The 57,671-nt window shown below is 73.9% G+C and carries 43 protein-coding genes, 1 tRNA gene and 1 pseudogene (1 of these 45 running past the window's edge); 26 read left to right on the top strand and 19 right to left on the bottom strand.

Going from position 1 to position 57,671, the window contains the following annotated elements; all coding sequences use genetic code 11:
* Window positions 1-67 precede the first annotated feature (67 nt).
* Genes alc through GGE06_RS01680 form a run of 4 tightly spaced genes read right to left on the bottom strand, consistent with a single transcriptional unit; the run spans window position 68 to window position 4,125 of the window.
* Entirely contained in the window at window positions 68-1,192 is a 1,125-nt protein-coding gene (gene alc, locus GGE06_RS01695; RefSeq protein WP_116160982.1) for an allantoicase, read from the bottom strand.
* A gap of 59 nt (window positions 1,193-1,251) precedes the next feature.
* Window positions 1,252-2,178: a LysR family transcriptional regulator gene (locus tag GGE06_RS01690; RefSeq protein ID WP_116160981.1), complete on the bottom strand. Its 927-nt coding sequence runs from the start codon at window positions 2,176-2,178 to the stop codon at window positions 1,252-1,254.
* A gap of 43 nt (window positions 2,179-2,221) precedes the next feature.
* The gene (locus GGE06_RS01685; protein WP_116160980.1) at window positions 2,222-3,169 is read right to left on the bottom strand and encodes a DMT family transporter; all 948 of its coding nucleotides are present in this window, start codon (window positions 3,167-3,169) and stop codon (window positions 2,222-2,224) included.
* Window positions 3,170-3,174: 5 nt separating this feature from the next.
* The gene (locus tag GGE06_RS01680) at window positions 3,175-4,125 is read right to left on the bottom strand and encodes an EamA family transporter (protein ID WP_116160979.1); all 951 of its coding nucleotides are present in this window, start codon (window positions 4,123-4,125) and stop codon (window positions 3,175-3,177) included.
* A gap of 164 nt (window positions 4,126-4,289) precedes the next feature.
* Here GGE06_RS01680 and GGE06_RS01675 point away from each other — a divergent pair, with 164 nt between their 5' ends.
* Window positions 4,290-4,796, top strand: a complete 507-nt coding sequence (locus GGE06_RS01675) for a MarR family winged helix-turn-helix transcriptional regulator (RefSeq protein ID WP_184929861.1) — start codon at window positions 4,290-4,292, stop codon at window positions 4,794-4,796.
* 76 nt (window positions 4,797-4,872) lie between these two features.
* Here the strand turns inward: GGE06_RS01675 and GGE06_RS01670 are convergent, their stop codons facing one another.
* Genes GGE06_RS01670 through GGE06_RS01660 form a run of 3 tightly spaced genes read right to left on the bottom strand, consistent with a single transcriptional unit; the run spans window position 4,873 to window position 7,422 of the window.
* On the bottom strand, window positions 4,873-5,103 hold the full coding sequence (locus GGE06_RS01670) for a hypothetical protein (protein WP_116160977.1): 231 nt from the start codon (window positions 5,101-5,103) through the stop codon (window positions 4,873-4,875).
* A gap of 20 nt (window positions 5,104-5,123) precedes the next feature.
* Entirely contained in the window at window positions 5,124-7,220 is a 2,097-nt protein-coding gene (malQ, locus tag GGE06_RS01665; RefSeq protein WP_184929860.1) for a 4-alpha-glucanotransferase, read from the bottom strand.
* A 1-nt stretch (window position 7,221) separates the two neighbouring features.
* Complete coding sequence (locus tag GGE06_RS01660) at window positions 7,222-7,422, bottom strand: hypothetical protein (RefSeq protein ID WP_177181742.1); 201 nt, start codon at window positions 7,420-7,422, stop codon at window positions 7,222-7,224.
* 278 nt (window positions 7,423-7,700) lie between these two features.
* Between GGE06_RS01660 and GGE06_RS01655 the strand changes: the two genes are divergently transcribed.
* Window positions 7,701-10,784 carry a glycoside hydrolase family 84 protein gene (locus GGE06_RS01655; protein WP_184929859.1) on the top strand — a complete coding sequence of 1,028 codons (3,084 nt, stop codon included), beginning with the start codon at window positions 7,701-7,703 and terminating at the stop codon, window positions 10,782-10,784.
* Window positions 10,785-10,833: 49 nt separating this feature from the next.
* Here GGE06_RS01655 and GGE06_RS01650 read toward each other — a convergent pair whose 3' ends face one another.
* A complete protein-coding gene (locus GGE06_RS01650) occupies window positions 10,834-11,397 on the bottom strand; it encodes an HNH endonuclease (protein ID WP_116160974.1) in 564 nt (187 codons plus the stop codon).
* Between the two features lie 256 nt (window positions 11,398-11,653).
* Between GGE06_RS01650 and GGE06_RS01645 the strand changes: the two genes are divergently transcribed.
* The 14 genes from GGE06_RS01645 (at window position 11,654) to GGE06_RS01580 (ending at window position 30,574) form a co-directional block, all read left to right on the top strand.
* Complete coding sequence (locus GGE06_RS01645; protein WP_116160973.1) at window positions 11,654-12,715, top strand: mechanosensitive ion channel family protein; 1,062 nt, start codon at window positions 11,654-11,656, stop codon at window positions 12,713-12,715.
* A gap of 179 nt (window positions 12,716-12,894) precedes the next feature.
* Window positions 12,895-14,109, top strand: coding sequence for an ROK family transcriptional regulator (locus tag GGE06_RS01640; RefSeq protein ID WP_116160972.1), 1,215 nt, complete (start codon window positions 12,895-12,897; stop codon window positions 14,107-14,109).
* A gap of 52 nt (window positions 14,110-14,161) precedes the next feature.
* Window positions 14,162-15,505, top strand: a complete 1,344-nt coding sequence (locus GGE06_RS01635; protein WP_116160971.1) for an ABC transporter substrate-binding protein — start codon at window positions 14,162-14,164, stop codon at window positions 15,503-15,505.
* A gap of 6 nt (window positions 15,506-15,511) precedes the next feature.
* On the top strand, window positions 15,512-16,453 hold the full coding sequence (locus GGE06_RS01630; RefSeq protein ID WP_116160970.1) for a carbohydrate ABC transporter permease: 942 nt from the start codon (window positions 15,512-15,514) through the stop codon (window positions 16,451-16,453).
* A gap of 3 nt (window positions 16,454-16,456) precedes the next feature.
* On the top strand, window positions 16,457-17,350 hold the full coding sequence (locus GGE06_RS01625; RefSeq protein ID WP_116160969.1) for a carbohydrate ABC transporter permease: 894 nt from the start codon (window positions 16,457-16,459) through the stop codon (window positions 17,348-17,350).
* Between the two features lie 7 nt (window positions 17,351-17,357).
* The gene (locus tag GGE06_RS01620; RefSeq protein ID WP_184929858.1) at window positions 17,358-18,623 is read left to right on the top strand and encodes a 6-phospho-beta-glucosidase; all 1,266 of its coding nucleotides are present in this window, start codon (window positions 17,358-17,360) and stop codon (window positions 18,621-18,623) included.
* Window positions 18,614-19,609: an N-acetylglucosamine kinase gene (locus tag GGE06_RS01615; RefSeq protein ID WP_116160967.1), complete on the top strand. Its 996-nt coding sequence runs from the start codon at window positions 18,614-18,616 to the stop codon at window positions 19,607-19,609. Before GGE06_RS01620 ends, GGE06_RS01615 begins: the two co-directional genes overlap by 10 nt.
* Window positions 19,610-19,910: 301 nt before the next feature.
* Window positions 19,911-21,347, top strand: coding sequence for a GlnX family signal transduction membrane protein (locus GGE06_RS01610; RefSeq protein WP_116160966.1), 1,437 nt, complete (start codon window positions 19,911-19,913; stop codon window positions 21,345-21,347).
* Between the two features lie 11 nt (window positions 21,348-21,358).
* Window positions 21,359-22,396, top strand: a complete 1,038-nt coding sequence (locus GGE06_RS01605; RefSeq protein ID WP_116160965.1) for a glutamate ABC transporter substrate-binding protein — start codon at window positions 21,359-21,361, stop codon at window positions 22,394-22,396.
* Between the two features lie 56 nt (window positions 22,397-22,452).
* The gene (locus GGE06_RS01600) at window positions 22,453-23,745 is read left to right on the top strand and encodes a coiled-coil domain-containing protein (protein WP_116160964.1); all 1,293 of its coding nucleotides are present in this window, start codon (window positions 22,453-22,455) and stop codon (window positions 23,743-23,745) included.
* A gap of 59 nt (window positions 23,746-23,804) precedes the next feature.
* Complete coding sequence (locus GGE06_RS01595; protein WP_181924888.1) at window positions 23,805-26,366, top strand: serine/threonine-protein kinase; 2,562 nt, start codon at window positions 23,805-23,807, stop codon at window positions 26,364-26,366.
* Window positions 26,367-26,368: 2 nt separating this feature from the next.
* The gene (locus GGE06_RS01590; protein ID WP_184929857.1) at window positions 26,369-27,772 is read left to right on the top strand and encodes a PP2C family protein-serine/threonine phosphatase; all 1,404 of its coding nucleotides are present in this window, start codon (window positions 26,369-26,371) and stop codon (window positions 27,770-27,772) included.
* Between the two features lie 64 nt (window positions 27,773-27,836).
* Entirely contained in the window at window positions 27,837-29,156 is a 1,320-nt protein-coding gene (locus tag GGE06_RS01585; protein ID WP_116160961.1) for a vWA domain-containing protein, read from the top strand.
* A 41-nt stretch (window positions 29,157-29,197) separates the two neighbouring features.
* The gene (locus GGE06_RS01580; protein WP_184929856.1) at window positions 29,198-30,574 is read left to right on the top strand and encodes an FHA domain-containing protein; all 1,377 of its coding nucleotides are present in this window, start codon (window positions 29,198-29,200) and stop codon (window positions 30,572-30,574) included.
* A gap of 3 nt (window positions 30,575-30,577) precedes the next feature.
* Here GGE06_RS01580 and GGE06_RS01575 read toward each other — a convergent pair whose 3' ends face one another.
* Entirely contained in the window at window positions 30,578-31,537 is a 960-nt protein-coding gene (locus GGE06_RS01575; protein WP_116160959.1) for a methyltransferase domain-containing protein, read from the bottom strand.
* A gap of 98 nt (window positions 31,538-31,635) precedes the next feature.
* Between GGE06_RS01575 and GGE06_RS01570 the strand changes: the two genes are divergently transcribed.
* From GGE06_RS01570 to GGE06_RS01555, 4 genes are all read left to right on the top strand, one after another.
* Window positions 31,636-32,040 carry a globin gene (locus GGE06_RS01570; protein WP_116160958.1) on the top strand — a complete coding sequence of 135 codons (405 nt, stop codon included), beginning with the start codon at window positions 31,636-31,638 and terminating at the stop codon, window positions 32,038-32,040.
* Between the two features lie 168 nt (window positions 32,041-32,208).
* The gene (locus GGE06_RS01565; protein ID WP_184929855.1) at window positions 32,209-35,571 is read left to right on the top strand and encodes an FtsX-like permease family protein; all 3,363 of its coding nucleotides are present in this window, start codon (window positions 32,209-32,211) and stop codon (window positions 35,569-35,571) included.
* A gap of 110 nt (window positions 35,572-35,681) precedes the next feature.
* Window positions 35,682-38,465, top strand: a complete 2,784-nt coding sequence (locus tag GGE06_RS01560; protein ID WP_184930163.1) for an FtsX-like permease family protein — start codon at window positions 35,682-35,684, stop codon at window positions 38,463-38,465.
* On the top strand, window positions 38,462-39,421 hold the full coding sequence (locus GGE06_RS01555; RefSeq protein ID WP_116160956.1) for an ABC transporter ATP-binding protein: 960 nt from the start codon (window positions 38,462-38,464) through the stop codon (window positions 39,419-39,421). Before GGE06_RS01560 ends, GGE06_RS01555 begins: the two co-directional genes overlap by 4 nt.
* Window positions 39,422-39,587: 166 nt before the next feature.
* On the opposite strand, the gene GGE06_RS01550 is transcribed toward GGE06_RS01555, so the two are convergent.
* From GGE06_RS01550 to GGE06_RS01515, 8 genes are all read right to left on the bottom strand, one after another.
* Window positions 39,588-39,977, bottom strand: a complete 390-nt coding sequence (locus GGE06_RS01550; protein ID WP_116160955.1) for a GNAT family N-acetyltransferase — start codon at window positions 39,975-39,977, stop codon at window positions 39,588-39,590.
* Window positions 39,974-40,633 carry a DUF8010 domain-containing protein gene (locus GGE06_RS01545; RefSeq protein ID WP_116160954.1) on the bottom strand — a complete coding sequence of 220 codons (660 nt, stop codon included), beginning with the start codon at window positions 40,631-40,633 and terminating at the stop codon, window positions 39,974-39,976. Before GGE06_RS01545 ends, GGE06_RS01550 begins: the two co-directional genes overlap by 4 nt.
* Window positions 40,630-41,055 (bottom strand): acyl-CoA thioesterase, encoded by a 426-nt coding sequence (locus GGE06_RS01540; protein WP_093876056.1) that lies wholly within the window; start codon window positions 41,053-41,055, stop codon window positions 40,630-40,632. Before GGE06_RS01540 ends, GGE06_RS01545 begins: the two co-directional genes overlap by 4 nt.
* 7 nt (window positions 41,056-41,062) lie before the next feature.
* The gene (ettA, locus tag GGE06_RS01535) at window positions 41,063-42,727 is read right to left on the bottom strand and encodes an energy-dependent translational throttle protein EttA (RefSeq protein WP_116160953.1); all 1,665 of its coding nucleotides are present in this window, start codon (window positions 42,725-42,727) and stop codon (window positions 41,063-41,065) included.
* 282 nt (window positions 42,728-43,009) lie between these two features.
* Window positions 43,010-44,383 carry an LAETG motif-containing sortase-dependent surface protein gene (locus GGE06_RS01530; protein ID WP_312882998.1) on the bottom strand — a complete coding sequence of 458 codons (1,374 nt, stop codon included), beginning with the start codon at window positions 44,381-44,383 and terminating at the stop codon, window positions 43,010-43,012.
* 276 nt (window positions 44,384-44,659) lie between these two features.
* Complete coding sequence (locus tag GGE06_RS01525) at window positions 44,660-45,151, bottom strand: single-stranded DNA-binding protein (protein ID WP_116160951.1); 492 nt, start codon at window positions 45,149-45,151, stop codon at window positions 44,660-44,662.
* A 150-nt stretch (window positions 45,152-45,301) separates the two neighbouring features.
* Window positions 45,302-47,116 (bottom strand): YfjP family GTPase, encoded by a 1,815-nt coding sequence (locus GGE06_RS01520; RefSeq protein ID WP_116160950.1) that lies wholly within the window; start codon window positions 47,114-47,116, stop codon window positions 45,302-45,304.
* Between the two features lies 1 nt (window position 47,117).
* Window positions 47,118-48,743 (bottom strand): dynamin family protein, encoded by a 1,626-nt coding sequence (locus tag GGE06_RS01515; protein WP_116160949.1) that lies wholly within the window; start codon window positions 48,741-48,743, stop codon window positions 47,118-47,120.
* 301 nt (window positions 48,744-49,044) lie between these two features.
* On the opposite strand from GGE06_RS01515, the gene GGE06_RS01510 reads away from it, so the two are divergent.
* A tRNA-Arg gene (locus GGE06_RS01510) sits at window positions 49,045-49,117 on the top strand.
* Between the two features lie 264 nt (window positions 49,118-49,381).
* On the opposite strand, the pseudogene GGE06_RS01505 reads toward GGE06_RS01510, so the two are convergent.
* A pseudogene (locus GGE06_RS01505) lies at window positions 49,382-49,525 on the bottom strand (GNAT family N-acetyltransferase); the annotation flags it as partial.
* 81 nt (window positions 49,526-49,606) lie between these two features.
* Here GGE06_RS01505 and GGE06_RS43960 point away from each other — a divergent pair.
* The 5 genes from GGE06_RS43960 (at window position 49,607) to GGE06_RS01480 (ending at window position 55,861) form a co-directional block, all read left to right on the top strand.
* Entirely contained in the window at window positions 49,607-50,281 is a 675-nt protein-coding gene (locus GGE06_RS43960) for a hypothetical protein (RefSeq protein WP_376773482.1), read from the top strand.
* Window positions 50,282-50,349: 68 nt separating this feature from the next.
* Entirely contained in the window at window positions 50,350-50,985 is a 636-nt protein-coding gene (locus tag GGE06_RS42195) for a hypothetical protein (RefSeq protein WP_246532287.1), read from the top strand.
* Window positions 50,986-51,261: 276 nt separating this feature from the next.
* Window positions 51,262-52,872, top strand: a complete 1,611-nt coding sequence (locus tag GGE06_RS01490) for a phospholipase A2 (RefSeq protein ID WP_312882997.1) — start codon at window positions 51,262-51,264, stop codon at window positions 52,870-52,872.
* 205 nt (window positions 52,873-53,077) lie between these two features.
* Window positions 53,078-55,462 (top strand): proprotein convertase P-domain-containing protein, encoded by a 2,385-nt coding sequence (locus GGE06_RS01485; RefSeq protein ID WP_312882996.1) that lies wholly within the window; start codon window positions 53,078-53,080, stop codon window positions 55,460-55,462.
* A gap of 243 nt (window positions 55,463-55,705) precedes the next feature.
* Window positions 55,706-55,861, top strand: a complete 156-nt coding sequence (locus tag GGE06_RS01480) for a hypothetical protein (protein ID WP_181924629.1) — start codon at window positions 55,706-55,708, stop codon at window positions 55,859-55,861.
* A gap of 13 nt (window positions 55,862-55,874) precedes the next feature.
* Here the strand turns inward: GGE06_RS01480 and GGE06_RS01475 are convergent, their stop codons facing one another.
* Window positions 55,875-57,671: the 3' portion of an AfsR/SARP family transcriptional regulator gene (locus GGE06_RS01475; protein WP_184929854.1), read on the bottom strand. 1,188 nt of this gene lie beyond the right edge of the window; only the last 1,797 of its 2,985 coding nucleotides appear in the window; the start codon falls outside the window, past its right edge; the stop codon is at window positions 55,875-55,877.

Genomic DNA, 57,671 nt, shown 5'->3' with positions numbered 1-57,671 from the left:
GTGCTTGGAGTCCGCCCGGCGGGCGGGCGTCGGCGCGCGGCCGCGCCGCCGGGCGGAAGCGTTTCCCCTATCCGCCGAGCGCCGCGTACCGGGCGCGGAGGTCGGCCGCGCCCTGCTCCGTCAGCGCGCCGTGGAGCCGCATGCGGGCGACGCCGCCGTCGGGGAAGGCGTCGAGCCGGACGTGGGTGACGACGGCCTGCGCGGGCAGCTTGAAGCGGTGCAGGGTGTCGGGCTGGAGGCGGGTGCGCGGGATGATCTCGAACCACTCGCCGCTCTCGCCGTTGCGCCCCTGGAGCGCGATCCAGCCGGCGGAGTTGCCCTTGAGGTAGGCGGTGTCGATCTCGACGGCGCGGACGACGCCCTGGGCGACGAGCCGGAAGCGCACCCAGTCGTTGGTGTCGCGGACCCGGCGGCGGCGGTTCTCCCAGCCGTCGTCCATCTTGCGGGAGGTGCCGGGCAGGATGATCTGCGTCGGCGAGGAGTAGAACTTGTCCGAGGCGTCCTCGTACGAGCCGCCGTTGAGCACGGCGATCAGGTCGAGGGTGCCGAGGAGCTCCAGCCACTCGGGGTCGGGCACGACCTCGCCGTGGACGCGGAGCCGGGCGACGCCGCCGTCGGGGTGCTGGCAGAGCCGGACGTGGGTGAAGCGGCGCTCGGCGGTGATCTCGAAGCCGTTGGCGGCGTGGCCGCGGACGGGCGTCGGCGGGACGAGCTCCTCCCACTTCGCGTCGAGCAGCTCGGCGGGGCTGGGCGAACCCTCGACGGCGGTGGCCTGGATGCTGACCTTCTGCGGGTAGTTGCCGCGGAAGTGGGCGGTGTCGACGACGATGCCGCGGATCACGCCGGGGGCGCCGAGGCGGACGATCGCCCAGTCGTGGTCCTCGGGGGCGGGGAAGACGTTCTCGGCGTCGGCGCCGCGGCGGCGGCGGGTCTCCCAGCCGTCCATGATCTTGCCCTTGTGACCGAAGTGCTCCGGGTCGAAGACGGCGCGCTCGCGGACGAGGAGGTTCTCCCGCTCGGCGAAGAACTCGTCGTTGGCGGCCACGACGCCGGCGCCGAGGCGGCGGTCGGCGAGGTCGACGAGCTCGGTGAAGGGGAAGTCACCGGCGCGGTAGTCGGCGTACGGGTCCCCGCCGGAGTAGGGGGCGGCGTCGTTGGCGTGCGGGTCCTGGTGCGCGTCGGGGCTGCTCATGGGACGAGCTTCTCCCTGCTCCGGCACCCCGGTCCATCGAATGTTTTCGACGATGCCGTTCAGTTCTGCTGAACGGTCTCGCGGGCCGCCGCCGCCTGGCGGAGCGCGGCGAGGACCCGCGCCACCGCCGGGCCCTCCTCCGCCCCGCTGCGTACCGCCGCGACGACATGGCGGCGCGGCTGGTCGGCGGAGAGGACCCGCATGACGACCCCGGTCCCGCCCCGGCGGTCCGCGGAGGCCATCCGGGGCACAAGCGCGATCCCGAGGCCTGCCTCGACCATGGCGAGGATCGCGGTCCAGCCGGAGGCGCTGTGGGCCTGCTCGGGCACGAAGCCGGCGGCCTCGCAGGCGGCGGTGGTGATCTCGGACCAGGGTCCCGAGCCGCCGAAGATCCACGGCTCGGCGGCGAGGTCGGCGAGCCGCAGGCCGGGCGCGTCGGCGAGCGGGTGCCCGGCGGGCAGGGCGACGTCGAGGGGGTCGGCGAGCAGCGGCAGCCGGCTGTACTTGGGGTCGCGCGCGGACGGCGCGTGCGCGGCGAGCGAGAGCGCGAGGTCGACCTCGCCGGCGGTGAGCAGCTCGTACGCCTCCGCCGCCTCGGCCTCCCGGATGCGGACGTCGAGCCCGGGGTGGGCGGTGCGGAGCTGGCGCACGGCGGGGACGAGGAGCGCGGGCACGGACGTCGAGAAGGCCGCGACCCGCACCTGGCCGGCCTCGCCCCGCAGGTAGCCGTCGAGTTCGGCGTCGGCGCGCTCCAGCTGGGCGAAGACGAGCTCGGCGTGGCGCAGCACCAGATGGGCGGCGTCGGTGAGGCGGACCCGGCGGCCCTGGGCCTCCAGGAGCCGCACCCCGAGCTGTTTGGCGAGGTTGGTGAGCTGCTGGGAGACGGCCGAGGGGGTCATGAGCAGCGCCTCCGCGGTCGCGGTGACGGTGCCGCGGTCGCGGAGGGTGCGGAGGATCTGGAGCTTCTTGATGTCCCACTCGGTCATGGGGCGCAACATATCGGGCCTCGCCCCACCGGACCTCGCCTGGCTAGCGGGCGGAACTCATGGCGACCCCGCCGAGGATGAGGGCCATGCTGGCGCCGCCGAGGAGGCCGAGCTGCTCGCCGAGGAGGGCGTACGAGAGGAGGGCGACGCAGACGGGCTGGAGGTAGTAGACGATCCCGGCGCGGGCGGCGCCGATCAGGGTGACGGCCTTGTTCCAGGCGAAGAAGGCGACGGCGGAGGAGAGCACGCCGACGTAGACGAGGGGTCCGACGGTGCCGGTGGTGGGCTCGAAGCCGCCCTGGACGGCGAGGCTGATCCCGTACGCCGGGAGGAGCATGAGCGCGCCGAGCGCGAAGGTGGTGAAGAGGAAGGCGAGGCCGCCGAGTTCGGCGGGGCGGCGCTTGAGGAGGGCGCTGTAGGAGGCGAAGCAGACGGCCGCGGCCATGACCCAGAGGTCGCCGGTGGCGAAGTCGGGGGCGAGCGAGCCCTTGCTGACGAGGAGCAGGACGCCGGCGCAGGCGATGAGCATGCCGGTGGTGCGGCGCGGGCCGAGGCGGTTGCCGCCGAGGCGGGCGAAGAGGGCCATGAGGACCGGGGAGGCGGCCATGATCATGCCCATGTTGCCGGCGGAGGTGGCGGTCCCGGCCTGGTTGACCAGGGTGTTGTAGACGGTGATGCCGAGCAGCGAGGCGAGGGCGAGGAAGCGGAGGTGGCGGCGGATCAGGTGCCGTTGCCGCCAGGTCTCGCGGGCGGCGAGCGGGGCGACGGCGACGAGGGCGACGATCCAGCGCCAGAAGGCGGCCTGGACCGGGGGGACGGTGTCGTGGAGGGCGCGGGCGACGACGAAGCTGCCGGACCAGACGACGGTGGCGAGGAGGGCGAGGAGCACGCCGAGGCCGGCGCCCTTGGCGGGTGCCGGCCTCTCGGTGACTGCGGTGGCGGTGCTGTCGGTGGCGGTGTCGGTCGGGTTGCGTGCGGTGTCCAGGCTCATGCCCCTTACCGTCGCACCGCCGAAACCTCCAGGTCCATCGAAACTTCCTGACCGTTCTTTTCAGCAGGGCTGAACGATTCGACCTCGGAGGGCTTGGCGGGGGTACGGGGGCCCAGCTGGCCGGCCAGGGTGGCGCCGAAGGCGATCAGCATGCCGAGGACCTGCACCGGGCCGAGGGCCTGGCCGAGTGCCGCCCAGCCGATGACGGCCGCGGTGATCGGGGAGAGCGGGCCGAGCAGGGTGGCCGAGGAGGCGCTGAGCCGCTCGATGCCGCGGAACCAGAGGAAGTACGAGATCGCGGTGTTGCCGAAGGCGAGGTAGGCGTAGCCGGCCAGGTTGGTGCCGGTCAGGGCCGGCGGGGCGCCCTCGATCAGGAAGGCGATGGGCAGGATGACCAGGCCGCCCGCGGTGAGCTGCCAGCCGGTGAGCGCGAGGGCGCCGACGCCCTCGGGGCGGCCCCAGCGCTTGGTGAAGACGATGCCGGCGGACATCGAGAGCGAGGAGAGCAGTCCGGCGCCCACGCCGACCAGGTCGAAGGCGGCTCCGGCCTTGAGGACCACGAGGCTGACGCCGAAGGCGGCGGTGACGGCGGTGAGCAGGGACTTCACCGTGGGCTTCTCGCCGAGGAAGAGGGCCGCGAGGCCGACGACGAAGAGCGGGCCGACGGAGCCGACGACCGCGGCGACTCCGCCGGGCAGCCGGTAGGCGGCGAGGAAGAGCAGCGGGAAGAAGGCGCCGATGTTGAGGGCCCCGAGGACCGCGGACTTCCACCACCAGGCGCCCTGCGGGAGCTTGCGGGTGAGGGCGAGGAGCGCGAGGCCGGCGGGCAGGGCGCGCAGGAGGCCGGTGAGCAGCGGCCGGTCGGGCGGCAGGAACTCGGTGGTGACGTAGTAGGTGGAGCCCCAGGAGATCGGGGCGATCGCGGTGAGTGCGACGGTTGCGGCCTTGCGGGACATGACGGTTCCCCCTGCTGTGGAGTGCCGGGCCGGTGAGCGCCGGACTGGCTTCGTGGTGATTAACTTACCACTAAGCTACTTTCTCGCAAGAGGCTTTCGCGTAAGTGACTCTCTCGTAAGTGACTTTCTTGCGATCGGGGAGCGGAGAAGGGAACACTGAGGACATGAAGACGCAGACCCCCGGCCACGACGCCGTCGACGCCATCACCGACCAGTGGGCGGCCGTCCGCCCCGACCTGGACACCGTCCCCATGGCGGTCTTCGGACGGATCTACCGCCTGTCCAACGCCATGCGCGGCAAGGTGGACAAGGCGTACGCGCCCTACGGCATGGCGCTCGGGGAGTTCGACGTGCTCGCGACGCTGCGCAGGTCAGGGGAGCCGTACACGCTCTCGCCGCGCGAGCTGACCGCCACCCTGATGATCACCACCGGTGGCATGACGGGCCGTCTGGACAAGCTGGAGAAGGCCGGGCTGCTCACCCGCAGCCCCGACCCGAACGACCGGCGCGGGCTGCGGGTCACCCTCAGCGAGCGCGGCAAGGAACTGGTGGACCAGGCCGTCGGCGCCGGCCTCGGGGAGCAGCGGGCGGCCCTGGAGTCCGCGCTCACCCCGGAGGAGACGGAGCAGCTGGCGGGGCTGCTGCGCAAGCTGCTCGCGACGACCGTGTGAAGCGCCTCGACGCATGCGAGGGCGCCGCGCGGTACCTCGTACCGTGCGGCGCCCTCGACGGAGACCTGTGAGGCGGTTACGCCTTCTTCTTGGACTTGTCGAGCACCATCACCAGACCGGCGATCACCAGGAACAGACCCAGCGGAGCCGCCACGTACAGGCCGAGGGTCTCGATGACACTCAGCTTGGGGGCCGGGTCGTCGCCGTCGTCGCGGGTGAGCGCGAGCGCGGGGGACGACATGAGCAGCATCATCAGCGTCGTACCGGCCGCGAGCGAGCCGGCGCGCAGAGCGTTCTTCTTGTCCACAGCCCAAAAGTAGCGAACACCTAAACGGGCCGCGCGCCCGGGGGTGCCGTACGGGCACCGGAGGCCTCCGTACCCGCCTTCAGCCCGGTCAGCAGGGCGTGCGCCCGGGGCGAGGCGGCGAGGTCCTCCAGGGTGAGCGGCTGGCCGTCCGGACCCGCGAGCGGCAGCCGCCAGTTGGGGTACTGGTCCCAGGTGCCCGGCAGGTTCTGCGGTCTGCGGTCCCCCACCGCGTCCGGCAGCCAGGCGCCGACCATCCGGGCCGGGGTGGCGAGCAGGAACCGGTGGACGGCCCTGATCTCGGCCTCCTCGTTCCCCGGGCCCTCCGGGAGCAGCCCCTTCCGCTCGAACACGTCCAGCCACTCGGCGGTCTCCGCCGCGTCCGCCGCCCGCTCGCGCTCCAGGTCGCCGGAGAGCAGCCCGAGCCGGTGCCGCAGGGTGACGTGCTCGCCGGAGAGCCGGGCGGCGGTGGACGGCAGGTCGTGGGTGGTGGCGGTGGCGACGCACTCCGCGCGCCACTCCCCCGCCGGCAGCGGCCGGCCGGTGCCCTCCCAGTCCCGCTCGAACCAGAGCACGGAGGTCCCGAACACCCCGCGCCGGGCCAGCTCCTCCCGTACGCCCGGCTCGACCGTCCCGAGGTCCTCGCCGATGACGAGGGCGCCGGCGCGGTGCGCCTCCAGGACGAGGACCGCGAGCATCGCCTCGGCGTCGTACCGGACGTACGTGCCCTCGGTGGGCTCGCGCCCCTCGGGCACCCACCACAGCCGGAACAGGCCCATCACGTGGTCGATGCGCAGCGCGCCCGCGTGGCGCAGGAGTTCGCGGAGGAGTCCGCGGTACGGGGCGTACCCGGCGGCGGCGAGGGCGTCGGGCCGCCAGGGCGGCAGGCCCCAGTCCTGGCCCCGGGCGTTGAAGGCGTCGGGCGGGGCGCCGACCGACATGCCGGCCGCGAAGGCCTCCTGCTGGGCCCAGGCGTCGGAGCCCTCGGGGTGGACGCCGACCGCCAGGTCGTGGACGATCCCGACCTCCATGCCGGCCTCGCGGGCGGCCGCGGCGGCGTCGGCGAGCTGCCGGTCCGTCAGCCAGGCGAGCCGGCAGTGGAAGTCGACCCGGGCGGCCAGGGCGGGGTCGGCGCGCACGGCGGTCTCGGCGGTGCGCGGCGTGCGGAGCTCCTCCGGCCAGGTCCGCCAGCGCGGGCCGTGCCGCTCGGCGAGGGCCTGGTAGGTGGCGTGGTCCTCCAGGGCGCGGCCGCGTTCGGCGAGGAAGTCGTGGAAGTCGGCGCGGCGGCCGGGACCGGGCTCCACGGCGGCGAGCACGAGCTCCAGGGCCCGCCGCTTGACCTCCCAGACGGCGTCCCGGTCGATCAGGGCTCCCTTGCCGAGGACCCGTTCGCGCAGTTCGGCCGCCTCGGCGAGGATCCGGTCGAGCTCCTCGCGGCGCTCGGGCCCCACCAGGGCGTACTCGGGGATCTCCTCGATCCGCAGATGGACGGGGTCCGGGAAGCGGCGGGAGGACGGCCGGTACGGGGAGGGGTCGCTCGGCGCCCCGGGCACGCCCGCGTGGAGCGGGTTGACCTGGACGAACCCGGCGCCGTGCGTCCGGCCCGCCCAGCCGACGAGCTCCCGCAGGTCGCCGAGGTCGCCCATGCCCCAGGAGCGGGTGGAGAGCAGCGAGTACAGCTGGACGAGGAGCCCGTACGAGCGCCGCCCGGGGCCGGGCACGCGCGCGGGGCTCACGATCAGGGTGCCGGTGGCCGTGCGCCCGTCGGGGGCCTGCGCCTCGACCGTGTGGACGCCGAGCGGCAGCCCGGACCAGTCACCACCGGTGACGACGCCGCCGTCCTCGGTGGTGACCCGGAGCCGGGTGCCGGACGGCAGGTCCTCCGGCGGGCGGAGCTCCTCGCCGTGCCGCAGGACCAGGGTCTGCGGCAGCAGGCGCTCCCGGTCGGCCCGTTCGGCCGCGTCGAGGGCGGCGGCGACCGCCTCGGGGGTGGCCGCGTCGACGCCCAGGGCCGCGAGGACGGCCACCACGGTGGCGTCCGGCACGGGCACGGTGACGCCTTCTGACGGGCTGTGGACGGTGGCGACGCCGTGACGGGCGGCGAGACGGGCCAGGGTCACTTCACACTCCGGGGGACTCCGGGCCGCCCGCGCTGCCGGGGGCGGTGGGTTCGCTGGTCAGGGGGGCCGCCACGGCCAGCGGCGGCTCGCTGGTGAGGGGTGACGCGTCGGGCAGGGGCGGCTCGCTGGTCAGCGGCTCGCCGGCCGGCGCCGACTGCTGGGGAACGCGTATCCGTCCGAGGTGATGGGCGGTCGTGGTCACGGGGGTCTCCCGATTCGTCTCGACAGATCTGACTCGACAGGTGCGACTCGACTGGTGCGACTCGACTGATTCGTCCTGAGTAACGACAGAGCCCTACCCAGCGCACCTCGTTTTACCGGCGGAACGCGGCGAAGTGACGTCACCTCGCCGACGGCTCGCCGGGCAAAGGCGACACATCGGCCACGCGCATTGACACCCCCGTGCGACGGGTGGTGGGCTCGTGACCCAGTCGTGACCATCCGGCAGAGCCGCCGGGACCTGCCGAAGGGAGACGCCCCGTGCACCTCGGGCGCAGGAAGCGCACCGCGACGGCCGTCGCCGCCGCCGTCATCGGCGGTCTGCTCGGCGGCGCGGCCCCGGGCTCGGCTCAGGCGTTCCCGAAGGCGCCCGTGGCCCCGAGGACACCCGCGGCACCGAGCGCTCCCGCCGGCCCCACGACCCCGGCCGGCCCCACTGCTCCGGCGGCTCCCTCGACCCCGGCCGTCTCCCGCGCGGACACCGCCACCGCGCGCGTGCCCGCCGTCTGGCCCCGGCCGCAGTCCCTGACGGCCGCCGGGCCCTCCGTACGCCTCGGGAACGAGGTGACGCTGCTCGCGGACGCCGACGCCGATCCGTACGCCCTCGCCGCCCTGCGCGAGCTCCTTCGGGCCGCCGGGGTACGGACCGTCCACACCGGCCTGCCGGGCCGGGGCCCGGTCCTGCGGGCCGCCGGTCCCTCCGGCGAGGCCGCCGAGCAGGCCCTCACCGCCCTGCGCGTCCCCGAGCGGCTCGATCTGCCGCGCGGCGGCTACCGGCTCGCGACGGGCCGCTTCCAGGGACGGGACACCGTCGTCCTGGACGGGGTCGGCGAGGACGGCCTGTTCCACGCGGTCCAGACGCTGCGTCAGCTCCTCGGCGCGGGCGGGGAGGTCCCCGGCGTCGTCGTCCGCGACTGGCCCGGCACGGCCGAGCGCGGCATCACCGAGGGCTTCTACGGCCGCCCCTGGACCCTGGAACAGCGGCTCGCCCAGCTGGACTTCCTGGGCCGGACCAAGCAGAACCGCTATCTGTACGCGCCCGGGGACGACCCGTACCGCCAGGCGCAGTGGCGCGAGCCCTACCCGGCCGCGCAGCAGCAGGAGTTCCGGGCGCTCGCCGAGCGGGCCCTCGCGAACCACGTGACGCTCGGCTGGGCCGTGGCGCCCGCCCAGTCCATGTGCCTGGCCTCGTCCGGCGACGTGGCGGCGCTGACGCGGAAGCTGGACGCGATGTGGGAGCTCGGGGTGCGCTCCTTCCAGCTCCAGTTCCAGGACGCCTCCTACGACGAGTGGCACTGCGACAAGGACGCGGACACGTTCGGGAGCGGTCCCGAGGCCGCGGCCGGCGCCCACGCGCGCGTGGCGAACGCCGTCGCCCGCCGGCTGGCCGAGGAGCATCCGGACGCCGAGCCGCTGACGGTGATGCCGACGGAGTACTACCAGGACGGCGCGACCGCGTACCGCTCGAAGCTCGCCGCGGAGCTCGACCCGGAGGTGCGGGTGGCGTGGACGGGTGTCGGCGTCGTCCCGCGCACGATCACCGGCGGCGAACTCTCGGGCGCACGCCGGGCCCTGGGCGGCCATCCGCTGGTCACCATGGACAACTACCCCGTCAACGACTACGCGCAGGACCGGCTGTTCCTCGGCCCCGCCACGGGCCGGGAGCCGGCCGTGGCCGCCGGTTCGGCCGCCTTCCTCGCGCACGCCATGGAGCAGCCCGCCGCCTCCCGCGTCCCGCTCTTCACCACCGCCGACTACGCCTGGAACCCCAGGGGCTACCGGCCCGGGGAGTCCTGGCGGGCGGCCGTCGACGACCTCGCCGGCCCGGACCCGGCCGCCCGCGAGGCGCTGCGCGCACTCGCCGGGAACGGCTCTTCGTCGATCCTGGACCCGGCGGGCGAATCGGCCTATCTGAAGCCGCTCCTGGCGGCGTTCTGGGCGTCCCGCACGGGCACCGGCCCGGCCGGCACGGCCGCTCGGGACGAGGCGGCGCGCGAACTGCGGGCCGCGTTCACGGTGATGCGCCGGGCGCCCGAGCGGCTCACGGCCGCGGCCGGCGGCACCCTCGACGACGAGACGGGGCCCTGGCTGGAGCAGCTCTCCCGGTACGGCCGGGCGGGCGAGACGGCCGTCGACATGCTCCTCGCCCAGGCGCGCCGCGACGGCGCGGCGGCCTGGCGGGCGCAGCTGGACCTGGAAGGGCAGCGGAAGGACCTGAAGGCGGCCCGGGTGACGGTCGGCTCGGGGGTCCTCGATCCGTTCCTCACGCGCGCGGTGGCCGAGTCGGCGGCCTGGACCGGCGCCGACCGCACCCCGCCGGCCAGGGCCGACCGCGCCCCCGGTTCGTACACCGTGCGGCTCGACCGGGCCCGGCCCGTGGAGGCGCTGACGGTGATGACCGAGCCGGACAAGGCCGGCGACGCGCGCGTGGAGGCGTACGTCCCCGGTGAGGGCTGGCGGCCGCTCGGCCCGCTGTCGGCGTCCGGGTGGACGCAGACGGAGCTGAAGGGGCTGCGGGCGGACGCGCTGCGGGTCGTGTGGAGCGGCGACGGTCCCGCGCCCGAGGTGCGCTCGCTGGTCCCGTGGTTCGCGGACGGGCCGCGGGCCGGTCTCGCACTCGCCCGCACCGAGACGGACGCGGAGATCGGCGGCCCGGCGCAGCGGGTGGACGTGGAGCTGACGGGCCGGCGCGCGGGCGAGGTGCGCGGGACGCTGACGGCGAAGGCCCCGAAGGGGATCGCGGTACGGCTGCCGGAGCAGGCGGCGGTGGAGCGCGGCGCGCGGACGACCGTCCCCCTGGAGGTGTCGGTGGCCGCGGGCGTGCCGGCGGGCTCGTACCGGGTGCCGGTGTCGTTCGCGGGCGAGGAGCGGGTCCTGACGGTCCGGGCCTTCCCCCGGACGGCGGGCCCGGACCTCGCGCGGGCGGCGACGGCCTCCTCCTCGGGCGACGAGACCCCGGCCTTCCCGGCCTCGTCGGCGGTGGACGGCGACCCGGCGACCCGCTGGTCCTCGCCCGCGGAGGACGGCGCCTGGTGGCAGCTCGAACTGCCCGAGCCGGCCCGGATAGGGCAGGTGGTGCTGCACTGGCAGGACGCGTACGCCTCGCGCTACCGGGTCCAGGTCTCGGCCGACGGAAGGGTCTGGCGGACGGCGGCGACCGTCGCGGACGGCAGGGGCGGCCGGGAGTCGGTCCGGATGGACGCGGCGGACACCCGCTTCCTGCGGGTCCAGGGGGAGACGCGGGCGACGCGCTTCGGGTACTCGCTCTGGTCGGTCGAGACGTATGCGGTGGCCCCGCCGGAAGGGAAGCAGGAGGACACGCCGGAGGAGCGGGACGCCCCCTGAGAGGCGTCCCGTTCCCCGCCGCAGCCCCCGCGTACGCGAAAGGCCCGGCTCAACCCGTCGTCAGCGCCCTCACGGGGGTCTCTGCGACGGAGTCGATCCGGGCCATCACGTCCACGGCGCCGTACGGTTCCAGGTACGGCAGCCACCGGGGGTCCCGGTGTCCGGTCCCGATGATCCGCCAGGCCAGGCCGGTCGGCGGGGCGGGTTGGTGGCGCAGCCGCCAACCGATCTCCCGCAGGTGCTTGTCGGCCTTGACGTGGTTGCAGCGGCGGCAGGCCGCCACCACGTTCTCCCAGGCGTGCGTGCCCCCGCGGCTGCGCGGGATGACGTGGTCGACGCTGGTCGCGACGGCCCCGCAGTACGCGCAGCGCCCGCCGTCGCGCGCGAAGAGCGCTCTGCGGGTCAAGGGAACGGGCCCCCGGTAGGGGACCCGCACGAAGCGCTTCAGTCGCACCACACTGGGGGCGGGGAGGACTTGGGTCTCGCTGTGCAGGAAGGCGCCGGACTCCTCGAGACAGAGGGCCTTGTTCTCCAGTACGAGGACGAGTGCGCGGCGGAGCGGTACGACGCCGAGCGGCTCGTACGACGCGTTGAGGACCAGGACATGCGGCACGGATGCCTCCTATGACGCCGGCGGCGCGTGGCTCGCGCCGGGACGAACTGCTCTCAGTCTCTCCTCATGCCTGGTCGCGGCGCCACCACGTACCGGGATCGGGGTGGCGGCACCGGGGTGTTCTCGACCACATCGGCATCTCTCCCCGGTATGTGCCCAGGTGAGGTCCGTCTCTCCCTCGAACAGGGCTACGGGAGCACATCCGACGCCCCGTTACTGTGGATGGCCTGCGTACGCGATGCCTGGAGGTTGTCCCGTGTCCTGGTCCGCCCTGGCGGCTGCCACCGAACCCGAACCCATGCCGGTGACCCTGGACGAGGCCGCGGAGAGGGCCACCAGCGCGGCGAGCTGGGTGGAGGAGAACTGGTCCACCTGGCTGAACACGGGCCTGCGGATCGTGCTGATCCTGGTGGTCGCGCTGCTGCTCCGGATGGCCGTGCGGCGGGCGCTGACGAAGCTGATCGAGCGGATGAACCGCTCGGCGCAGGCGGTGGAGGGGACGACGCTCGGCGGTCTCCTCGTCAACACCGAGCGGCGGCGGCAGCGCTCGGAGGCGATCGGGTCGGTGCTCCGCTCGGTGGCGTCGTTCCTGATCCTGGGCACGGCCGCGCTGATGATCCTCGGCGCGTTCAAGATCGACCTGGCGCCGCTGCTCGCCTCGGCCGGTGTGGCGGGTGTCGCGATCGGTTTCGGCGCGCGGAACCTGGTGACGGACTTCCTGTCCGGTGTCTTCATGATCCTGGAGGACCAGTACGGCGTCGGGGACTCGATCGACGCGGGCGTGGCCTCCGGCGAGGTCGTCGAAGTGGGCCTGCGGGTGACGAAGCTGCGCGGGGTGGACGGCGAGATCTGGTACGTGCGCAACGGCGAGATCAAGCGGATAGGGAACCTCAGCCAGGGCTGGGCGACGGCGGGCGTGGACGTGACCGTCCGGCCGACGGAGGACCTGGACGAGGTGAAGGCCGTGATCACCGCGGCGGCGGACTCCATGGCGAAGGAGGAGCCCTGGGACGAGCGCCTGTGGGGTCCGGTGGAGGTGCTGGGTCTGAGCGAGGTGCTGCTCGACTCGATGACGATCCGGGTCTCGGCGAAGACGATGCCGGGCAAGAAGCTGGGCGTGGAGCGCGAGCTGCGCTGGCGCATCAAGCGGGGCCTGGACGAGGCCGGCATCCGGATCGTGGGCGGCATCCCGCCCCAGGCCGAGGAGAAGCCGGCCGACCCCACGGCCGGCATGGCGGCCCCGTCGGTCTTCGCCTCGTCGACCTCCCCCCAGTCGGCGGCGGCGACCCCGCTGCCGAAGCCGGACCTCTCCAAGTAGCCCTTCGCGTCCTCACGCCCCCGCAGGTAACGCTTTCGTTGCCTTCGGGGGCGTGTCGCGTTCCCGGGTATTGACGCCTCCGTGACGGCCGCCTTACCTTCCTCCCAACCCGATAGGAAACTTTCCTAACAGTGCCCCCGCGGTACTGCAGTCACCGTACGAGGGCAGGTGCGAGTTCCATGGCCGGTACGACTCCGGGAACCCCCGGTACGCCGCGTGTCCTGCGGGCCATGAACGATCGTGCCGCGCTCGACCTGCTGCTTGAGCACGGGCCCCTGTCGCGGACGCGGATCGGCAAGCTCACCGGGCTCTCCAAGCCGACCGCCTCGCAGTTGCTCGCCCGGCTCGAAGCGGCCGGGCTCGTCGTCGCCACCGGGACCACCGAGGGCCGGCCCGGGCCGAACGCGCAGCTGTACGCGGTGAACGCGCGGGCCGCGTACGCCGCCGGGCTCGACGTCGACCAGCACCGCATCCACGCCGCCGTCGCCGACGTCACGGGCGAGATCGTCGGCGCGTACGAGCTCCGCACCCCCGGCCGCTCCGCCTCCGGTGTCGTCCGCCAGGTCACCGAGGCCCTCGACGGGGCCGTCGCGGCGGCCGGGATCACCCGCGAGGACGTGCGGCGCCTGGTCATCGGCACCCCCGGTGCCTTCGACCCGGCCACCGGGCGGCTGCGGTACGCCTCCCACCTGCCCGGCTGGCACTCCCCCACGCTCCTGGAGGAGCTGGCCGCCGCCCTGCCCATGCCGTTCGAGTACGAGAACGACGTCAATCTCGTCGCCCTCGCCGAGCGGCGCCTGGGCGCGGCCCGGGGCCACGACGACTTCGTCCTGCTGTGGAACGAGGGCGGCCTCGGCGGCGCCCTCGTCCTCGGCGGCCGGCTGCACCGCGGCTTCACCGGCGGCGCCGGCGAGCTCGGCTTCCTGCCCGTCCCCGGCACCCCCCTCGTCCGGCAGGTCACCAAGGCCAACTCCGGCGGCTTCCAGGAGCTCGCGGGCATCCAGGCCGTGCCCCGGATCGCCCGCGAGGCCGGGATCGAGACCCCCGACCACCCCTACGTGCCGGTGGTGAGCGGACTCCTCTCGCGCGCCGCCGAGACCCATGAGGACGACCCCCGGTACGCGGAGCTGCTCGACCGCTACGCCGAGCGCCTCGCCACCGGCCTCGCCGCCCTCGTCACCGTCCTCGACCCCGAGCTGATCGTGCTGTCCGGAGACGCCCTCGTCACCGGCGGCGAGCCCCTCCGCGCGCGCGTGCAGTCCGAACTCGCCGACCTCGCCCCGTCCCGACCCCGGCTCGTCCTGTCCGCCGTGCGCCGGAGCCCCGTGCTGCGCGGCGCCCTCGAAAGCGCCCTCGCCACCACCCGCGACGAGGTCTTCGACACCTCGCGCTGACCGTCCACGCCCCGTCAGGCCCGAAAGCCCGCCCCCGCAGGGAGACTCCGTCATGCCCGTACGTCCCGGCCGCACCGCCGCCGCGCTCGCCGCCACCGCCTCGATCGCCCTCTTCGCCTCCGCCTGTACCGGCTCCGCGAACAACGCGGCCGCCGACGACCCGAAGGCCGAGACCACCATCACCTTCTGGCACGGCTGGTCGGCGCCCGCCGAGGTCAAGGCGATCGAGGACAACGTCGCCCGCTTCGAGAAGGCCCACCCGAACATCAAGGTGAAGGTCGTCGGCGACATCAACGACGAGAAGCTCGGCCAGGCACTGCGCGCGGGCGGGTCGAACGGGCCGGACGTCGTCTCCTCGTTCACCACCTCGAACGTCGGCAAGTTCTGCTCCTCGGGCGCGCTCGCCGACCTCAAGCCCTTCATAGAGAAGTCGAAGCTGGACCTGGACAAGACCTTCCCGAAGGTCCTCCAGGAGTACACCCAGTTCGAGGGCAGGCGCTGCTCCCTGCCGCTGCTCTCCGACGCGTACGGGCTCTACTACAACAAGGACGCCTTCAGGAAGGCCGGCCTCGACCCCGAGGCCCCGCCGAAGACCTGGTCCGAGTTCGCCAAGGTCGCCAAGGCGCTGACGAAGCCCAAGGGCGACTCGTACGAGCAGCTCGGCTTCATGCCGAACTACCTCGGCTACGAGACCGTCGTCGAGCACTACATGTCGCAGTGGGACCACACGTACTTCGACAAGGACGGCAAGTCGAACGTCGCCAAGGACCCGGCGTTCGCCGAGATGATGACGTACCAGAAGTCCCTGGTGGACTCCCTCGGCGGCTTCAAGAAGCTCGACACCTACCGGACCACCTTCGGCGACGAGTGGGGCACCAAGCACCCCTTCCAGACCGGGCAGGTCGCCATGCAGCTGGACGGCGAGTGGCGGCTGAACTTCATCAAGCAGGCCAAGGTCGGCTTCGACGTCGGCGTCGCGCCGCTGCCCGTCGCGGACGACGAGATCGCCGAGTACGGCAAGGGCTACCTCTCCGGCACGATCATGGGCATCGCGCCGCAGAGCAGGAAGCAGAACGCCGCCTGGGAGCTGGTCAAGTACATGACCACGGACACGGACGCCGTGGTGGGCTTCGCCAACGCCATCGGGAACGTGCCCTCCACCTTCGAGGCGCTGAAGTCCCCGAACCTGAAGTTCGACGCCCGCTTCAAGACCTTCCTGGACATCGCCCGGCACCCGCAGTCCACCACCATGGACGGCGCCGTGAACGGCCCCGCCTACCAGGAGACCCTGTCCGACCTCGCCCACAAGTACGAGAGCGGCAAGGTCACCGACCTCAAGAAGGGCCTCGCCGACGCCGCGGCCCAGATCGACCGCGACATCGCCGCGGCGAAGTAGCCCGCCATGACCACGTACACGCTCCGGTCGAAGCACCGGCGCAACGCGCTGCGCACCGCGCTGTTCATGTCGCCCTGGCTGATCGGCTTCGGCTTCTTCTTCGCCTATCCGCTGGTCTCCACGCTGTACTTCTCGTTCATGCGCTACGACGGCCTCAACCCGCCGACGTGGCGCGGCCTGGAGAACTGGACGTACGTCTTCTCCGACCTGCCGAAGTTCTGGCCGGCGATGCAGAACACGCTCTGGCTGGCGGTCGTCATGGTGACCTGCCGGGTCGTCTTCGGCCTGGGCGTCGGCATGCTGATCACCAAGATCAAGAGGGGCGCCGGGATCTACCGCACCCTCTTCTACCTGCCGTACCTGGCGCCGCCGGTGGCCGCCACGCTCGCCTTCGTCTTCCTGCTCAACCCCGGCACCGGACCGGTCAACTCGTTCCTGGAGGGGCTCGGCGTCCCCGCCCCCTCCTGGTTCAACGACGCGGACTGGGCCAAGCCGGCCCTCACGGTGCTCGCCGTGTGGGGCGTCGGCGACCTCATGGTCATCTTCATGGCCGCGCTGCTCGACGTACCGAAGGACCAGTACGAGGCCGCCGAGCTGGACGGCGCGTCCCGCCGGCAGCGCTTCCGGTACATCACCCTGCCGAACATCTCGCCGATCGTGCTCTTCGCGGTCGTCACCGGGATCATCGGCGCGATGCAGTACTACACCCAGCCGATCGTGGCCTCCAAGGTCGCCTCGGGAAAGATGGGCGGCTCCGGCGCCGCCTTCCAGCCCGGCTATCCCGACGACTCCACGCTGACGCTCCCGCAGCTGATCTACAGCCTCGGCTTCAACCAGTTCAACTACGGCGCGGCCTGCGTGGTGGCGCTCGTGCTCTTCGCCTTCTCCATGGCCTTCACCGCGCTCCTCATGCGCCGGCGCGGCGGCCTGATCGGCTCGGGTGACTGAACCATGACGACCGCAACCGCCGCCGCCTCCCCCGTGCGGGCCGAGGCGAGCCCCGCCGAGAAGCAGGCCCGCCGCAAGGCGCTGCTGCACTGGATCGCCGTGCACGCGCTCGGCATCGCCACCGCCCTGTTCTTCGTCCTCCCGTTCGTCTTCGTCTTCCTGACCTCCCTGATGAGCGACGAGCAGGCACTCACCCGGGACCTCACGCCGAACTCCTGGCACTGGGACAACTACGTCCGGGTCTTCCAGACGGAGGGCTTCCTGACCTGGTGGAAGAACTCCCTGCTGTACGCGGGGCTCGGCACCGTCCTCGTGGTGGTGTCCTCGGTCCCCGTGGCGTACGCGCTCGCGAAGTTCCGCTTCCGCGGCCGCCATCTGTCACTGCTGCTGGTCATCGCGATGATGATGCTGCCGCCGCAGGTCGTGATCATCCCCATGTACCTGTTCTGGGCGAAGCAGATGGACCTCTCCGGCACGCTGTGGCCGCTGATCATCCCGATGGCGTTCGGCGACGCCTTCGCCATCTTCCTGCTGCGCCAGTTCCTGCTGACGATCCCGAACGAGTACGTCGAGGCGGCGCGGATCGACGGGTGCGGCGAATTCCGCACCCTGGTGCGGGTCGTGCTCCCGATGGCGAAGCCCGGCATCGCCGCCGTCGCCCTCTTCCAGTTCTTCTACTGCTGGAACGACTACTTCGGGCCGCAGATCTACGCCTCCGAGAACGCGGCCGCCTGGACGCTCAGTTACGGCCTGGAGTCCTTCAAGGGCGCGCACCACACCGACTGGAATCTGACCATGGCCGCGACCGTCCTGGTCATGGCCCCCGTGATCCTCGTGTTCTTCTTCGCGCAGAAGGCGTTCGTCGAGGGAGTCACACTGACCGGAGTGAAGGGCTGAGTCATACATGAAGCTCGCTGTCGTGGGGGGCGGTTCCACCTACACCCCCGAACTGATCGACGGATTCGCGCGGCTGCGCGACACCCTGCCCATCACCGAACTCGTCCTCGTCGACCCGGCCGCCGAGCGCCTGGAGCTCGTCGGCGGCCTGGCCCGGCGGATCTTCGCCAAGCAGGGCCACGACGGGAAGGTCGTCACCACGAGCGACCTCGACGCCGGGGTCGAGGGCGCCGACGCCGTCCTGCTCCAGCTGCGGGTCGGCGGACAGGCCGCCCGCGAGCAGGACGAGACCTGGCCGCTGGAGTGCGGCTGCGTCGGCCAGGAGACGACGGGTGCCGGTGGTCTCGCGAAGGCGCTGCGGACCGTGCCGGTGGTGCTCGACATCGCCGAGCGGGTCCGCCGCACCAACCCGGACGCCTGGATCATCGACTTCACCAACCCCGTCGGCATCGTCACGCGCGCGCTGCTCCAGGCCGGGCACAAGGCCGTCGGCCTGTGCAACGTGGCCATCGGCTTCCAGCGGAAGTTCGCCGCGCTCCTCGGCGTGACCCCGTCCGAGGTCCACCTCGACCACGTCGGGCTCAACCACCTGACCTGGGAGCGCTCGGTACGCCTCGGGGGCCCCGAGGGCGAGAACGTGCTGCCGCGGCTGCTCGCCGAGCACGGCGACGCGATCGCCGACGACCTCCGCCTGCCGCGCCCGGTCCTGGACCGGCTCGGCGTCGTCCCCTCGTACTACCTGCGGTACTTCTACGCGCACGACGAGGTGGTGCGGGAGCTCGGCACGAAGCCCTCGCGGGCCGCCGAGGTCGCCGCGATGGAGCGGGAACTCCTGGAGATGTACGGGGACCCGGCGCTCGACGAGAAGCCGGCCCTGCTCGCCAAGCGCGGCGGCGCCTTCTACTCGGAGGCGGCCGTGGACCTGGCGGCCTCCCTGCTCGGCGGCGGCGGGTCGCCGTACCAGGTGGTGAACACGTACAACAACGGCACGCTGCCGTTCCTGCCGGACGACGCCGTCATCGAGACGCAGGCGGTGGTCGGCGCGCACGGCGCCACGCCGCTGCCGGTCGCGCCGGTGGACCCGCTGTACGCCGGTCTGGTCGCGAACGTCACCGCGTACGAGGAGCTGGCCCTGGAGGCGGCGCTGCGCGGCGGCCGGGACCGGGTCTTCAAGGCGCTGCTCGCGCACCCGCTGGTCGGGCAGTACGCGTACGCCGACGGGCTCACCGACCGGCTGATCGCGCACAACCGGGAGCACCTCGCGTGGGTGTGAACGGGGGGTCGAACGGGGTGCTCCTCGCGATCGACGCGGGGAACAGCAAGACGGACGTCGCGGTGGTCTCCCAGGGCGGGACGGTCCTGGGGGCGGCGCGCGGCGGCGGTTTCCAGCCGCCCGTGGTGGGGGTGGGGACGGCGGTCGACGGGCTCGTGGAGATCGTCGGGAGGGCGTGGGAAGAGGCCGGCGGTGCCGGACTCCCTCCGACGTTCGCGCACGTCACGGCCTGTCTCGCCAATGCCGACCTGCCCGTCGAGGAGGTCGCGCTCCAGACCGAGCTGCTCGGCCGGGCCCTGAGCCGTGACGTACGGGTGCACAACGACACCTTCGCGATCCTGCGGGCCGGGCTCGACGAGCCGCGGGGCGTGGCCGTGGTGTGCGGGGCGGGGATCAACTGCGTCGGAATGACCCCGGACGGGCGGACCGCGCGCTTCCCGGCGATCGGAAAGATCTCCGGGGACTGGGGCGGGGGCGGCGGACTCGCCGACGAGGCCCTGTGGTTCGCGGCGCGCGCCGAGGACGGGCGGGGCCTGCCCACCGCCCTCGCCGACGCGCTGCCCGCGCACTTCGGCCTGGAGTCGATGTACGCGCTGATCGAGGCGCTGCACCTGGGGCGGGTCACGACGGCTCAGCGGCACGAACTGACGCCGGTGCTGTTCGCGGTCGCGGCCGGGGGCGATCCGGTGGCGCTGTCGCTGGTGCACCGGCTGGCCGAGGAGGTCGTCGCCATGTCGGCGGTCGCGCTGCGCCGGCTCGGGCTGCACCGCGAGGAGGCGCCGGTGATGCTGGGCGGCAGCGTGCTCGCCGCCCGCCATCCGCAGCTGGAGGAGCGGATCCGTGAACTCCTCGCGGAGCGGGCACCGAAGGCCGTGATCGGTTTCGTGACGGCGCCGCCGGTCCTCGGCGCCGGGCTGCTCGCCCTGGACGCGGTGGCGGCGGGCCCGGAGGCCAAGGCCCGGCTGCGGGAGCGGTACGAGGGCTGAGAGCGGTGACGTCCCGGGGCCGTGGGCTCCTGAGGACGACCTGAAGACGGTCGGTACGGGGCGTCCCGTCGTTCGCGGCGGGGCGCCCCGCACGCATGTTCACCTGTTCGAGCGATGGCCGATACGGAACCGATCGCGGCCGGGCGACGTATTCCTTTCGTAGGGGGTTCGCCCGCGGAAGTCCCGTGGGCATGCGGCAGGATAAGAACAAGATCGCGCCATTTCCGGTGTGCGGGTGGGGCCCTGCGGCCATACTGCTCGCCAGGTGAGCGATCGACGTCGAGACCGAGGGGGAGGTCACGTGACACATCCGCATCCGCCGAGCGCGCCGTCCGCCTCGGCCGCGCCGGGGACGGCGCCCGCGCCCGTACGCCCGGGCGGGGTGCCGGCGCAGCAGTCGACGGGCGCCGTCCCCGGGCCCCCGCCCGCCGGGCGCGGCGCCTGGGCGGTGGGGCGCGAGCGGCTGCGGGAGGCCGCGACGACCGAGCCCGGCCGGCTGCAGATCCTCGGAGCCGTACTGGCGCTGCTCGTCGTCGCGTTCGGCGCGGTCACCGCCCTGGAGGTCACCGACAGGTCCTCCGCCGCCGACGACGTCGTCAGCCGCAGCCAGCCGCTGAGCGCCGACGCGGCCGCGATCTACCGCTCCCTCGCCGACGCCGACACCACCGCCGCCGCCGGCTTCCTGGCGGGCACCCTGGAGCCCGCCGAGTCCCGCGCGCGCTACACCCGGGACGTCACCACCGCCTCCCGGCTCCTCGTCAAGGCCGCGGCGAACACGGACGGTTCGTCGGCGTCGGCCCGCGAGATCGCCACCCTCAACGAGCAGCTCCCCCGCTACACGGGCCTCATAGAGCGCGCCCGGGCCGCCAACCGGCAGGGCCTGCCGCTCGGCGGCGCCTATCTGCGGTACGCCAACCAGCAGATGACCAGCGCACTGCTGCCGGCCGCCGAGCGGCTGTACGCGGCGGAGACGGCGCGGCTGCACCGCGACGACGACTCGGCCCGCGCCTGGCCCTACCTGTCGCTGGCGCTCGGCCTGGTCGCGCTCGGCGTCCTCGTCTGGGCCCAGCGCCGCAACTACGCCAGGACCAACCGGGTCTTCAACCAGGGGCTGCTCGCCGCCACCGCCGCCACCGCGGTCGTCCTGCTCTGGCTCGCCGCCGCGCACACCGTGACGCGGGCCGAGCTGAACACCGCGCGGGCGCACGGGCAGGAGTCCCTCCAGGTCCTCAACACGGCCCGGATCAGCTCGCTCACCGCCCGCGCCAACGAGAACCTGACCCTCGTCGCCCGGGGCGCCGTCCTCACCGAGGACGGCAAGAGCGACAAGTACGAGGCGGACTACACGGCGAGCATGAGCGCCCTGACGACGGCGCTCGGCCAGGCCCGCGAGCTCGCCGACGACGACGCCGGGCGCGGTCCCGTCGACGACTCCGCGGCGCGCGCGGCGGACTGGCGCGAGCGCCACAAGGACGCCCGCGCGAAGGACGAGGCCGGCGACTACGAGGGCGCCCTGCTCCGGGTCGTGGGCGCCGAGGACTCCACCGGGCAGTCCTTCGACCAGGTCGACGCGGCCTTGGAGCGGGCCCTGGCGCACGAGCAGAACGAGTTCACCCGCTCCGCCGGGAAGGCCAGGGACGCGCTGACCGCGCTTCCGCTCGGCGCGGCGGCCCTCGGGATCCTGGGCGCGGCGGGAGCCGTGCTCGGCATCAACCGCAGACTGTCGGAGTACCGGTGAGAGGGGGCGGGATGCCGAACGGCACGGACCCGCTGGTGCGGCGGGCCGCGCGGCGGTTGCGGGGCTGGGGCGGGGTGGCCGCGATGGCCGTGGCCTGCGCGCTCACCGCGTCCCTCGTCACCCTGCTGCCCCTCGCGTCGCACGAAGGGGACGGCGCGGTGGCCGTGCCCCGGACGGCCGGCCCCGGCGTGGGCACGGGCGTCCAGATCAAGGCCGACACCTGCGAGCACCCCGAGGCCTCCCTCACGCCCTCCTCGGCGGACGGCCCCTCGATCCAGGCGATCAAGGACCGCGGGAAGCTGATCGTCGGCGTCGACCAGTCCAGCTACCGCTGGGGCTACCGGAACCCGGAGAAGGGCGTCCTGGAGGGCTTCGACATCGACCTGGCCCGGGCCATCGCCAAGGACATACTCGGCGACCCGGCGGCGATCATCTTCCGCACGATCCCGACCAACCAGCGGATCACCGCGCTGAACAGCGGCAAGGTCGACCTCGTCGTGCGCACCATGACGATCAACTGCAAGCGGATCGAGCAGGTCGCCTTCTCCACCGCCTACTTCCAGGCCGGGCAGCAGGTCCTGGCGCCCAAGCTCGCTACGGAGATCACCGGCTACGACTCCTCGCTGCGCGGCAAGCGGATCTGCACCGCCGAGGGCTCCACGGCCTACGACGCGCTGGCGGAGAACTCCTTCGGCGCGATCATCAAGGACGAGCGCGACGGCACCAAGGACGACCCGGACGTGCTGACCGTGCCCAACCAGCTGGACTGCCTGGTCCGGCTCCAGATGGGCGAGGTCGACGCCGTCGTCACCGACAACGCCCTCGCGGCCGGCCAGGCCGCACAGGACCCGGCGGTCGAGCTGAAGGGCAGGCCGTTCACCCAGGAGTACTACGGGGTGGCGGCCAAGCTGGGCAACGACGACCTGGTGCGCCGGGTCAACCAGGTCCTGGTGGGCTACCGGCAGGGCCCCTGGCAGAAGGCGTACAAGGAGTGGCTGGAGAAGGACCTGCCCGGGATAACCGGGCCGCCGGCCCCGCTGTACAAGTAGCAGCCCCGCACCCGCCCCCACGAGCAAGCCAGTACACGAAGCGGAAGAGGTGACCGATGGGCGTCACGGGACCCCCCGGGCCGGTGATGGACCGGGACGAGGTGGACCGTGCGCTGGCGCGCCTCGGCGCCGAGCACAAGGCGGTCGAGGACTCGCTCCTCGCGCTCCAGGACCACGCGGGCCGCAGGCTGCTCGAAGGGGCCGAGCTGACCGGCACGACCCGGGACCGGTGGGCGGCCGCCGAGCGGACCATCACCCTGCTCTGGACCTGCTTCGACGTGTACACCGGCGCCCTGCGGGACGCCCGTGAGCTGCGGGCGCGGCGCCGCTGGCCCGCCCGGGAGGAGCTCGTGGAGCTGACCGACCGGCTGCGCGGCGACACCGTGCTCGTCCCGGGCGGGGCCGCCGAGGGCGCGCTGCTCACCGAGCGGTTCAGCCTGGAGGGTCTCGTCCGGCGGATGAACGAGCTGTACGCCTCCTCGCTCGACCTGGTCGTCACCGCCGACGCCGTCTGGTCGGCGCTGCCCGCCCGGATAGACCTGCTCGCGGCGGAGCTGGGCCGGACGCGTTCCCTTGCGCACTCGGTCGGCGTGCGGCCCGGGGAGCATCCGGCCGGGGACGAGCTGGAGGCGATCACGGCCGAGCTGACCGCGCTGCGCTCCCAGGTCGTGACCGATCCGCTGGCGTTCTGGCGACCGGCGGCGGGGAGTTCGGCGCCCGGCGGCGGCCGCCCCGACACCGAGCGGTACGACCGGGCCGCCCTGGCCCTGGAGGACGTCCGGCGGGAGATCGAGGCGGTCCTCGCGGTCCGGCAGGACTCCGAGGACCGCCTGCTGCGGCTGCGGGACGTGCTCTCGCGGGCGGACCGGACGCTCGCCGAGGCGCGGTCGGCGCGCGGCGAGGTCCTCGCGAAGATCGCCGCCTCCGAGGTGCCGGCCGTCAGCGGGCCGCCGATCGTGCTCCAGGAGCGGCTCGCGGCCGCCGCCGAGTACCGCAGGCGCGCCCAGTGGCACCGGCTCTCCCCGCTCCTGGAGTCCCTGGAGCGGGAGGCGGAGGACGAGCTCCTCCGGGCCCGCGAGTCGTTGACGGCGGTGACCGCGCCGCTCGCGGTCCGGGCCGAGCTGCGCGGCCGGCTCGACGCGTACAAGGCGAAGGCGGCGCGGCTCGGCGCGGCGGAGGACCCGCTGCTCGTCGAGCGGTACGACGCGGCGCGCCGGATGCTGTGGAGCGCGCCCTGCGATCTGCGGGTCGCCGAGCAGGCGGTGCTGCGCTATCAGCAGGCGGTCGCGGACGTGCTGTCCGGGCCGAGGGACACGAGGGACGCGGGAGACGCGGGAGGACAGTGGTGAGCGGGGAGACGGGCGTGGTGAGCTGTCAGCGTCCTTCGTGCGAGGGCTCGTACGAGGACATGGGAGGCGGCGAGCTGTACTGCGACACCTGCGGGCTCGCCCCGGTCGTCGCGCCCGGAGGGATGATCGGGTCCACGCCGACCGGGATGGCCGTGCCCGGCAAGGGGGCGGGCGGCGTCGGCGGCTCGGACTCCGGCTCCTCGCGGAGCAGCTCCCGCGCCTCCTCGCGGGCCTCGTCGCGCTCCTCGACCTCGCGCCGTTCGGTCTCCGGCCGGCTCTCGCGCTCGCTCTCCGGCGCCTCCACGGGCCGCTCGGTGTCGGTGCGCAGCTCGGGCTCGTCGAGCGGGCAGTCCGCCCGGAACCGGCTGGGCGCGGGGCTGGTGACGATCCCCGAGGTGCCGCGCCCGGACCCGCGGGCCGCGGTGATGGAGAACGCCGAGGTTCCCGAGCGGAAGCGTTTCTGCTCCCGCTCGGACTGCGGGGCCCCGGTGGGCCGCTCGCGGGGCGACCGGCCGGGCCGCACGGAGGGCTTCTGCACCACGTGCGGGCACCCGTACTCCTTCGTGCCGAAGCTGCGCGCCGGGGACATCGTCCACGGCCAGTACGAGGTCGCGGGCTGCCTCGCGCACGGCGGGCTCGGCTGGGTCTACCTCGCCGTCGACCGGGCCGTCTCCGACCGGTGGGTGGTCCTCAAGGGCCTGCTCGACACCGGCGACCAGGACGCCATGGCCGCGGCGATCTCCGAGCGCCGCTTCCTCGCCGAGATCGAGCACTCCAACATCGTCCGCATCTACAACTTCGTCGAGCACCTCGACCAGCGCACCGGCTCCATGGACGGCTACATCGTCATGGAGTACGTCGGCGGCAAGTCGCTCAAGGAGATCGCCAACGACCGGCGCACGCCCGACGGCCGCCGCGACCCGCTGCCGGTCGAGCAGGCCTGCGCGTACGGGATCGAGGCCCTGGAGGCGCTGGGTCACCTGCACAGCAGGAACCTGCTGTACTGCGACTTCAAGGTCGACAACGCCATACAGACCGAGGACCAGCTGAAGCTCATCGACATGGGCGCGGTCCGCAGGATGGACGACGACGAGTCCGCGATCTACGGCACGGTCGGCTACCAGGCGCCGGAGGTGGCCGAGGTCGGCCCGTCGGTGGCGAGCGACCTGTACACGGTGGCCCGCACGCTCGCCGTGATGACCTTCGACTTCCAGGGCTACACGAACGTGTTCGTGGACTCGCTGCCCGACCCGGAGCACATCGAGGTCTTCCGGACGTACGAGTCGTACTACCGCTTCCTCGTCCGCGCCACCGACCCGGACCCGGCCCGCCGGTTCGCCTCCGCGCAGGAGATGGCGGAGCAGCTGACGGGCGTGCTGCGCGAGGTCGTGGCGCTCCAGTCGGGGCGGCCGCGGCCGGCGCTGTCGACGCTGTTCGGCACGGAGGTCCGGGTCACGGACACCGTGCTGTTCGCCGAGCTCACGGAGGACGTGTCGCTGCTCGGCGCCCGCGGGGGCCGCAAGCGGCGCGGAACGGCCACGGCGGGCACGCTGCCGGCCGGCGCGGTTCCGGGGCAGGCGTCGGCCGCCCTGGCCGGGGCCGCTGCGGGGCAGGCGTCCGCTGCGGGGGTCGTGCCCGGGCAGGGGGCGGGCGCCGGGGCGCACGCGCTCTCCGGTGCCGGGCTCGGCTCGCTGCTCGCGCCGCTCGACGCGCCCGCCACCGCGCTCGCGCTGCCCGTGCCGCGCGTCGACGCGAGCGACCCCAACGCCGGTTTCCTCGCCGGTCTCGCGGCCGCCGCACCCGGTGAGCTGCTCGGGGCGCTCCAGGGCGCGCCCGCCCCCTCCGCCGAGCTGCGGCTGCGCACCCTGCGGGCCCAGTTGGAGCTGGGCGACCTGCCCGCCGCCGCGCGGACCCTCGCCGGCCTGGAGGAGCGGGACCCGGACGACTGGCGGATCGTCTGGTACCGGGGCGTCGCCTCCCTGGTGACCGGGGACCACGAGCACGCGGCCCTCGCCTTCGACGCGGTCTACGACGCCTTCCCCGGCGAGCCGGCGCCGAAGCTGGCCCTCGGGATCTGCGCCGAGGTCCTCGGCCAGCTGGACAACGCCGCCGAGTACTACCGCCTGGTGTGGGCCACGGACCCCAGCTTCGTCAGCGCGGCCTTCGGGCTCGCCCGGGTGCGCCTCGCGGCGGGTGGCCGCGCCGGAGCCGTCGAGGCCCTGGAGTCCGTACCGGAGGCGTCGATCCACTACACGGCGGCGCGGGTCGCGGCCGTGCGGGCGCGGCTGCGGCGGCGCCCGGCGCACGAGCCGCTCGGCGCCGATCTGACGGCGGCCGCGGCGCAGGTCTCCGCGCTCCAGGGCTTCGGTCTCGACGCGGTGCGCCGGGAGCGGTTGTCGACGGAGGTCCTCGGGACGGCCCTCGACTGGGTACTCTCCGGGAGTCCCGGTGCGGCACCGGGCGGCGGTGCGCTGCTGCTCGGCAGTGAACTGGACGAGCGCGGACTGCGCTTCGGCCTCGAACGCTCGTACCGGGTGCTCGCCCGGCTCGCCCAGCGCGGCGAGGAGAGGATCGAACTGGTGGAGCGGGCCAACCGCTTCCGCCCCCGGACGTGGGTGTGAGGATGTCCCAGAAGCCGAAGCCGTCGCACGGACTCGCCGCCTGCCCTGGCTGCGCGGAGCCGCTGGAGTCGGGTGACCGGTTCTGCGGGGCGTGCGGCTACGACCTGTCGGCCGTGCCCGCCGCCGAGGGCGGTGCCGACCGCCCGACCGTGGCGATCGTGACCTGGCCGGACGCCCCGCCCCGCGATCCAGGCTCGCTCTCGACCATGACCCAGCACCCGGGCGACCTCCCGGGCACCGACTCCGGCGGCCGCGACCTGCCGACGATGGAGGTCCGCACGGACGGCCCGGCCCCGGCGGAGAGCGGGGCGCCCGCCCCGGCACCCGGCGGGCCCCCGGCGCCCGCGCCCCACGCCGTCGGATCCCCCACGCCCGACGGCGACTTCGAGCTGGCCGCGCCCGATCCCCGTACGGCCGTACGGGCCGACCCGGCCCCGGAGCCGGCCGCCGCGGCGCCCACGGCCCCCGCCGCCGCCCCCTCCGCCGCGCTCTGCGTGGCCTGCCGGGCCGGGCGGGTGGACACCGACGGGTACTGCGAGAACTGCGGGCACGCCCAGCCGCACGAGCGCGACCACACGGAGCGGGAGCTCTCCGGCGTCGCCGCCGTCAGCGACCGCGGGCTGCGCCACCACCGCAACGAGGACGCGTTCGCCGTCGCGTCGACCACCCTGCCCGACGGCTCCCCCGCCACCCTCGCGATCGTCTGCGACGGCGTCTCCTCGGCGACCCGCCCCGACGAGGCCTCCGCCGCCGCGGCCGAGGCCGCCGGCGCCTCGCTGCTCGCCGCGCTGCCCCGGGGCGCGCACCCGCAGCAGGCGATGCACGAGGCGATCGTGGCCGCCGCCGAGGCCGTCAACTCCCTTGCGGAGGAGCCCGGCCAGGACGGCGCGGAGCACGACCCGCACCGCCACCGCAACGCTCCGGCCTGCACCATCGTCGGCTCCGTCGTCGCCTCGGGCCTGCTCGTCGTGGGCTGGGTCGGCGACAGCCGCGCCTACTGGGTGCCGGACGACCGCAGCGCCCCGCCGGCCCGGCTCACCGAGGACGACTCGTGGGCGGCGCAGATGGTCGCGGCGGGCCTGATGAACGAGGCCGAGGCGTACGCGGACGAGCGCGCCCACGCGATCACCGGCTGGCTCGGCGCCGACTCGTACGAACTGGACCCGCACACGGCCGCGTTCAAGCCGGACCGTTCCGGTGTGGTGGTGGTCTGCACGGACGGCCTGTGGAACTATGCCGAGGCCGCGGAGGACATGGCCCGGGTCGTCCCGGCGGACGCCGCGGACCGGCTGCTGCACGGCGCCCAGGTCCTGGTCGGCCACGCCCTGGACGGCGGAGGCCACGACAACATCACGGTCGCGCTCGTCCCGTTCACCGTCACGCCGCAAGGGGCAGGATCCGCCTGAGAGCGGTCGCCGATCCCCGTCCCCTTCACCGTTGTTGCGTCTGTCGCGTAGGAGCCGAAAACAGATGGCGAACTTCTCCAAGTCGACCGTGCCCCAGTTCTCGGTGGACGTCTACCAGAACGAGTTCCTGCCGGAGGGCGGCCGGGACGTCAGCGCGATCGTCACGGTCACCTCGACCGGGGGCGGCACCACCGGCGGGTTCGCGGGCGGCGGACCGGCCGGTGTCGTGATCATGGTCGACTGCTCCGGCTCGATGGACTACCCCGCGACCAAGATGCGCGGCGCCCGGGAGGCGACCGCCGCCGCCGTCGACACCCTGCGCGACGGCACGCACTTCGCCGTCGTCGCCGGGACGCACGTCGCGAAGGAGGTCTACCCGGGGAACGGCGGCCTCGCCGTCGCCGACGCCCGGACCCGAGCCGAGGCCAAGGAGGCGCTGCGCCGGCTCTCCGCGGGCGGCGGCACGGCGATCGGCACCTGGCTGCGCCTCGCGGACCGGCTGCTCTCCTCCACCGCGCTCACCATCCGGCACGGCATCCTGCTCACCGACGGCCGCAACGAGCACGAGTCGCCGGAGGAGCTGCGGGCCGCGCTCGACGCCTGCGCGGGCCGGTTCACCTGCGACGCGCGCGGGGTCGGCACCGACTGGGAGGTCAAGGAGGTCACCGGGATCGCCTCGGCGCTCCTCGGCACCGCCGACATCGTCGCCGACCCGGCCGGGCTCGCCGCCGACTTCACGGCGATGATGGAGCACGCGATGGGCAAGGGCGTGGCGGACGTCGCGCTGCGCCTGTGGACCCCGGTCGGGGTCGAGATCATGTTCGTGAAGCAGGTGGCGCCGGCCGTCGAGGACCTGACCGGGCGGCGCACCGAGGTCGGACCGCGCGCCGGGGACTACCCGACGGGCTCGTGGGGCGACGAGTCCCGCGACTACCACGTGAGCGTGCGGGTCCCGCAGGCCTCGGTCGGCCAGGAGATGCTGGCCGCCCGGGTCTCCCTGCTCGCCCCGGACCCGGCGGGCGGCGATCCCCGCCCGCTGTCTCAAGGGCTGGTACGGGCGGTGTGGACGGACGACCTCGCGATGTCGACGTCGATCAACCCGCAGGTCGCGCACTACACGGGCCAGGCCGAGCTGGCGGACGTCATCCAGCAGGGCCTGGACGCCCGCAAATCGGGCGATCGTGACGGTGCGACGGCCAAACTGGGCCGTGCCGTGCAGCTGGCGGCGGCCTCCGGCAACGCGGATACCGCGAAACTGCTTTCGAAGGTGGTCGACGTCGTCGACGCGGCGACCGGTACTGTGCGTTTGAAGGCGAAGGTCGCGGAAGCGGACGAGATGACACTCGAGACCCGCTCCACCAAGACCGTTCGCGTCAAGAGGTAGCCCGGCCACCGGGCCGGACGACGAGAGGGGGAAGCACCGACATGCCGACCTGCCCGAACGGACACCAGTCGGTCTCCGACGACTGGTGCGAGGTCTGCGGCCATCGCATGGCCGGGGCGGGTGCGCCGACGGGTGCCGTACCGCCGCCTCCCCCGCCGCCGCCCCCCGCGTACGGATACCCGGGCCCCTCGGGCCCCGGCCAGCCCGGTCCGGGCCGGCCTCCCATGGGCCCGCCGCCGGGTGCTCCGGGCGGCTTCGGTCCCGGAGGGCCTGGAGGCCCCGGAGGCCCGGGTGCTCCCGGCGCCCCTGCCGCCCCCGGTGGTTTCGGCCCCGGTGGCGACCCGAACGCCACCGCCCAGGCGGAGCTGTGCCCGCAGTGCCGTACGCCGCGCGAGCCCATGGCGCCGTTCTGCGAGGAGTGCCGCTGGAACTTCCTCACGAACACGGCCACCTCGTACACGCCGCTGGCCCCGCACAACGCCCCGCACAACCCCCCGCCGCCGCAGCCCGGGCCGCCGCCCGGCCTGAACCTGCCGCCGGGCTTCCAGTCCCCGCCGCCCGGGCCGCCGCAGCAGCAGCCCCCGCAGCAGCCGGACCCGTTCGGCTACCAGGGCTCGCGGCCCTCGCAGGTGAACCGGCCGGCCGAGCCGCTGGGCGCCGAGCCCACGCACCACCAGGCCCCGCCGCAGCGCCCGGCGCAGCAGCAGCCGCCGGCCCCGCCCGCGTACGTCCAGGCCCCGGCCCAGGCCCCCGCGCCGCCGCAGCCGCGCGCGGACGACGACTGGGTCCTGTCGCCGCCGTCGCAGCACCAGCCGCCCCAGGCGCCGCCCGCCCCGCCGCAGCAGCACCAGGCACCGCAGGCACCGCCGCACCAGGGGCCCCCGCCGCACCAGGCACCGCCGCCGCCTCCGCAGCAGCACCAGCCCCCGCAGCCTCCGCCGCACCAGGGGCCTCCGCCGCACCAGGGGCAGCAGCCTCCTCAGCAGTTCCAGCCGCCGAGGCCGCAGCAGCCGCTGGCCTGGACCGCGGTCATCGGTCCCGACCGTGAGTACTTCATGGCGATGATGCAGCGCAGCGGCCCGGAGGCGACGGGCCTGAACCTGCCCGCGTACTCGCCGGACAAGCACGTGCCCCTCCAGGGCAACCAGGTCTCCATCGGGCGCCGCCGGCACTCCACCGGCGAGTCCCCCGACATCGACCTGTCGGTGCCGCCGGAGGACCCGGGCGTCTCGCACCAGCACGCCGTGCTCGTGCAGCAGCCGGACGGCTCGTGGGCGGTGGTGGACCAGAACTCCACCAACGGCACCACGGTCAACGGCGGCGAGGAGCCGATCCAGCCCTACGTCCCGATCCAGCTCCAGGACGGCGACCGTGTGCACGTCGGCGCCTGGACCACGATCACGATCCGGCTCTCCTGACCGTCAGGCGGTCCCCGGCAGGGGCCAGGCGTACGGCCCTCCGGGGTCGTCCAGCCAGGCCCACTGCCGCCCGCCGCTGACCGTCACCCCGAAGCGCTCCCGCCCCGGCCGCCGCTCGCGCAGCCAGAGCGAGAGCGCTTCGCGCCGGTCGAGGGTCCCGCCGACCAGGCCCCACAGGAAGAGGAAGCGCTCGTGCCCGGAAGGACCCGGGTACGGGTTGTCCCGCTCCGGGGTCTGGGCGGCGACGCCCCGGAGCGCCACGAAGTACGCGGAGGTCGCGAGGAACCGTCCCTCCGCGTGCTCGGCGTCGCGCACCCGCAGCAGGATCAGCCCGGTGGAGAGCGGGGCGAGCACGAGCGCGCCGGGCCGGCACTGGGCGAGCCAGGGGTACGGCACGGAGGGCACCGCGCAGGTCGCGACGATCCGGTCGTACGGGGCGCGCTCGGGGCAGCCGCGGGCGCCGTCGGCGGCGAGCACCGCGGGCCGGTACCCGGCGGCGGCGAGATGGGTCCGGGCGGACTCGGCGATCTCCTCGTCCAGGTCGACGGTGGTGACGTGCTCCTCGCCGAGGCGGTGGCAGAGCAGGGCCGCGTGGTAGCCGCTGCCCGCGCCGATCTCCAGGACGTCGTGCCCGTCGCGTACGTCCAGGGCGTCGAGCATCAGGGCCATCAGGGAGGGCTGGCTGGCGGAGGAGACCAGTTCCCCGTCCCGTATCCGGGTGGCGATCGCCGTGTCCGCGTACGCCCCGCGCAGCCAGCGGTCCCGCCGCTCCGGCTCGGGGGCGCCGGACCAGAGCCGCTCGTAGCCGCCGGCCGCGGAGACGTAGTAGTACGGGACGAAGAGGTGGCGCGGCACCTCGGCGAAGGCCGCCCGCCAGGCGGGGTCGGCGAGCAGGCCGTCCGCCTCGATCTCCCGCACGAGCGCGCGCCGCTCCCGCGCGGCGGCCTCGGCGAACTCGTCCATGCCTCCACTCTCCCGCCCTCCGGGGTCCCCGGGCGAGCGGCCGTACGGGCGGTCCTAAGCCTCCGGTCCTCGGCCGGGGCATCTGAGACGATGGAACGGTGAACGAGATTCCCGGGGAAACAGTGCAGGAGCAGACCTTCTACGAGCAGGTCGGCGGCGAGGAGACGTTCCGCCGCCTGGTCCACCGCTTCTACGAGGGCGTCGCGGCCGACCCGCTGCTGCGCCCGATGTACCCCGAGGAGGACCTCGGCCCGGCCGAGGAGCGCCTCGCCCTCTTCCTGATGCAGTACTGGGGCGGTCCCCGCACCTACAGCGACCACCGGGGCCACCCCCGCCTCCGCATGCGCCACGCGCCGTTCACCGTGGACCAGGCCGCGCACGACGCCTGGCTGCGCCACATGCGCGACGCCCTCGACTCCCTCGGCCTCGCGCCGGAGCACGAGAGCGAGCTGTGGCGGTACCTGACGTACGCGGCGGCCTCGATGGTGAACACCGCGCAGTAGAACGGCGCGAACCGGCAGGCCACGGCCCGGTTGCACGGACTGAAACGTTCCGGACACGGAACGCCGATTAACGGTCACGATCCCATCAAGGTCCGCGTGTAAGCGGTTACCAGCGACGCGTGCCCTCTGAAAGCATCCGAGGAAACTTCAGCGGGTCCAGGGGGACGGGTGACGGGGTTCGTATTTCTGCGCGTCAGGGCACACCGGCTGCTGCTCGCGGCGGCACTGCTCGCCGTGCTCCTGACGACCTCGGTGCTCGCCACCCTCGCCGCCTTCTCCGGCGCGATCGGGGACGCCGCGCTCCAGGCCGGACTGCGCGGCCGGTCCGCGGCCGCCGCCTCGCTGCGCGTCACCGGGCAGGTGCCGGCCCCGAAGCGGGACAGCGCCGAGGCCGCCGTCCAGGAAGGGGCGCGGAAGACCTTCGCCGGGCTTCCGGTGACCGTCAGCCGGCTCGAACGCTCCGGGCCGTACGCGCTGCCCCGCTCGCTCCAGCCGGCCGCCGCCCGCAAGGGCGACCCCGACCTGACGCACTTCGCCGCCCTCGACCGCTCGCGGCTCTCGCTCGTCAAAGGCGCCTGGCCCTCACCCGCCCGGGCCGGGGGCGTGGTCGAGACGGCGCTGCCCGAGGAGGCCGCCCGGCGCCTCAAGGTCTCCCCCGGCACCGTGCTCGACCTCACCGACCGGCTCACCGACCGGAAGGTGAAGGCCCGGATCACCGGCGTCTACCGGCCCGTCGACACCGCCGACCTGTACTGGCAGATGGACCCGGCGGGCGGCCGGGGCGTGCGGACCGTCGCGTTCACGACGTACGGGCCGCTGTTCGTCGACCCGGCCGTCCTCGGCTCCGGGGCGCTGAGCCGCGGCGACACCAACTGGCTCGGCTCCGCCGACTTCACCGGCCTCACCACGGACCGGATGGACGCCCTGCGGACCGCGGCGACCGAGGCCCCGAAGGCGCTGGCCGGCGCGACCGACGCGTTCGGGACGACGATCTCCGTGTCGACCGCGCTGCCGACCGTCCTGGACCAGACCCGGCGGGCGCTGCTCGTCTCCCGCTCCACCCTCCTGATCGTCGCCGTGCAGCTGGTGCTGCTCGCCGCGTACGCGCTGCTGCTCGTCGCCCGGCTGCTCAGCACCGAGCGCTCCGGCGAGACGGCCCTGCTGCGGGCCCGCGGCGGTTCGCGGCGCCGGATCGCCGGACTCGCCGCCGCCGAGGCGCTGCTGCTCGCGCTGCCCGCCGCGGTCGTCGCCCCGCTCCTCTCCGGCCCGCTGACCCGGCTCTTCGCCGACCGGTCCGCGCTCTCCTCGCTCGGCGTGCACCTCGACACCTCGCCCTCGCTCACGGTGTGGCTGGTCGCCGCCGTGGTCGCCCTGTGCTGCGCGGCGGCCGTCGTCGCCCCCGCGCTCGCCGCCGGGGACGGCTCCGTCGTCTCGCTGCGCAAGGGCCGCTCGGCATCGCTGCCCGGCCCGGTGCGCGCCGGCGCCGACCTCGGTCTCCTGGCCATCGCCGCCGTCGCGTACTGGCAGCTCCAGCGCCCCTCCTCCGCGGGCGGCACCCTCGGCGCCGACGAGGCCGGCGGCGGCTCCGTCGACCCGGTGCTCGTCGCCGCGCCCGCCCTCGCGCTGCTCGCCGGCACCGTCCTGACGCTGCGTCTGCTGCCGCCCGCCGCCAAGCTGGCCGAGCGGCGCGCGGCCGGCGGGCGCGGACTCTCCGCCGCCCTCGCGGGCTGGCAGTTCAGCCGCCGGCCGCTGCGCGGCGCGGGCCCCGTCCTCCTCCTCGTCCTCGCCGTGGCGATGGGCATGCTGGCCATCGGGCAGAGCGGCTCCTGGGAGCGCTCGCAGCGCGACCAGGCCGACTTCCGCGTCGGTACGGACATCCGGGTGCTGAGCGCCGGGCCCGGCGAGCCGACGCAGACCGAACGGCTCGCCGCCATCCCGGGCGTCCGGGCCGTGGCGCCGGTGCACCGGGCCTCCATGGACGTGTCCGGGAAGAACGCCGCCGTCCTCGCCGTCGACACCCGCAACGCCGGCGGACTGCTGCTGCGCCCCGACCTCTCGGGCGTCCCCGCCCCCTCGCTGCTCGCCCCGCTCACCCCCGAGTCCGGCACCGGGATCGGACTCCCGCTGCCCGCCGGGACCCGCACCCTCACCGTCGACCTGCGGACCGGCGCACCCGCCGGCACGCCCGAGACGCAGGTCGGGGCCGTCCTCCAGGACCCGACCGGCATCCCGTACCGGCACAACGTGGGAACGCTGCCCTCGGACAACCGCACGCACCGGCTGAGCCTCGACCTCGGCGCCATGACAGCCGTGCCCGGCTCCGACGGCAGCCGGGGCTCCGGCGGCCTCCTCACCCTCGTCGGTCTGGAGTTCACCGGCGCGGTCGCCGACGACGCGAACCACACCCAGACCCTCCGCATCGAGCGCTTCACCACGATCGGGGCCGACGGCGCCACGAAGACGCACGACCCCGCGCGGGTCCTCACCCCCTGGGCCTCCGCCTTCGAACTGGCCAGCGGCAACGAGGGGAAGACCGGCGGCACCGCGATCGGACGCGCCGGCGCCGCGGGACCCGGCGGCCGTCCGGCCCCGTACTCCGTCTCGTTCTCCGTCACGGGCACGCCCACCGACAAGCCCTACATCGGGCCCTCGGACTTCACCCTGCAGATGAACGCCCCCGCCCCGAAGGCCCCGAAGCGGCTCTCGGCCGTGGCCACCGAGACCTTCATGGCGGCGGCCGGAGCCAAGCCCGGCGACCTGATCGAGGTCGACCTCGGCGGCGAGCAGATCGACGTCACCGTCGACCGGGTGGTCGAGGAGCTGCCGACCACCGGACCCGGCGCCCGCACCGCCTCCGCCGCCGGTGCCGTCACCACCCCCGAGGACGGCGGCGCGATCCTCCTCGACCTGGCCGCGGTCAACCAGTACCTCGCGTCCGTCTCCGACGGACTCTCGACCCTGCCGCCCGGCGAGTGGTGGCTGACCGTCGCCCCCGGCCACATGGACGAGGTCGCGAAGGCCCTGCGCGCCCGCTCCGAGGCGGACCCCGGCCAGGTCCTCGTACGGGACGAGGTCGCCGCCGAACTCCTCGGCGACCCGCTCGGCGCGGGCCCCAACGCCGCCCTGATGGCGGTCGCGGCGGCGGCCGCCGCGCTCGCCGCCGTCGGCTTCGGCGTCGGCTCGGCCGGCGCGATGCGGGAACGGTCCGCCGAGTTCGGCGTGCTGCGGGCGCTCGGCGCGCCGCAGCGCAAGCTGGCCCGGCTGATCGCCGCCGAACAGGGGCTGCTCATCGGCATCGGCCTGCTCGTCGGCATCGGGCTAGGCACCGTCCTGGCCCGGGCCGTCGTCCCGCTCGTCGTCCTCACCGGCCAGGCGGCCCGGCCCGTCCCCCCGGTCCTCGTCGAACTGCCCCTCGGCCAGGTGGCGCTGCTGCTCGCCGGCGTCGCCGCGCTGCCGCTGGCCATCGTCGCCGCGATCGCCCTGCGCCGCACGGACCCGGTCGTGACCCTGCGCCACCAGGGGGAGAACTGATGGCGCCCACGGCCCCGGGAGGGGACGGCGACCGCGCCGACATGCCCGGCACGGGCCGGGCCCCCGACAACAGCTCCGACGTGCCCGCCGTACGCAGGAAGGCCCCCGACATGCCCCGGTCCCGGTCCGACAAGCCCGCCCGCGCGGTGGCGCCCTGGGTGCGGACCCGGCTGCGGACCGCGCCCTGGGCCGCCGCCGCCCTCGCCCTGCTCGTCCTGGTCACCGCGTACCTCGCGGCCGCGCTGCCGCGCGCCGTCGACCGGTACGAGACGGAGGGGCTCCGGCACGCCATGGAGACCGCCACTCCCCGTACCTCCGTCCTCGAACTGACCTCCCCGGTCCCCGTGGGCGGCGACGCCGGTCTCGCCCCCGACCTCCTCCGGGGAGAGAGCGACGAGGTGCGGGACCTGTTCCCGGCGCCGATCCTCACCGACCCGGAGCAGACCGTCCACGGCGTCCGCACGGTCGAGCGGGTCACGGGCGTCGACCCATGGCTGCCGAAGCCCGACGGGCTTCCCCCCAAGCTCGTGCTCTCCGCCCCGTCCGGTCTCACCGATCACGCGACGCTGCGGAAGGGCCGCCTGGCCGCGGGCACCGCCGACGCCCCCGAGGCCGTCGTCACCGTGAAGACCGCCGAGTCCCTGCACCTGAAGCCCGGCTCCGTCGTGCACGTGCCGAGCAGGCTCGGCCCGGAGGACGTCGCCGTGACGATCACCGGGATCGTCGAGCCCCGCGCACCCCGGTCCCCGTACTGGTCGGTCGAGCCGCTGCTGCGCACCCCGGCGCTCGCCGCGATCGTCGGCAGGGAGCTGAAGTACTACTGGCAGGGGGCGCTGCTCCTCTCCCCCGCCTCCGCGCCCGCCGCGCTCTCCGCGACGAACGACGTGGAGGTCTTCTTCCGGTACATGCCGAAGACCGGGCACCTCACCGGCCGGGACACCGACCGGCTCCAGGCCGCGCTCGGCTCGGCGAAGGGCGGCCCCGACCTGGTCAAGATGCGCAAGGCCGTCAAGGGCAACGCCACCCTCACCACCCAGCTCGACGCGATCATCGACGCGAACCGCTCGATGCGCGAGGCCATCAACCCGGTCGTGGCCGTCGCCGTCTTCGGGATCGGCACGGTCGCCGCGGTCGTCCTCGCCATGACCGGCGGCCTCTTCGTCGCCCGCCGCGACAGCGAGCTCTCGCTGCTCCGCTCCCGTGGCGCCTCCCTCACCGGCATCGGCCTGCGACTGCTCGGCGAGACCTCGGCCGTCGCCGTACCGGCCGCCGCGCTCGCCCTCGGGCTCGCGGTCCTGACCGTCCGGCCGCCCGGCGCCGAGGCCGGCGACATCCCCCTCGGCCCGTCCGTCCTCGGCGCCGCGCTCGTCGCCCTGATCGCGATGCTCGTCCTGCCCGTGCGGGCGGTCGTCCTGCACCGGCGCCCGCGCCTGCACGGCGGCCGCGACGACCTGCTCACCGCCCGCCCCTCCCGGCGCCGCACCGTCCTCGAACTCACCCTGCTCGTCCTCACCGTCGGCGCCGTCGCCTCGCTGCGGCTGCGCGGCACCGCCGACTCCGGCGACCACCTGGTGAGCGCCGCCCCGGTGCTCGTCGGCCTGATCGCCGCCATGGTCCTCGTACGGATCTACCCGCTGCCCCTGCGGTGGCTGGCCCGCCCGGCCCGCCGGCTGCGCGGGGCCGTCGGACCGCTGGCCCTGGCCAGGGCCGGACGCGCCTCCTCCTCGGGCACCCTCCCGCTGCTCGCCCTCGTCCTCGCGCTGTCCACGGCCGCCTTCGGCGGCTCCGTCCTCGCTGGCGTCGCGGACGCCCGCGACCGGGCGGCGCTCCTGGCGACCGGCGCGGACGCCCGGATCGGCAGCTCGGTCCAGTGGACCCCGCTGCCCGCCGGGCTCACCGAGACGGTGCGCGGTCTGAAGGGGGTACGGGACGTGACGCCCGTGCAGATCGAGTACGGGGTCGAGGTGCCGTCCTACCAGGGCACCGCCGCGCCGCCGATGAGCGCGCCGATCGTGGGCGTCGAGCCCGCCTCGTACACCCGGCTCGCGAACCGGACCGGTTTCGGGCCCTTCCCCGCCGAGCTGCTCGCCACGACGGGCAAGGGCGGCAAGGGCGCCGCCGCGGACACCGAGCGGGTGCTGCCCGCGATCGCCTCGCCCGCGATCGCCGAGCGGCTCGGCAAGGAACCGATGGGGATCGTCACGGCCGCCGGCGTCTTCCGGGTGAAGGTGGTCGCCGTCCGCTCCACCACCCCGGCCCTGGACGACGCCGACTTCCTCCTCGTCAACGGCGCCGACCTCACCTACCGGGCGGACACCGAACTCTTCGTCAGCGGGCCGGTGGACGGGGCCGCGCTGCGCGCCGCCGTCAAGGCGAAGTCGGGCTCCCTCGGCGTCTCGATGCGCAGCGAGGCGCGGGCCACGTACGTGGACTCCCCGCTCCAGTCCGGCGCCGAGCGGATCTACCTGGGCGCGATCGGCGCGGGCGCCGCCTTCGCCGTGGTCGCCGTGCTGCTCTCGCTGCTGCAGAGCGCACCGGAGCGGAACACGCTCCTCGCGCGGCTGCGGACGATGGGCCTCACCCGCAAGCAGGCACGGCGGCTGCTCGGCCTGGAGGCGCTGCCGCAGGCCGTCCTCGCGGCGCTCGGCGGCATCCTCGTCGGCTGGGCGACGGTGCCGCTGCTCGCCCCGGGCATCGACCTGGTCCGCCTCGCGCTCGCCGCGGCACCCGGCTTCGCCCCGCTGGACAGTGCCCCGCTGCGGGCGGACCCCTGGTCGCTCGTCCTGCCCGCGCTCGCCGTCGTCGTCCTGACGGGGCTCGCGGCGCTCGGGCAGGCGTGGTGGGCGGGGCGCAGGAGCTCGATCAAGGAACTCAGGGCAGGAGACGCACGATGACGAAGACCGACACGGCCCTTTCCGACACGACCCTGGAAGAGCTGGAGCGGCGCGCCACCGCCCACCGCGACCGGCCCTCGTACGGTCATGACGCGCTCATCGCCTGCGACCGCCTGGTCCGCATCTTCACCACCGACGGGGTGGAGGTGCAGGCGCTCCAGGGGCTCGACCTCCTGGTGAAGGAGGGCGAGTTGATGGCCCTGGTCGGCGCCTCCGGTTCCGGCAAGTCGACGCTGATGAACATCCTCGCGGGCCTGGACGTGCCGACCGCCGGCGCGGCCCGGGTCGCGGGCTGCGACCTGCTCGGGATGGACGGCAGGGCGCGGCTGCGCTACCGCCGCGAGGTCGTCGGCTTCGTCTGGCAGCAGACCGCCCGCAACCTCCTCCCGTACCTGACGGCCGCTCAGAACGTGGCGCTGCCCATGCAGTTGCGCGGGCGGTCGAAGCAGAAGGCGGAGCGGGCCGAGGAGCTGCTCGCGATGCTGGGCATCGCGGAGATCCGCGACCGGCGGCCGCACCAGCTCTCCGGCGGCCAGCAGCAGCGGGTCGCCATCGCCGTCGCGCTCGCCAACAACCCGGCCGTGCTCCTCGCCGACGAGCCGACGGGCGAGCTGGACTCGGCCACCGGCGAGCAGGTCTTCGCGGCCTTCCGCCGCGCCAACGAGGAGCTCGGCACGACGATCGTGATCGTCACCCACGACCAGGCGGTCGCCTCCGAGGTCCGCCGCACGGTCGCCATCCGCGACGGCCGCACCTCCTCGGAGGTGCTGCGCCGCACGGAGGTCGACGAGCAGGGCCAGGAGTCGCTGGTGGCCAGGGAGTACGCGATGCTCGACCGCGCGGGCCGCCTCCAGCTGCCGGCGGAGTACACCCAGGCCCTCGGCATGGAGCACCGGGTGGCCCTGGAGCTGGAGCAGGACCACATCGGGGTGTGGCCGGACGACGTGGAGGGCTGAGGCCGGCTGCCGGGGCGGAGGCCGGGTGCCGGGGCCGAGGCCGGGTGCCGGGGCCGAGGCCGGGTGCCGGGGCCGAGGCCGGATGCCGGGGCTCAGCCGGTCAGGTCGACGATCCCGGCGGCGAGGAGCTCAACCGGTCAGGTCGATGAGCCCGGCCGCCGTGGGCTCAGCCGGTCAGGTCGATGAGCCCGGCCGCCGTGGGGCGGAAGCCGCACCGCTCGTGGAAGCCGGCGAGGTGCGGCTCGTAGTCCACGTGCAGCCAGTGCGCGCCGCGCTCGCGGGCGGCGTCGGCCGCGGTGCGTACGAGGGTGACGCCGAGGCCCCGGCGGCGGGCGTCGGGGTGGACGGTGGTGTCGAGGAGGAAGGCGTGGACGCCGCCGTCGCCGACGACGTTCACGTATCCGACGAGCCGTCCGGCACTGCGGGCGGTGACCCGCAGCAGGCTGCGGGCGAGGACGGGACCGAAGTCGGTGTCCTGATGCCCGGGCCAGGCGGCGCGGAAGAGCGAGTTGAGCTCGTCCCCGGTGAGCGGCCCGTCGACCTCGACGGTGGTCACCGCGGGGTCAGGCCCATCGCGATCGGCACGGTGCGCAGCGCGATCGAGCCGTACGGCGTACGCAGCCGCAGCCACGGCCCGGAGGCGAAGAGGGCCACGGGGGCCTCCCCCGTCGGCAGGAAGCCCAGCGACTGGGCCGCGTGCACGGCGCGCAGCGGAAGACCGGTGGTGCCGAGGGTGCGGGACCAGATCTCACGGCCCAGGGCGTCGCGCTCGGCGCGGGTGCGCCGCTCCTCCGGCAGCTCCTCGTCCCGCGTGCGGAACTCGCGGACGGCGGCCGCGACGGCACCCCGCATCCCGGCGACGTCGGGCAGGCCGGGGACCGGCTCCCAGCCGCCGCGCGGCGGGAGCACCCCGCTCCACGGCGGGCCGGTCACGGAGTCCGGGACGACCGCCTTGCCGGCCGACTCCTCGATGCCGTCGAGGAGTTCACCGGCGGAGACGGTGACGTCGAGGTCCACGGCGTCGACGAGCCGGGCGGTGCGGATCGCGAGCACCTCGAACGACGGCGGCCGCCCGAAGACGGCCAGCGCCCCGCCGCCCGCCTGGAGGCGGACGGCGGCGGCCCGGTCGTAGTGGACGAGCCGGGTGAGGAAGGCGGCGAGGGCCGCCGCCTCCCTGGCGTCGGCGAAGTGCAGCGGAGCGAGCACGGTCATGCGGCGGACGACATCCCGTCGTCGACGTACTCCTCCAGGAAGCTGCGCTCCTCGGCGGAGATCCGCCGGGGGCGCTGCGCCTCCAGGTCGAAGGGCACGACGACCGTCGAGGCCCGTACGTACGTGACGTCCGGGTCCTTGATCTCGTAGGCGATCGTCAGGGACGCGGCGCCTATCTTCGTGACCCACGACTCGATGGTCACCGGCTCGTGCCGGTGGACCAGCGGCCGCACGTAGTCGATCTCGTGCCGGGCCACGACGGACCCGCCGGAGAACGAGGGGGAACCGTCCCCCGGCGCCAGCCGGAACATGAAGTCGATCCGCGCCTCTTCCAGGTACCGCAGGAAGACGACGTTGTTGACGTGCCCGAAGGCGTCCATGTCCGACCAGCGCAGGGGACAGCTGTAGATGTGCCGAGCCATGAGGTGATCAGCCTCGGGTCAGCTTCTTGTAGGTGGCGCGGTGCGGACGGGCCGCGTCCGGGCCGAGGCGCTCGATCTTGTTCTTCTCGTACGACTCGAAGTTGCCCTCGAACCAGAACCACTTCGAGTCGCCCTCGTACGCGAGGATGTGCGTCGCGACTCGGTCGAGGAACCAGCGGTCGTGGGAGATGACCACGGCCGCACCGGGGAACTCGAGGAGCGCGTTCTCCAGGGAGGACAGGGTCTCGACGTCGAGGTCGTTGGTCGGCTCGTCGAGGAGCAGCAGGTTGCCGCCCTGCTTGAGGGTGAGCGCGAGGTTCAGGCGGTTGCGCTCACCACCGGAGAGCACACCGGCCGGCTTCTGCTGGTCCGGGCCCTTGAAGCCGAACGCGGAGACGTAGGCGCGGGAGGGCATCTCGACGTGGCCGACGTTGATGTAGTCCAGCTCGTCGGAGACGACGGCCCACAGCGTCTTCTTCGGGTCGATGTTGGCGCGGCTCTGGTCGACGTACGAGATCTTGACGGTGTCGCCGACCTTGACGGAGCCGGAGTCCGGGGTCTCCAGACCCTGGAGCATCTTGAAGAGCGTGGTCTTGCCGGCGCCGTTCGGGCCGATGACGCCGACGATGCCGTTACGGGGCAGGGTGAAGGACAGGTCGTCGATGAGGACCTTGTCGCCGAAGGCCTTCGAGAGGTTCTCGACCTCGACGACGATGGAGCCCAGACGCGGGCCCGGCGGGATCTGGATCTCCTCGAAGTCCAGCTTCCGCATCTTGTCGGCCTCGGCCGCCATCTCCTCGTAACGCGCGAGACGGGCCTTGGACTTGGCCTGACGGCCCTTGGCGTTCGACCGCACCCACTCGAGCTCTTCCTTGAGCCGCTTGGCGCGCTTGGCGTCCTTCTGGCCCTCGACCTTGAGGCGCTCGGACTTCTTCGTCAGGTAGGTCGAGTAGTTGCCCTCGTAGGGGTGGGCGCGACCGCGGTCGAGCTCCAGGATCCACTCGGCGACGTTGTCGAGGAAGTACCGGTCGTGGGTGATGGCCACGACGGTGCCCTTGTACTGGGCGAGGTGCTGCTCGAGCCAGTTCACCGACTCGGCGTCGAGGTGGTTGGTGGGCTCGTCGAGGAGCAGCAGGTCGGGGGCCTCCAGGAGGAGCTTGCAGAGCGCGACACGGCGCTTCTCGCCACCGGAGAGGTTGTTCACGGGCCAGTCGCCGGGCGGGCAGCCCAGGGCGTCCATGGCCTGCTCCAGCTGGGCGTCGAGGTCCCACGCGTTGGCGTGGTCCAGGTCGTCCTGGAGCTTGCCCATCTCCTCCATGAGCTCGTCGGTGTAGTTCGTCGCCATCTCTTCGGCGATCGCGTTGAACCGGTTGAGCTTGCCCTTGATCTCGGCGACGCCGTCCTCGACGTTCTCCAGGACGGTCTTGGACTCGTCGAGCTTCGGCTCCTGCATGAGGATGCCGACGGAGAAGCCGGGCGACAGGAACGCGTCACCGTTGGACGGCTGCTCGAGGCCCGCCATGATCTTCAGAACGGTGGACTTACCGGCACCGTTCGGGCCGACCACACCGATCTTCGCGCCCGGCAGGAAGCTCAGCGTCACGTCATCCAGGATGACCTTGTCGCCGTGCGCCTTGCGCGCCTTGCGCATCGTGTAGATGTACTCAGCCAAGAGAAACCGTCCGGCAAAGAGTGAGTGGGCAGATACACCCCATCTTGCCTGACCGCCACCCCCGGGTGCGAACCAGTAGGCGGGGGAGCCCCTGACCTGCGCGTTCTCGGAGCGTCTGGGTAGCGGTGCGGTCACGGTTCGTCGCGGTCTCGGCGCCGCCTCCACGCCGTCTCCTCGTCGTCTCCCCGCCGTGGACGTGCGACGACCCCGGGCGCGGGTGCGGCCGGGGTCGTGCGGGGTCACGCTGGTGTGGCGAGGGGCCTGGGTCCGTGGCCCCCGGGATTACTGGCCGGCCGTCTTCTTCTTGCGGAGGAAGAAGACCGCGCCGCCACCGACCACGACGAGCGCGGCGGCGATGCCGGCGATCATCGGGGTGGCGCTGGAGCCGCCGGTCTCGGCGAGGTCGCCGCCACCGGTCGTGGTGCCGCCCGTGGTGTCACCGGTGGTGCCGGCGGTGGTCGACGGGGTGGAAGGCGTGGCCGAGGGGGTGGTGGAGGGGGTCTCCGACGGCTTCGGGCCGGGGGTGGCCGTCTTGCAGTCTAGGACGCCCTCGAAGGTCTCCTCGAAGCCGTTCGGGCCGGTGATCGTGAACTTGTACGCCTCGTCCTCGGCGAGCGGGACGGCGATGTTCTTCGTCTCACCGGCGGCGACCGTGTACGAGGTGCCCTTCAGGTCGAAGGTCCAGGCCTCGTCGCCCTTGTTGGAGGCGATGACCTCCAGGCCGCCCTTGGCGCAGTCCTTCGCGACCGAGACGGACGGGACGGCACCCTTCTTGGCCCACGTGGCGGAGGCCTTGGCGGTGACGGTGGAGTCGCTGGAGCCGGCCAGGATCAGGGTCTGCGAGGGGCCGTCGATGGAGACGAAGGCGCGGCCGAGGGAGACCTTGGTGGTGGCCTCGGCGGTCAGCTCGGCGGTGCCGTCGGCGGTGCCGGCCGGGACGTCGAAGTAGACCTGGTCGCCGTTCTTGGCCTCGGTGACCGGCTTGCCGGCCTTGTCGACGACCTGGACGCCGGCCGGGGTGCCCGGGGCGGCCGCGAGCTTGGCGGTGGCGTTGGTGGTGACGGTGATCGGGCCGAGCTTCTCGCCGGCCTTGCCCGCGACGGTGGCCGGGGAGAGGCTCAGTGAGGCCGTCGGCTCGTCGAGCTCGACCGCCTTCTCGAGCAGGTACTCCTTCAGCTTCTCGGCGTCCTCGTCCTTCGGCGTCGCGACGACGTTGTCGGAGAGGGTCCAGATCGCGGCCTGGGTGCCGGCGGCGGCCTCGCCCTTGGAGAGGTCGGCGCCCACCTTGCCGCCGAGGGTCTCGGCGGACAGCTTCGGGTAGGAGTTCTCCAGGATCCAGAGGATCTTGCCCGCGTTGCCGTTGTTGTGCAGGGAGGACTCGTCCCAGCCGACTTCCTTGTAGTCGAAGTCGCGCTTCGCGCCGGTGCGGAGGTCGATGCAGTAGGTGAAGAGGGTGCCCCCGCCATCGACCTCCATCTTGAACAGACCGCCACCGACGGACCACTTGGTGCCGTTCTTCTCGGTGATCTCGACGGAGCCCTTGTCCTCCGTGAAACCGCCGAACTTCGCCGTGACACCGCCGGCACCCGGGGCACCTTCATCGGCGAGGGCCGGACCGGCGGTCGCTATCGCACCGGTCGCGACGAGGCCGGACACCAGGATCGTGGCTGCCAGGCGGGCAATGCCACGCCCACGAACTGAAAACATTGGATTCCCCTCCGGGCGCGTCGCTCCGCGAACTTGGTCGATTCGCGTGGGGGGAGCGCACGCCAGCAGAACTCACAGACTCGATGGGCTCACGTGCCGCATGAGTATTCGGGAATCCTAGGGACGCGAAAGCCCCCTGTGCCCTGTCGTGCGGTCAGACAACCATTCCGACTCGGAATCGTTACCACCCAGGCGAGTTGGTCGACAAATCACCACCACGCAAGGTCAGGACGCGGTTACCAGCTGGGGTTTCACCTCCGTCGCCTCCTCCGCCGCCACCGCCCACGGGTCCTGTTCCGGTCGCGCCCCGGACCCGGACCCGGACTCGGTCTGCGGCTCGGGCTGGAGCCTGGACTCCGCCCGCGGGGCGCGCCGGAAGGCCGCCGTCCCCCGGCTCAGGTCGTGCCCCACGGCCACCGCGTCCACGTCCACGAAGGTCTTGCGCTGCCCGTCGCGCTCCTCCTCGCGGACCTTCAGGCGCCCGTGCACCACGAGCGGTTCGCCGACGGAGACCGAGGCCGCGAGGTTGGCGCCGAGCGAGCGCCAGGCCGACACCGTGTAGAAGCTGGTGTTCCCATCGGTCCAGAGCCCCCGCTCCCGGTCCCAGCGGCGCGCGGTCACCGCGAACCGGAAGCGGGCCACCCCGCCCGTCACCGTGTCCCGGTACTCCACCGCCGTCGCCACGTTCCCGACGAGCGTCACGGTCGTGTCGTTCATGGTTCCGCCCCCACTCTCCCGGTGTCCTGCTGCGTGGACACCCCGTGGGAACCATGCTGGAGCGGCCGGCCGCACCCCGCTCGCGCCTGTGGACCGCCCCGTACCTGTGGACAACTCCCCCACCCGGAAGGGGGATGGCGCCCCTCCGCCCTACCTTCCCCGAGCCCCCGCCCGCGTCGCGCCCAGCCGGCCCGTACCGGAGCGGCGGCCGCCCACGACCCGGGCGGCGGCCGCAGACGGGCGCGAGCCCACCACCGTCGCGTACTGCTCGCGGACCTCCCGGTAGCGCATCAGCTCCGCCGCCACCGGGTCGAGGACCCGGGCCCGGCCGCAGGCGGCGGCCGCCTCCCGCAGGCGGCGCTCGGCCTCCTGCCCGTACCGCCGGGCCGGGCCCTTCACGGCGCTCTCGCAGGCCCATTCGACGAGCGGACCGCCGATGATCCCGCCGAGCATCACGAGGACCGGCGGCAGCAGGCCCGGCTGGACGACGCCGACGATCTGCGCCACCAGCCAGAGCGCGCCGAAGATCTGCAGGAGCGTCATCGCCGCCTGGGCGAGGACGGCCGCGGGCCACCAGGCGGGCCGGGGCGGCCGGGCCGCCGGGTCCCCGAGGGAGACCGTCAGCTCGTCGAGGGCCTCCGGCAGCCCGTCGGCCCCGCGCGCGGCGGCCTCGCGCACCGCCTGCGCCCAGGGGGCCGGGAGCCCGCGCGAGGCGTCGTCGGCGACGATCCGCACGGCCTGCTCGACGCGTTGGCGGGCCGTCAGCTCGTCCTCGGCGGGGGCGGCGAGGTGCGGGTCGGTGGAGCCGTGCGCGCGCATCCGCTCGTACCAGCGGTAGAGCCGCAGCCAGGGGGTGCCGCAGGCGCGGATGGCGCCGCGGCGCCAGACCCGCTCGGCGGCCTCGCCCGCGGCCTGGGCGCCGACGGCGACGGCGAGCCGGTCCGTGAAGGCGTCGCGGGCCCGTTCGTCGAGGCCGGGCCTCCCGTCGGCGACGTACGCCTGGCGCAGCCGGGCCGCGGCGGAGTCGACGTCGGCGGCGAGGCGGCGCTCGGGGGCGGTGCGTTCCTGGACGAACCGGGCGACGAGCTCGCGCAGTTCGGGCACGCCCTCGCCCGTCAGCGCGGAGAGCGCGAGGACGGTGGCCCCCGGCTCGCCGTGCTCGCCGAGCGCCACGCCGTCCTCGTCGAGGAGGCGGCGCAGGTCGTCGAGGACGAGGTCGGCCGCCTCGGTGCCGAGCCGGTCGATCTGGTTGAGGACGACGAAGGTGACCTCCGCGTGCCCGGCGAGGGGCCGCAGGTACCGCTCGTGGAGGGCGGCGTCGGCGTACTTCTCGGGGTCGACGACCCAGATCACGGCGTCGACGAGGCCGAGGACCCGGTCGACCTGGTCGCGGTGGGCGGTGACGGCCGAGTCGTGGTCGGGCAGGTCGACGAGGACGAGGCCCTGGAGCTCGGTGTCGCCGGCGCCGCCCGCGAGGGGGCGGCGGCGCAGCCTGCTCGGGACGGCGAGCCGGTCGAGGAGTCCGGCGGCGCCCTCGGACCAGCTGAGCGCGATGGGCGCGGAGGTGGTGGGGCGGCGCAGTCCGGTCTCGGAGACGGGCACGCCGGCGAGGGCGTTGAAGAGCGTGGACTTGCCGCTTCCGGTGGCTCCGGCGAGGGCGATCACGGTGTGCCGGGAGGAGAGCCGCTGACGGGCGGCGGCCTCGTCGAGCACGCGCCCGGCCTCGGCGAGGGCCTCGCTCTCGACCCGGGTGCGGGAGAGTCCGACGAGCTCGTGGAGGGCGTCGAGGCGGGCGCGGAGGGGCCCGCCGTAGCTGCCGCCGAGGGCGGGCGGGGAGAAGTCCTCGTCGGGAGTCTCGGCCGCCGCCTCCTCTACGGACCGGTCAGCCGCCTTGTCAGCGGCGCGTCGCGCGATCAGCCCGTCGTCCCAGCGCTCGCGGCCGCGCTCCTGCTCGTCGTCCACCACGTCACTTCTCCTTCTGCAGTACGGAGAGCGCGGCGATCAGCTCCGCCTGCGGCTCGGGGGTCACGGCGAGCGCGTCGAGGGGGGCGAGGCGGCGGTCGCGCTCGGCGTGCAGGACGCGGTCGACGCACGAGAGGACGAGTTCGCCGCCCTTGTCGCGCAGCCGCAGGGCGGACTGGGCGCCGAGGAGTTCGGCGAGGCGTTCGCCGGCGGCGCGGGCGCGGCGGCCGCCGAGGAGGGAGGCGGCGAGGAGCGCGGCGACGGTGTCGGGCTCGGGGACGGCGCCACGGGACCCGGAGGCTCGGGACCCGGAGGGGCGGTCGACGCCCCGTACCTCCTCCTCGGCCAGCTCCTCGAGGACGCGGCGCCAGCGGCGCACCTCCACGCCGGTCCGCTCGGCCGTCTCCCGGTCGCCGCCGGTCCGCGGCGGGCCGAGGACCTCTGAGGCGGGTTCGCGGCGCCAGGTGTCCCGGACGCGCTCCTCGGCGGCGGAGACCGCGCAGTGGAGGAGGGCGGCGAGGGACTCGGCGAGGGCGTCGAGGAGCTCCTCGGCGGTGCTGTCGCGGGGGTAGCCGCGCCAGCGGGTGCGGGCGTCGCCGGCGAGTACGGCGCCGCGGCCGAGCTCCTTGCGCACGCGGCGGCCCTGCTCGCCGTACGCGGCCTCGACGACGCCGCCGAGGCGGACGGCGGCGGCGTACTGGGCGGCGACCGCGCCGGCCAGCTCGGGCAGCCGGGTGTCGAGGGAGTCGATGACCCCGGAGGCGGTGCGGTCGGCGGCCTGCTGGCGGGCGGCCGGATCCTGGGCGCGGTGGGCGAGCCAGGCGCGGAACGCGGCGACGGCGCTGTCGGGAAGCAGGCCGCTGCCGCCGCCGGCGGACTCGGGCAGCTCGGGGATGGTGAACCGGGGTACGTGCCCGAGGCCGGCCTTGTCGAGCAGGGCCCCGTACTGCCGGGAGACCTCGCCGATGACCTGGTGGGGGACGCGGTCGAGGACGGTGACGAGGGTGGCGTCGTACTCCTTCGCGGTACGGAGCAGGTGCCAGGGCACGGCGTCGGCGTACCGCGAGGCGGTGGTGACCATGACCCAGATGTCGGCGGCGCAGATCAACTCGGCGGCCAGGAGCCGGTTCTCGACGACCAGGGAGTCGATGTCGGGGGCGTCGAGGAGGGCGAGCCCTCGGGGCAGCGAGGCGGCGGTCTCGACGCGCAGCGCGTTCTCCTCGGGGGCGGGTTCGTCGACGGGGTGGTCCTCGTCGGCCTGGGGCAGCCAGACGCGGGTCAACTGCGGGAGGACCCGCATCCCGGCGAACCAGTGGTGGTCCTCGGGGTGGCAGACGAGCACGGGCGTCCGGGTCGTGGGCCTGAGCACGCCCGCCTCGCTGACGCGGCGCCCCACAAGGGAGTTGACGAGGGTGGACTTCCCGGCACCGGTGGACCCGCCGACGACGGCGAGGAGCGGGGCGTCGGGATCTTTCAGACGGGGCACCAGGTAGTCGTCGAGCTGGGCGAGCAACTCGGCCCGGGTCTGGCGGGCGCGGGGCGCGTCGGGGAGGGGCAGTGGGAGACGCACGGCGGCGACTCGGTCGCGCAGGGCGGAGAGTGCGTCGATCAGCTGAGGCCGTTCGTCCAAGGTCACCACATGCGAAGAATGCCCAATTTATGAGTGTTTTTGAAGCGTATTGCGACCCTGCGCGCCGAAGAGAAGGGCGGTGACCGGAAGGTCGGGCATAACGAGTGCACAACACCCGCCCCGAGCGGCGCGAAAAGCGCTGCGCGAATCGCACCTGCCTGCGATTATCGGTTCGCTTCACCGAACCTCCACATCGTGCCACGCAGGTGAAGCAACCGGGCCAAGGCGATCGGAGCCCTATCCTTGTCCCGGCAGGCACACCCCACCCACCAGGGGCTCCTGGCCACACGGCCACCACCCGGCCCCCGTAGCTCAGTGGATAGAGCAGGTGCCTTCTAAGCACTTGGCCGCAGGTTCGAGTCCTGCCGGGGGCGCACGGCGAGACCCCTCCTTCGGGAGGGGTCTTTTCGCTGGTCGGGGATGGTTTTCGGCCGGGGCGACAGAGTCGGGCAGGGCGCCTCCGATGGCTGGATCCATCCGGCTGGATCCGGCCATAGACGATCCCTGGTGGCTGGTTTTCCCGAAAACTTCCCGAAGCTTTCGGGACGGCCCACCGCCTGTGCCGCTCCGGTCCGCGCACTCTTCTCTGCCGCCGGCGAACTGCTCTGACGGGGAGGGCTGGTGATCCGCTCCCGCTCTCAGGTGATCCGTGGGCTGCGGCGTTCGAGGAGGAGGACGTCGCGCCAGACGCCGTGGTGGCGGCCGATGCGTTCACGAGTTCCGATCACGCGGAAGCCGGCCCGCCGGTGGAGGGCGAGGCCGGCGGCGTTCTCGGGGAAGACGGGGCAGGCGTGCCCGCAGCCCATGGTGATGGCGCCTGGACCGCCTCCATCGTGAGGACCTTGATTACGGGCGGGGGTCGGGTGGGGGCCGAAGGTGACCGCGACCAGGCCGAGGCCGCCGGCGGCCGGCCGAACATCGCGTCCGCGAGCACCCGCCCCGGCGATCTGGTCGGTCACCTCGCGGAGGGACGGGCCCTCGCCGCCGCCACCGGCCGCTTCGAGGACGTCGGCCCGGCGGCCTTCGGGGAGAACGACACCTCCTGCTGCTACGCCCTCCAGGACGAGGTCTGGGTCACCGGCCCCGGCAAGGGGCCCTGGGAGGTGTACGTCGGCAAGGCCGGCGCCGCCCCCGGCGCCTACCGCGCCCCTGGCCGAGCACGACACGGCGGCGGGCTGCTGCCGCGGCTGACGTCGCCGTGGTCCGCACGCACCGAGCGCGGACCGCCGCCGATCCCGAGGGCCGCCCTTGGGAAAGCACGGCACACCGGGCAGGGCCTGGGGTTCTTCGATGCGCTGCTGGAGTTCGGCGACCTGGTCCGTGACGCGGTGGGCGTACCTGGAGAGCAGGGCGGGGGCGCTGTTGCCGGCCCGTTCGGCGACCCGCGCGGGCGGGGTGCCGTTGGCGAGACAGGTCGTCAGGCAGGTGTGGCGAGGTCGTACACGCGCTTGCCCGTGGGCGAGTTGTACTCGTACTCGGGCAGTGCGGCCTCACGTGCCTTCCCCCAAGCCCCCGGCCACCAGGCCACCGTGGGCTGAGTGCTGTTCCTGCCCACGTGAGTATGCGTACTCACGCGCAAGGGGCTGCTTGATCAGATGCTGTGCACATGAGACGAATCCCTTCCTCGGCCGGCATGTTCGCCCGTTCCTCGCGCCGGCCCCGGCTCACCCTGGCCATGACGGCTCTCGCTGTGCTGGCACTCGGTGCGTGCGGCACCGTGAAGACGACCACCGGCGGAGAGCAGGCCGTGCGCGCAGAGGCCGTGGGAAGTCAGCGGCCTGCTCCGACCCTCGCGGAGATCCAGGAGCACATCGAGCAGTCGTGCCCTCCTCCGGGCGCCCCGCCCGTGGCGCCGCCGAGCCCGTCGGCGGCACCGCCCGGCGAGGAGCCGCCGGTCGACATGGTCGTGCCGACCGCGCCCACGGCGGGACCGGAAGTGGAGCTGAACGCGCGTGACTGGTGCGCGGGCGGCCTTCACGAGGAGCGCGTCGCCGGGGCCCTCCTGGATCTGGTGGATCCCACCCCCACGAAGGTCAGGACGATCCTGAACGGCCTCGGCTACGCCGACGAGCGCATCCACGACCTGAAGCGGTCCGGTGCGACCACGCACTTCTTCCTCGACCTGCGCGAGAAGGGCGGGCGGCTCTGCCTGGAGGGCTCGGCAGCCGGCGAGGGGACCGTCGTCGACAAGTGCGTGGCCCCCGCGACCGGCCCGTTCACACCCGGAGGTCGCGATCAGTGACCACCGGCGCCATGGCTGTACGGGAACAGGGCCGTGCGACGAGTCGGCGCGGGACGGCAGGGCACGCGCGAGGGTCGTCCGCGGGCGTCACCGTACGGGCAACCGGGTGCCATCGGAGCGGCATCGGTGCGGGTGATGGCGGAGGCATAACGGATCGAAGGGGCGGGTTCCTAGGTTTCTCGTCGCCGGCCGAGAACGACCGGTTCGAACAGGCGAGACAGGGGCCGGCCTCGAGGGTCTGGACCGCATGCCGCCGGTGACCCGAAGGAACCGAACGTGCGCAGAATCGCGCTCCCCGCAGTGGCGGCCATGTCGCTGGCACTGCTGCTCCCCCAATCGGCCATCGCCGAGGACATCCCCTCCCCGGCGCTGGAGACCGGGGAGATCCAGCTGATCGGCCCGGGCATGTACCAGTCGGCCGACGACAGCTTCCAGATATCCGAGAACGACGTGTCGTACGGCCTGATGAGCCGCACCCACACGGTGGACGGGACCGGTCCGGGCGTCGCCCAGGCCCAGGACGCCCCGGCCACCCGCGCCGACCTCGGGGTGTTCGGTCCCAGCTGGGAGGCCGAGTTCGTCGGCGGCCAGCTGGACCGCAAGCTGGTCCCCGGCTCCGGTTCGATCACCACCACCGACCTGGACACCGCGGAGTCCGTCCGCTACGACCTGACCGACTCGGTGGCCGGCGCCAACGGCGGCAGCATCAACACCTACAAGGCGTCCGACGGTTCCACGCTGGTGGAGAACGTGCAGTGGGACGACCTCGCAGGCGTCCTGAAGACGACGATCACCGAGACGCTGAACGTCGACCTGACCCAGGTCGCCTCCGGTGACGACGTGCCGGTGGACTCCGTCGGCAACCCGATCGCGGCCGCCTCCCTCAAGCCGTCCTACACCTGGAAGCAGGTCGGCGGCAGCGGCGACAACTGGCGGGTGACGGCGGTCGGCAACACCGCCTACAAGCAGACGACGGTCACCTACGACAGCGTCGGCCGCGTCTCCACGGTCAAGGACCCGGCGCGCGCCGACATCCCCGCGCAGACCGTGAAGGTCAACTACGCGGCCGCCACCACGGCCTCCGGCCAGACCCTCGGCGACGTCGCGGGCCAGGTCAAGGACATCACCGTCACCGTCGGCCAGACCGTGCAGACCCTGGCCCGCTACTCGTACGACGGCTCCGGCCTGCTCCGCAAGGTCGTCGACCCGGCGTCCGGCGGCCAGCTCAACACGTACAGCTACGACGCCTCCGACCGGGTGGTCTCCGCCTCCGCCGAGGACGGCGCGTCCTGGCAGCTGACCTACTCCGGTGACGCGGCCGCCCCGCAGTCGGTGGAGACCACCGGCATCCGCCCGGAGGCCGGAAGCGCCGTCCAGGGCGCCCCCAGCCTGGCCCAGGCGGAGGGCGTCGCCCCGGCCGCCGAGGACTTCGCCGGCAGTGAGATCACCTCCGCCCAGGCCTACCCGAGCTACTGCTCCCGTCCCGAGACGTGGATGTGGTACCAGTACAGCGGCTGCGCGACCAAGGTCGCCCACTACGGCTGGCGCAACCCGAGCTGGAAGAGGACCCCGACCGGCGCCTGGGTCATGGGCATCTACAAGGACCACTGCACCAGCGCCTCCGACACGCCCGGCGGCTGGGACTTCCGTACCGCGTGTGACTCGCACGACTACGGCTACGGGACGATCGGCAACACCTACAAGGGCTACCGCTACTACCTGGACCGCAACAAGGGCATCGCGACCGACGTCGCGTTCTACAACATGCTCTACTACAACACCTGCCCGGCGTACTTCTGGAAGAGCGCCTGCCGCTCCACCGCGTACTCGTACTACCTCGGTGTCTTCTACGGCGGTCACCCGAAGAACGGTGCCGACGCCACCTGACGGGCCGCGCGACCGCAGGGGAACCGGGCAGCTGAGCAACCGACGCTGCTGCCCGGTCCCCGCCCCGGGGCCTGATCACACGGCCCCGCCCCCTTGAACTTCCGGCCCTGAACTCGCGGGCCTCAACAGCGAGTTGCCCCCCCCTCTCCCCCCTTTTTTACCGCCGCGGCACCGCCCGCTCGGTGCCTACTCCCTGGAGCCTGTCGTGAAGAGATCTGCTGTGGCCGTCGCGATGGCCTCGGGCCTGCTGCTCGGCGCACTGCCGGCGGGCCTGGTGCCCCTGGTCGGGGTGGCCCCGGCGGCCGCCGACGAGGTCCCGGTGGACCCGGCGCTGGAGACCGGGACCGCGGGCGGCGGCACGGTCCGGGTGAACGTGGTGACCCAGACCCGCTCCGACGTGGCCACGGCCGCCACGGCGGGGGAGACGGAGGTGGCGTACGACCGGCTGCCGATGGTCACCCTCACGGTGAACCAGGCGGGACTCTCCGAACTCCGCTCCAACCCGGACGTGGTGAGCGTGACGGAGGACGTCCCGGTCGCCCCGATGCTGGACGAGTCGACGGTCCGGATCGGCGCGGACAAGGCCTTCGCCGCCGGTGCCACCGGGGCGGGCACGGCGGTCGCGGTGATCGACACCGGTGTCGCGAAGAACCACCCCTTCCTGGGCGGCCGGGTGACGGCCGAGGCGTGCTTCTCGGTGAACGACGAGAGTTACGGCGCGACCAGCCTCTGCCCGAACGGCGAGGCGTCCCAGGAGGGCGCCGGCAGCGCCGACGCCGACGCGGGCAGCTGCGCGGAACTGGGCGCGGCCTGCTCGCACGGCACCCACGTGGCGGGCATAGCCGCCGGCGACGGGACCGGCCTGAGCGGCGCCCCCAAGCGCGGCGTGGCCCCGGGCGCGAACATCGTGGCGATGCAGGTGTTCTCCCGCTTCGACTCCGACGACTACTGCGGCGCGGGCAACAGCCCCTGCGTGCTGAGCTTCACCAGCTCGCAGATCAAGGCGCTGGAGAAGGTGTACGCGCTGAAGCAGTCCGGCATGGACATCATCGCGGCCAACATGTCGCTGGGCGCGGGCCGTTGGACCACGGCCTGCGACACCGACCCCCGCAAGTCCGTGATCGACAGCCTGTACTCGGTGGGCGTGGCGACCGTCGTCGCCGCCGGCAACAACGGGTACGGCGACGCGGTCAACGCCCCCGGCTGCGTCCCGTCGGCGGTGACGGTCGGCGCGACGACCGACGACGACCAGGTGGCCTCGTTCAGCAACCGCGGCCCGCTGCTGGACGTGATGGCCCCCGGCACGTCCGTGGTGTCCTCGGTCCCGGGCGGCGGCTACGCGGCGAAGAACGGCACCTCGATGGCGGCCCCGCACGTGACGGGCGCCCTGGCGCTCCTGCGCCAGAAGTACCCGACGGAGACCCTCGCGAACCTGGTGGCGAAGCTGGGCACCACCGGCACGCCGATCACGTACACCGGGGCCGTCACCCCCCGGATCGACGTCGGCAAGGCCGTCGTCGGCACGGTCGCCCCGGAGCCGGAGCCGGCCGCCCGGCCGCGTCCCTCCCAGGTCTTCGACGACACCGACCGGACCATCCCGGACCCGGGCACCCTGGAGGCCCCGCTGACCGTCACCGGGGTTCCGGGCAACGCGCCCAAGGCGCTCCGGGTCGAGCTGGAGGGCCGCCACGACTGGCGCGGCGACCTCAAGATCGACCTGGTGGCCCCCGACGGGCGGCTGTACCGCCTGAAGTCCACCTCCGCCACGGAGACGGGCGGCGCGCTCGGCGGCTTCACCGTCGACGCCTCCGCCTCCCCCGCCTCCGGCACCTGGAAGCTGCAGATCACGGACGCCTCCGCCGGCGGCAAGGGCACCCTCCTCGGCTGGTCGCTGAACTTCCCCACCCCCTTCGCCATGACCGGCAACCTCAGCGTCCCGGACGGCGGGTCGGTCACCTCCGACCTCACGGTGGACGGCATCGGCGGCAAGGCCCCGGCCGCCCTCCAGGTCGCGGTGGACATCACCCACGAGTGGCGCGGCGACGTCCGGATCGACCTGCTCTCCCCCGACGGCCGGACCTACCCGCTGCGTTCGACCTCCACCGCCGCCACCGAGAACGGCGGGGTGCTCCGCGAGACGTACCGGGTGGACGCCTCCGCCTCCCCGGCCGACGGCAAGTGGACGCTGAAGGTCTCCGACCCGTCCCCCGGCTCCGTCGGCACCCTCAACGCCTGGTCGATGACGTTCCCCTCGTACGAGGTGCAGACCCCGCACGCGGTCCCGGACCCGGGCACCATCGAGGTCCCGGTCACCGTCACCGGCATCGCGGGCAACGCGCCGAAGAACCTCCAGGTGTACCTGCACGCCACCCACACCTGGCGCGGTGACCTCGACGTCCACCTGATCGCCCCGGACGGCAAGGTCTACCTCGTCAAGGAGTCCGTGGAGGAGGAGGGCAACGGCGTGATCCAGCAGGTCTACACGGTGGACGCCTCCGCCTCCCCGGCGAGCGGGGTGTGGAAGCTCCGGGTCGAGGACATCTCGGCCGGCTCCTCCGGGACGCTCGACCACTGGACCCTGAAGTTCTGACCGGTCCCGACCGGACCTGACCCGGCCACTCCGCACCACTCCCGCATGCGCGGCCCCCGGCTTCCCCGCTGGGGGCCGCGCCTTTTCCGCAGGTCGGAGGGGCGAGGAAGGGGACGGATAACGGACCGATAAGGACTCGAAGTCCCGTTCTCCTAATGTCTGCCGATGTCAGAGCGAGTCGCCCGGGGAACGGACCGGCAAGGGGCCGGAGTCCGGTGGGCGAGGGTGAGAGGACGTGGGGACATGGGGAACGGGCATCTCGTCAAGGCGGTCATGACGGTCGCGGCGATCGTCACGGGTGTCGTCCTGGCCGCGGGCACCGCGGTGGCCGGCGGGGCGACGGTGACGGCCGCCGCCGGCGGGACGACGGCCGTCGTCCAGACCGAGCCCTGGGACTGAACGACCGCCCGGGTCAGACCTCCTGCGGGAGCACCGCGCCCGGTGCCCGCGCCTCCTCGAGTTCGACCCGGAGCAGGTGCAGGCGGCCCATGAGGACGGTGCTGCCGGTCTCCTCGGCCAGGGCGAGGGCGGCGGTGAGGTCCTCGTCGGCCCGGTCGGCGCGGCCGGCCCGCAGGCGGGCCTCGGCCAGCCCCAGCAGGACGTAGGCCATGCCCAGCCGGTCGCGCTTGGCGCGGACGATTCCGGCCGCCTCGGTCAGGGCCTCCTCCGCCTCCGGCAGCCGCCCGGCCGCCAGCAGGGCCCGCCCCAGCCGGTGGAAGGCCTGGGCCGCGCCCCGGGTCGCGCCCAGCCCCCGGGCCAGCGCGACCGCCTCCCGGCCGAGGCGTACGGCCTCCTCCAGGTCCCCCGCGTCCAGGGCGATCTGGGCGAGGTTGTTGAGCGCGTGGGCCTGCGCAGAGAGGTCCCCGGCGGCCCGCAGCGCGGGCAGCGCCCCGTCCAGGAGCGCGCGTGCCGCGCCCGCGTCGCCCCGCTGGCGGACCACGACGGCCAGCTTGCAGGCGTTCAGCGCGGCCCCGTAGACCTCGCCGCCGGCCCGCAGTACGCCGTCCGCCTCCTCCAGGAGCCGGACCGAGGCCTCCGACTCGCCCCGGTAGAGCAGGGCGGCGCCCAGCTCGCCGAGCATCACGCCCTCGCCCTGCCGGTCCCCGGCGGCCCGGGAGGCCGCCAGGCCCTCCTCGCAGAGGCGGCGCCAGTCGTCGGTGTTGCTGCGGATCTCGCAGAAGCCGACGGTGGAGGCGGCCAGGTCCCAGGCGAGCGCGGCGAGTCCCAGCCGGGCGGACTGGGTGACGGCCGCCACCAGGCAGTGGCGTTCGGAGTCGAACCAGTCCAGCGGGCGGGCCAGCAGGTCGTCCAAGAGGTCCCGGTCGACGTGCGGACGGGGGGCCGGGCCGTGCACCACGGAGTGGTCACCGCCGTACTCGCGGCGGTGGGCGGCCTCGGCGACGGTCAACCAGCTGTGCAGGGCCCGGTCCCGGGCCGCCTCTGCGGCCGGGCGGTCGGGGTCCTCCTGAGCGCGTTCGCGCGCGTAGAGGCGGAGCAGGCTCTGGAAGCGGTAGCGGTACTGGCCGGTGGCGTCCGGGCCGGAGACCTCCAGGAGGTGGGCGTCGGTGAGTTCGTCCAGGTACTGCTCGGCCGTCTCCACCGGGCAGTCCAGGAGGGCGGCGACGGCCCAGGCCGGCACGTCGGGGACGTCCAGCAGGGAGAGTCGCCGGTACACGGAGGCGAGGCGCGGCGACAGGCAGCCGTGGCTCAGCTCGAAGCTGGCCCGGACCCTGCTCCCGCCGAGGCTGAGCTCGTCCAGGCGGCGGTGCTCGTCGGCGAGCCGGTCGGCGAGGCGACGCACGGTCCAATGCGGGCGGGTGGCCAGCCGGGCGGCAGCGATGCAGAGGGCGAGCGGCAGCCCGTCGCAGAGTTCGGCCAGCCGCGCCGTCTGCGCGCGGGAGGCGGCGGTACGGCCGCCGGTGACGATCCGGTCGAGCAGGGCGGTGGAGTCGGCCCGGTCCAGCACCCCGAGCGGCACCCGGACGGCGCCGTGCCGCAGCACCAGCTCCTCCATGCTCTCCCGGCTGGTGACGACGACACAGCAGCCGCCGTTGGCCGGCAGCAGCGGGGCGACCTGCGCGAACGAGGAGGCGTCGTCCAGGACGACGAGGACCCGGCGGCCTCGCAGCAGCCTGCGGTAGAGCGAGATCCGGGACGCCTCGTCGTCGGGCAGCCGTTCGCCGGGCGCGCCGAGCGAGCGCAGGAGGCG

Source organism: Streptomyces nymphaeiformis (assembly GCF_014203895.1).
GTDB classification, from domain to species: domain Bacteria; phylum Actinomycetota; class Actinomycetes; order Streptomycetales; family Streptomycetaceae; genus Streptomyces; species Streptomyces nymphaeiformis.
The sequence above is the reverse complement of the archived record's forward strand: the minus strand, read 5'-3'. Positions and strand labels throughout refer to the sequence as shown.

What these genes read in the sequence shown, in the direction of transcription:
- alc (WP_116160982.1), bottom strand. Translation starts at nt 1,192, where the DNA reads ATGAGCAGCCCCGACGCGCACCAGGACCCGCACGCCAACGACGCCGCC.
- GGE06_RS01690 (WP_116160981.1), bottom strand. Translation starts at nt 2,178, where the DNA reads ATGACCGAGTGGGACATCAAGAAGCTCCAGATCCTCCGCACCCTCCGC.
- GGE06_RS01685 (WP_116160980.1), bottom strand. Translation starts at nt 3,169, where the DNA reads ATGAGCCTGGACACCGCACGCAACCCGACCGACACCGCCACCGACAGC.
- GGE06_RS01680 (WP_116160979.1), bottom strand. Translation starts at nt 4,125, where the DNA reads ATGTCCCGCAAGGCCGCAACCGTCGCACTCACCGCGATCGCCCCGATC.
- GGE06_RS01675 (WP_184929861.1), top strand. Translation starts at nt 4,290, where the DNA reads ATGAAGACGCAGACCCCCGGCCACGACGCCGTCGACGCCATCACCGAC.
- GGE06_RS01640 (WP_116160972.1), top strand. Translation starts at nt 12,895, where the DNA reads ATGGCCGGTACGACTCCGGGAACCCCCGGTACGCCGCGTGTCCTGCGG.
- GGE06_RS01635 (WP_116160971.1), top strand. Translation starts at nt 14,162, where the DNA reads ATGCCCGTACGTCCCGGCCGCACCGCCGCCGCGCTCGCCGCCACCGCC.
- GGE06_RS01630 (WP_116160970.1), top strand. Translation starts at nt 15,512, where the DNA reads ATGACCACGTACACGCTCCGGTCGAAGCACCGGCGCAACGCGCTGCGC.
- GGE06_RS01625 (WP_116160969.1), top strand. Translation starts at nt 16,457, where the DNA reads ATGACGACCGCAACCGCCGCCGCCTCCCCCGTGCGGGCCGAGGCGAGC.
- GGE06_RS01620 (WP_184929858.1), top strand. Translation starts at nt 17,358, where the DNA reads ATGAAGCTCGCTGTCGTGGGGGGCGGTTCCACCTACACCCCCGAACTG.
- GGE06_RS01605 (WP_116160965.1), top strand. Translation starts at nt 21,359, where the DNA reads ATGCCGAACGGCACGGACCCGCTGGTGCGGCGGGCCGCGCGGCGGTTG.
- GGE06_RS01600 (WP_116160964.1), top strand. Translation starts at nt 22,453, where the DNA reads ATGGGCGTCACGGGACCCCCCGGGCCGGTGATGGACCGGGACGAGGTG.
- GGE06_RS01595 (WP_181924888.1), top strand. Translation starts at nt 23,805, where the DNA reads ATGGGAGGCGGCGAGCTGTACTGCGACACCTGCGGGCTCGCCCCGGTC.
- GGE06_RS01590 (WP_184929857.1), top strand. Translation starts at nt 26,369, where the DNA reads ATGTCCCAGAAGCCGAAGCCGTCGCACGGACTCGCCGCCTGCCCTGGC.
- GGE06_RS01585 (WP_116160961.1), top strand. Translation starts at nt 27,837, where the DNA reads ATGGCGAACTTCTCCAAGTCGACCGTGCCCCAGTTCTCGGTGGACGTC.
- GGE06_RS01580 (WP_184929856.1), top strand. Translation starts at nt 29,198, where the DNA reads ATGCCGACCTGCCCGAACGGACACCAGTCGGTCTCCGACGACTGGTGC.
- GGE06_RS01575 (WP_116160959.1), bottom strand. Translation starts at nt 31,537, where the DNA reads ATGGACGAGTTCGCCGAGGCCGCCGCGCGGGAGCGGCGCGCGCTCGTG.
- GGE06_RS01560 (WP_184930163.1), top strand. Translation starts at nt 35,682, where the DNA reads ATGCCCCGGTCCCGGTCCGACAAGCCCGCCCGCGCGGTGGCGCCCTGG.
- GGE06_RS01555 (WP_116160956.1), top strand. Translation starts at nt 38,462, where the DNA reads ATGACGAAGACCGACACGGCCCTTTCCGACACGACCCTGGAAGAGCTG.
- GGE06_RS01545 (WP_116160954.1), bottom strand. Translation starts at nt 40,633, where the DNA reads ATGACCGTGCTCGCTCCGCTGCACTTCGCCGACGCCAGGGAGGCGGCG.
- GGE06_RS01540 (WP_093876056.1), bottom strand. Translation starts at nt 41,055, where the DNA reads ATGGCTCGGCACATCTACAGCTGTCCCCTGCGCTGGTCGGACATGGAC.
- GGE06_RS01525 (WP_116160951.1), bottom strand. Translation starts at nt 45,151, where the DNA reads ATGAACGACACGACCGTGACGCTCGTCGGGAACGTGGCGACGGCGGTG.
- GGE06_RS42195 (WP_246532287.1), top strand. Translation starts at nt 50,350, where the DNA reads ATGAGACGAATCCCTTCCTCGGCCGGCATGTTCGCCCGTTCCTCGCGC.
- GGE06_RS01480 (WP_181924629.1), top strand. Translation starts at nt 55,706, where the DNA reads ATGGGGAACGGGCATCTCGTCAAGGCGGTCATGACGGTCGCGGCGATC.